Here is a 57,671-nt window from a genome sequence, read left to right as displayed (position 1 = left end):
CGATGAACTTCTGAGAACGATGACTGAATGTACAGACTGGTATATTCAATACGTCAATGCTATGTCCCCCGTTGACCTTGCTGAAACCATTAAATTCCAGTTTGTCGATGGCGGACCTGGTGAGATGAAGGCGGTCGATATGCTCAATCATGTGCTGTTTCACGGAACATATCATCGCGGCGCTGTAGGTTGGCTACTTTCAGAAAGTGGTGTAACCCCACCCAAGGACGTACTGACCGTCTTTCTAAGAGATCATAACCACGAGTAACCGAGTCATATCAATTTCCTCCCTTAGCCCTTAAAGCAAAAAATTAAGGAGCTTCAATCCCCTCAGTCAGTGAGTGAAAACCTTTCGCTGCAAGATGGGCGGGGCCTCGCCCGCCCTGCCGCCGCTACCGCGGCCAGACCTGCGGAAACTCATCGGCGACAAGCTGTTCTCCGTCGCGAAGCTTAAGCCCCGGAAACGGCGGCGACGTCACGCCGCCGCGGTCGGCGAATGTCGCATCATCCCCTACCCAACGGGCGGAAAATACCCGCCGCGCGCGGGCGGTTGAATTGCCCTTTGCCCCATGCAGCGTGCGGAAATGAAAAGCGACCGCATCGCCCGGCTCCAGCGCCCAGCTGACGATATCGTAATCCTCCTGATGGGCATCAATGTCCGGCAGCTCTTTAAAGCGCGAATGGGAATAGAGCTTTGAACCGTTAAACCGCGTTGGGCTGAACTCATCGTCCCAGCGATGGGAACCGCGAATACAGCGCAGCGAAATCGCCTCCGCTACCGGATCGAGCGGGATCCACAGACTGACATTCTGCCGCCCCTCCACGCAGTAATAGGGCTGATCGTGGTGCCATGGCGTTACCGTACTGCCGCCGGGCTGTTTCACCAGCGTGTGCTCGTGGAAAAACTTCGCCGTCTGCGACCCCATCAGCGCCGCGGCGATCTCCGCCGCCGGCGACTGAAAAACAAAATCGCGAAATTCCGGGATTCGTTGCCAGTTGCAATAGTCCTGAAAAAACGGCGCCGAGCCGTCCTCGGGGATCACCGTTCGCGCGTGACCGTACTCGCTGGGGTTCGCCATCAGCGCGGCGACGCCGCGCGACAGGCTCTCGATCCACGGCGTGAACACGCCTTTAAGTAGCACGACGCCGTCGGCCTGCCAGCGGTCGATGGTCTGTTGATCAATAAGCGGGGAGTTCGGGTTTTGCATAGTCGCCATCCTGTGTTGATAAATCAGCGAAGAGAATCGGAGGGATCGGCGCGCATCCAGGCGCAAAGGTTTTCCAGCATCGCCATACAGCGTTCGGTCTGGGGGATACTGATATATTCGTCCGCCTTGTGGCCCTGCGCCATGCTGCCCGGCCCACAGATCAGCGTCGCGACCCCCGCCTCGTCAAACAGGCCGCCTTCGGTACCATAGGCGACGGTGGTGAAATCATCGCTGCCGCACCACTGCGCCAGCCAGCGGGCGAACTCTGACTGCGGGTCACTCAGCAGCCCCGGATAGTGGCTCAGCGTTTGGAAATGAATATCGCTGCGCTGCGCCACCTTGCGCATCGCCGGAAGCAGCTGCTCGCGGGCATAATCGCCCAGGGCGTCGGTCACGGCCTGCGGGCGCGTGCCGGGTAAATAGCGAATTTCAAAGTCGAACCAGCAGGATTGCGGAACGATATTCAGCGCCGCGCCGCCGTGAATCGTCCCCACCTGCAGCGTGCCCGAGGGCGGCGAAAACCGGCTATCCTGCTGCTGCGCAAGGCTTTCACCCAGCACGTCCAGCCGGGAAATCAGCCTTGCCGCGTAGCTGATCGCGTTAACCCCTTCCGGGGCGTAGGCCGAGTGGCAGGCGTGCCCTTCCACGCGGCAGCGCACCGCGAGCTTACCTTTATGGCCGTAGACCGGGCGCATGTCGGTCGGCTCGCCGATAATGCACAGCGCCGGTTTCCCGGCGGAGGCGCGGAGAAAATCCACCAGGCTGCGCACGCCCAGGCAGCCAACCTCCTCATCATAAGAGAATCCCAGGTGCAGCGGCATCCGCAGCGGCGCGGCAAGAAACGCCTCCAGCGACGCCAGCACGCAGGCGATAAACCCTTTCATATCCGCGCTGCCGCGACCGTAGTAGCGCCCGTCACGTTCGGTAAGGGCGAACGGCGGCACCGTCCACGCCTGACCATCCACCGGCACCACGTCGGTATGGCCGGAGAGCATCACCCCGCCGGGGCCGGTTGGCCCAAGGCGGGCATAGAGGTTTGCCTTGCGCCCTTCGTCGTCATAAAACAGCTGCGACGTCACGCCGCGCGCGCGCAGAAAGTCGCCGATCCAGGCAATCAGCGCCAGATTCGACTCGCGGCTGGTGGTATCAAACGCCAGCAGCGCGCCGAGGATCTCACGCACGCGGTTATTCATCGCCCGGCACCCCGTAGGTCGGCGCTTCGCGCGGGTCAAGCGCGCGGGTGATGTACGCTTCCATCTGCGGCTCGTAGGCCAGCCACAGCGCTTCCAGCGCCGCTACCGGGCGTTCTTCCGCCCAGTCGACGCGTAAATCCACCACCGGCCAGGCGTAATCCTCCACGACTTTAAGCGCCGCCGAGTGCTCCGGCCCGGCTTCGCCGCCCGCATCGATACCCGCCTGCAAAGCCGCGATCAGGCGGCTGGCCAGTTCGCCGCTGGCGGCTTCGAACGCCGTCGTCATGGCGGTAATCACCTGCGGGTTGGCCAGCATATTCCCCGCCGCCACGCAGTTCTCGCCCTGCGCCAGCTGCCAGATGCCGAGCGTATGTTCGCCGCTGAACACGGCGCTCTCGCCGCTGGCGTCGATGACCGCCACCTGGCGATAATCGCTAAACCGGTCTTCGCCCAGCGCCTGCGTCAGGGCCTGCTGCGGCGTGAGCCCCGCCTCAAGCCCGGCAAGGATCTGCGGTCCGAGCGCGGGCAGCGTGATGTTCTGGCTGGACACCGCGCCAACTCCCGCCAGCAGCCACGGGCAGCGAGCGCCGACGGCAATGCTGGATGAGCTAATCGCAATGCCCAGTTGACCCGACTCCGGGCACAGGGCGGAAATAGAGAGGGTCATGGTGCCTCCTGCGCATGCCAGTCGTCAGGGATCACCGCCGTAACGTCAATTTCCATCAGCCACTGCGGCTGCGCGAGAGCCGATACCACCACGCCGGTCGAAATGGGAAACACGCCTTTGAGCCATTTCCCCACTTCCTGGTACACCGGTTCGCGGTAGCGCGGGTCGATCAGATAGGTCGTCGTTTTCACAATATGCGTCAGATCGCTGCCGGCCTCTTCCAGCAGCTGTTTAACGTTCTTCATCGCCTGTTCTGCCTGGGCGCGCGGGTCGCCCAGCCCAATCAGATTGCCGTCAAAATCGGTACCCACCTGGCCGCGAACGTACACGGTGTTTCCCGCGCGCACCGCCTGGCACAGATCGTTATTGAGCGTCTGATTGGGATAGGTTTCTTTGGTGTTAAACATCCGAATACGGGTATGGGTTGGCATAGGTTGCGTCCTCAAATCAGGCATTAGCAGGAAGGTTGATAGCGTTGATACTGGCGCTGAATGGCAATCTGGTCGGCGATATATTTCGCATCGTGCCAGACGCCCCAGATAAAGGTTGAGCCACGGCGGGAGAGCCACGGCAGACCGAGGAAATAGACGCCCGGTTCGCTGGAAACGCCGCGATGATGCTGCGGGCGCTGCTGTTCATTAAAGGCGTTGACCTTCAGCCAGCGGTAATCGGTGGTATAGCCGGTAGCCCAGATAATGCAGCTCACCCCCGCGGCTGCCAGGTCGAGCTCGGTGAGGGGCTGGGTCAGGCAATCGGGGTCGGGCAGGAAAAAGCGCGCTTCCGGCTCTTCCGGCAGCGACAGCCCGTTGCGAGCGATATACTCATCCGCGGCGTCGAGCAGCGCCAGATAGGAGGCGTCGCCGAGACGAATGTTGTCCGCCAGATCGGCACGGAAAACGGCTTTGCCCTCGGTAAAGCCGTGCGTCTGTCCGACCAGGGTAATTCCCTGGTGCGCCAGCTGGCGAAAATCAACGGTATGACCGCCGCGCGCGCCGCTGACCGCAATCGTCACGTGCTCTTTGCCGGGCTGATTGGCCGCCGCATCCCACAGCCCTAACACCCCCAGCCACCAGCAAAAATCGCGCTGGCGGTAGCGGCGCGGCGGGCGATCGTGCGCGCCGACGGAGAGCCATACCGCGCGCCCCGCCCGGCGGAGCTCATCGGCGATTTGCACGCCGGACGACCCCGCGCCAACCACCAGCACGCCGCCTTCCGGAAGCTGCTGCGGGTTGAAATAGTGCGCAGAATGAATCTGCTGTACAGCGCTATCCTGCGGCGCGATGGCCGGTATCACCGGGCGCTGGAACGGCCCGGTAGCGGCGACGATACGCTGCGCCTCAATCACGCCCAGTGACGTTTCCACGCGAAACCCCGGACGGCCGTTTAAGCGCTCGGCGCTAAAGACCTCAACGCCGGTTTTGATCGGTGCATTAAAGGTTTTGGCATACGCGGCGAAATAGTCGGCGATTTGCTCTTTGGCGACAAAGCTGTCGGCGTCGCAGCCGGGAAAGGTCATGCCGGGAAACCGATCGTGCCAGGCCGGGCCGTTGGCCACCAGCGAATCCCAGCGGCCGCTGCGCCAGGCCTCAGCGATGCGCTTTTTTTCCAGCACCAGATGCGGAATGCCGTGATGCGTCAGATGCTCGCTCATGGCGACGCCCGCCTGCCCCGCGCCTACCACCAGGGTATCGATCTCTGTAATCTGCTCTGTCATATCTGTGTCCTTCAAGCACGGTTGTCCGGCTTATCCGCCGGGATTGACAGAACTCAGGTTAAGTAAGTGTGATGAAATGGTAAATTATTATAAAACGATCGTCTGAATAGAAATTTACGAGGCTGAATAACGCGACAAGAAAATAACGCTTGCGGCCGCGTTAATTAAATTACGCGTGCTGATGCGGCGTTAATTCTATGCTGCGGCAATAATCCATAAATAGCTGCGTCGGACGCGTGGGTTCATTATTGGCAAGATGCGCCATAATTAATGTCGATGCGGGCATTTCGTCGGCAATATCCAGCTGCACCAGCTTTTCGCCGTCATAGGTCATATCGCACAGCGGACGGGTAACCAGTACCGAAAAGCCTAATCCCTGCCCGACCATACAGCGCACCATTTCTATGGACGGCGAACTGTAGGCCACTTCCGGGTGATAACCTTTCTCTTTAAATATCGAGACAAAATAGTTTTTGCTGGGGACCGCATCGAGCAAAATCATCGGTTCCCGGCTTAATTCCTGGAGCGTGACGCATTTTTTCTGCGCCAGCGGATGAGAAGCGGGCAGCAAAGCATAGGGTTTATGCGGGGCGTTCAGCAGCTCTTTATGAATGGAGTGACCCAGCTCAAGGTCGTAGACCAGCGCCAGATCGAAGCGCCCGCGGTGCAGACCGTGCATCAGTTCATGCTGTTCGCCGTCGTAGAGCTGGAGAGTGATTTCGGGATACATTTTTTTAAATCCCGCCACCAGTTTTGGCATATACAGCGGCGCGACGGATTCAAAGCAGCCGACGGAAATCGTCCCGGATACCAGCTCTTTATCCGCCCGCGAGTTCTGCTCAAACTCATACGACAGCCGCAACAGCTCTTTGGCTTTATCGTAGAAGCGCCGCCCGCTTGAGGTCAGGGATACGCCCTGCGCGTGGTGACGAATAAACAGCTGCTGGTCGAAGGTACTTTCGAGGTTTTTAATCGCAATAGAGATCGACGGCTGGGCAATGTGCAGCTGACGGGAAGCCTCAGCGATACTCTCCGTTTCCACCACCGTCACGAAATATTTAAGCTGTTTGAGGGTAAATCGGTTCATCGCTTCACCATTGATAAAATATTGTCTTATTACGAACGGGCTTAGTTTTACGATAAGCAGCCTGCAAGCATCGTGCCATGCCGTTTGCGCTTTACCTCGTCGGCAAATAGCCGCCGTTTCTATTTAATAACCCGCCCTCTTTTTTTGCCTGATTTCGCGTATTGCACCATAAAGCATCGCCCTGCACCTTATTCGCCCGCGGCGCGCCCCAATATTGCACAAATTGTCATTTTACGAAAAATCAGGTTTAAAAATAAGGGTGATTGTTTTTAAGTTGTTTCAATGCTGTTTCTCATTAATTGCGTTAAATTCCCTGAGGTTAATATAGCTGTATAGTTTTTTTAAACTTAAAGGCCAAAAATTTACTAATTGCCACCGGTCGAAGAGTGCCAGCATAGTGTCATGGCAAGATGAACGCCGGCGGCTCCCCATTTTAGAACAGGGGAATCGCCTTAATTTCCGTTAATTATGGCGAGTGAAATAGCCCATGACGTTTAACTGGAACTATATGTTAAGCCTGCTCAGCGATGTCGATTTCTGGCAGGCCACCTGGACCGTCATCAAATTAAGTTTGCTGACCTGGGCTTTCAGTATTGTGCTGGGGTTTATTCTGGCGCTGGCCAAACAGTCGCCGCGCAAGCTGTTTAACGCGCCTGCCCGCCTCTATATCTGGCTGTTTCGCAGCATGCCGCTGCTGGTGCTGCTGATTTTTGTCTACAACATGCCGCAGGCGCTGCCCGCCTTCGCCCCGGTGCTGAACGACCCGTTCTGGGCCGGACTGCTGGCGATGGTGCTGAGCGAAGCCGCCTATATTGCTGAAATTCATCGCGGCGGACTGCTGTCGATTCCGAAAGGACAGAGCGAAGCCGCCCGCGCGCTCGGGCTGCGCTATGCCGGCACCCAGTGGCGTGTGGTGATCCCGCAGGCGCTGCGCGTCGCCCTGCCGGCGCTGGCTAATGAGTATATCGCCATCGTCAAGCTCAGCTCGCTGGTGTCGGTTATCTCCCTGACCGAGATCTTAATGGTCGGCCAGCGCCTCTATTCGCAGAATTTCCTCGTCATGGAGACCATGGCGGCGGTGGCGTTTTACTACATCCTGATCGTCACGGTGTTTGATTTCCTGCTTAAGCGCCTCGAGACCTGGCTCGACGTCACCCAGCGTAAGACCACGCGACCGGTGGATGAAGAAATGCAGCAGCTGGCTACCGCGCGGCGTCCGGCAATGGCCCGCAGCGTTAGCGTCGCGCAGGAACCGGCGCTGCAGGCGTCAAAGCTGCATAAAGCCTATAACAATGTCGAAGTGCTGGGCGCCGTCAGCCTGCAAATTCAGCCCGGCGAAGTGGTCTCCGTCATCGGCCCGTCCGGCTCCGGTAAAACCACGCTGATCCGCCTGTTGAACGGCCTTGAGCAGATTGATAACGGCGAGATCAAAATCAACGGCCAGCCTTTTATTCACCTTGACCGCCAGGGGCAGCAGAAGCCGCGTTTTATGGAGAACAGCGAGCATCGCCAGAATATCGGCATGGTCTTCCAGAGCTTCAACCTGTTCCCCCACCTGACCGTACTCGGCAACCTGCTGCTGGCGCCACGCTATCACCATCTGGCCAGCGAAGGCGAGCTGAAGCAGCACGCCTGCGAACTGCTGCATAAAGTCGGCATGCTGGAACACGCGTGGAAATATCCGCATCAGCTTTCCGGCGGCCAGCAGCAGCGGGTAGCGATTGCCCGCGCCCTGATGATGCGCCCACAAATTATGCTGTTCGATGAGCCCACCTCGGCGCTGGATCCGGAAAAAGTTAACGAGGTTCTGCAGGTTATCGAATCGCTGGCCCATGAAGGCATCACCATGGTGATCGTCACCCATGAAATGAACTTCGCCTTTAAGGTTTCCGATCGAATTGTGTTTATGGAAAAAGGACGCGTGGTCTGCGACGACACGCCTCAGGCAATGCGCGACGGCCAGCATCCGCGCGTGGATGCCTTCCTGAAAGATGTCTCTTTGGCTTAACGCCTCCGTTCCCGAAAGGAGAAAAATATGATCGCGCAGTGGCAAATCGAACAGTTTCATCAGCAGGGTTTTCTGGTTGTCGAAGAGGTGCTTTCCGCCGAGGAAGTCGCGCTGCTGCAGGCCGATTTCGACGCCTGGGTCGAAGAGAGCCGACAGCATAGCGAGGTGTGGGGCGAAACCCTGGACGGTCGGCCGCGTTTCGACCTCGAAAGCGACCACGCGCCCCATCATCCGTCGCTGCGCCGTGTGAGTTCCCCCACGGAGATTTCCGCCGCCTACCGCCACGCCGCGCTTGATTCGAGAATGGCGGCGATTGCCGGCCAGCTGATCGGCGGCAGCGGGACCCGCTTCCATCACAGCAAAATCAACTCCAAGCTGCCGCACACCGCCACGCAGGTGAAGTGGCACCAGGATTTTCTGTTTACCCCCCACAGCAACGACGACATCATCACCGCCCTGCTGATGGTCAGCGAAGTGACGCCGGAGAACGGTCCGCTCAACGTGGTGCCGGGAAGCCATCGGGGGCCGCTGTGGTCCCACTGGCAAAACGATCGTTTTACCGGCGCCGTGGATCGGGAGGTTGAAGCGACCCACTGCCAGCAGCCGCAGGCCTGTTTTGGCCCGGCGGGATCGGTGTGCTTTATGCATACTCGTCTGCTCCACGCCTCCAGCCCCAATGAAACCGACCTGCCGCGGACGCTGTTTATCAGCGTCTACGCGGCGGAAGATGCCCTGCCGTACGGCGAAAATCCGCTGCCCAGCGCGCACGCCGGGCAGATGGTTGCCGGGGAAGAGAGCGGCCTGGTGCGCAGTACCGTGAATCATTTACGCCTGCCGCAAAAACCGCGCGGCGCATCCTTTTTCGTCCAGCAGGCCGGTACCGATCGCGCCAGCATGTAATTTGCCCACTCTCTGGAGGTTGTATGAAACGTTTTAAAGCTTTCCGCCCTGCTGCCCTGCTCCTTTGCACCGCTGGCGCCCTGTCGTCCTTTAGCGCCCAGGCCTTCCAGCAGCCGGGGAAAATCACCGCCGGTTCGGATATGACCTTTTTCCCGTATGAATATATGGAAAACAACAAGCCCGCCGGGTTCGATATCGAGTTTCTTGCCGGGCTGGCGAAAACCATGGGCCGCGAGGCGGTGAATATTGATACCCGGTTTCCGAATTTGATTCCGGGCTTGCAGGGCGGACGCTTCGATATCACCAACTCGTCAATGTACATCACCGCCGAGCGTCTGAAGGTTATCGATATGGTGCCCTATCTGAAAAGCGGCGAAGCGATCCTCGCGCTGAAAGGCAGCGACTATCAGCCGAAAACGCCGGAAGAGTTTTGCGGCCACAAAATTGGTTCAATGGGGGCGACGTCATGGCTGGCGCAGCTGCAAAAGCTCTCCGCCGACTACTGCGTGAAAAAGGGCCTGAAGCCGATAGCGCTCAGTGAATACACCACAGACCCGCAAACCACCCAGGCGCTGCTCTCGCGGGCGGTTGAGGCGCAAATCACCGATGCGGCGGTGGCGCGCGGCGTGATTGATAAGCTTGGCGATCGGGTGACCATCTCTTCCGAAACCTTGATCTATCCGGTGCTCAACGGCTTTGGGGTGAAAAAAGGCAATAGCGAAGTGAAAACCGCGCTGGAGGAAGGACTGAAGAAATACAGCGCGACGCCGGAATACGCCGCGCTGCTGAAGAAATATAACTTCCAGGCGCCGACGCCAGAGGATCTGCAGACCCTGATGCCGAAAGCGGAGTAATCATATGGCCCGCTCTTATGAAGAACAGACGCGTATCGACCTGGCGGCGACCTTTCGCATTATCGCCCATCTCGGGATGCACGAAGCGGTGGCCAACCACTTTAGCGCGGCCATCTCGGCGGACGGCAAAAAATTCCTGCTGAATCCAAAGTGGAAACACTTTTCGCGCATCCGCGCCAGCGACCTGCTGCTGCTGGACGCCGATGATGAAGCCTGCGCCCGGCGAGCGGACGTGGACGCCACGGCGTGGGCGATTCACGGGCAGATCCACCAGCGCCTGCCGGAGGTGCGGGTGGTACTGCACCTGCATCCAGTGTATACCACCAGCGTTGCTTGCCTCGAGACGCCGCATATCCCGCCGATCGATCAGAACACGGCGCGCTATTTCAATCGGGTAGCCGTCGATAGGTTATACGGCGGCATGGCGGACACCACGGCGGAAGGCGCGCGTCTGGCGGCGCTGCTGGCCGACAAGCGCCGGCTGCTGATGGGCAACCACGGCGTACTGGTGACCGCGCCGTCGATTGGCGAGGCTTTCGATGATATCTGGACCCTGGAGCGCGCCTGCCAGATTCTGGTGACCGCCTGGTCAACGGGGCAGCCGCTGAAAGTGCTCTCCGATGCGGTGGCGGAGAAAACCGCGCAGGACTGGGAGGGGATCGCCGACTTTTCACGCCAGCATTTTGCAGAGATGAAGCAGATGATGATCGACGCCGACCCGTCCTTGCTGGAGTGACGGTTTACTCCCGGAGAAAGGCGCCACCGGGCATACGGAGATGAGCCGGATTTGAGGTATCGAGGCGCGGATTTTGCCGCAGGACTGGCGACAGAATCCGCAAGTTACTCGCTTGTAGCCCCGGTAAGGCGCCAGCCGCCACCGGGGAACAGGCGGCTAGTAGCGTACGCAGACCGACTTTGTTTCGCACCAGTCGTCCAGCCAGTCGGGGCCGAAATCGCGGCCGGTACCGGACTGCTTCATGCCGCCGAACGGCAGGTTGGCGTCGATCAGCGTATGGCTGTTGACCCACACCGTCCCCGCCTGCAGGCGATCGGTATAGCTCAGCGCCTGGCTCAGGTCGCGGGTCCAGACGCTGGCGGTCAGGCCAAAATCGCTGTCGTTGGCCAGGCGCAGCGCCTCTTCCCCGTCGGCCACGCGTACCAGGTTCACCACCGGACCGAAAACCTCTTCCCGGCTAAGGCGCAGCCCGGCGTCGGGATTAATCACCAGCGTTGGCGCAATATAGTAGCCCTGCGCATTCGGCCCCACGTTACCGCTAATCAGCTCAGCCTTCTGCTGACGGGCTTCATCAAGATAGGCCGCCACTTTTGCGCAGTGCGCCTGCGACACTACCGGGTTAATCTGGCTGCTCTCGAGCATACCGGGCCCGACCTGTAGCGACTTCACCGCCTGCTCAAAGCCGCTCACCAGCGTATCGAACAGCGGCGCTTCGATATAAATTCGCGAACTGGCGGCGCACACCTGCCCCTGATTCAGAAAGCTACCGGTCATTAATCCCTCAATAACCCACTGCGGATCGGCATCTTTCAGCACGATGGCCGGGTTCTTGCCGCCCAGCTCCAGCGTGACCCGGGTCAGTCGGTCAGCGGCCACGCGGGCAATCTGTTTACCGGTAGCGGTCGATCCGGTAAAGCTCACCTTGGCGACCTGAGGATGCGAGGTCAGCGCCGCGCCGCACCCGGCGCCGCTGCCGGTCACCACGTTAAAAACGCCGTCCGGTACGCCGGCCTCGGTTGCCAGTTCCGCTACCCGCAGCAGGGTCAGCGGCGTGGTTTCCGACGGCTTAATGACGATCGAGCAGCCAGCCGCCAGCGCGGGCATCACTTTCCACATGCCGATCATCAACGGGAAATTCCACGGCACGATCCCGGCCACCACGCCCACCGGCTCTTTTTTGGTCCACGCCTGATAGCGTGCGCCCTGCGGGAAGGGGATCGATACGTCGAGGGTGCGGCCGCTGATTTTAGTGGTCAGTCCGGCGGTATAGCGCATCCAGTTCAGCGTGCAGCCCACTTCAAAGGCGCGGGAAATGTTAATCGATTTCCCCTGTTCAAGGGTCTCCAGCTGCGCCAGCTCCTCGCCGTGCTGCTCCACCAGATCGGCGAAGCGCAGCAGGATCCGTTCGCGGTCGGCGGGCGTCCGCCCTGCCCAGCTGCGGGAAACGAAAGCGCGCCAGGCGGACATCACCGCCCGATCGACATCCGCGGCGTTAGCATCCGCGGTGCTGGCGATAGCCTGACCGGTGGCCGGATCCCAGACGGTTAAGCGCTTTTCGCTCTCTGCCGCCTGCTGCGCACCGTCGAGATACAACCCATGCTGTCTGTCTAAAAACTGCTGCACGCTGGCGAGTAGCGCGACCTGTGATGTGGACATACCCCTTCCTTATTGTTCACGGATAGTGGTTTCAGTTTATGCCGGGGTCGCGATTCACGCTTTTTTCTCTGTGACATTCGCTGTTGCCGCTGTGACAGGCGCCGCAATTAAGTTGATGAGGCGGACAGAAAATGTGCAGCAGGTAATAGTTCTTTCATATACTCCGCCGTTGACCCTTGCCTCCGGCATCATAAGTGCAACAATGCAAAAACATTATTATTACAAGGGATGCGCGATGAGTACGGCAAATCGTGGGCAGAACTACCAGCATTGGTTAGCAAAAATCAATCAGGTCTGCGGGCAGTTTGCCGCCCGTCCGCTGGCTGATAATTTCCACGGTGAGATCGACGCCAGCTATGCCGGCGACCTGAAAGTCAGCACGGTGACCGCCTGCGGCATTAATCTTTACCGCACCCGACAAGAGATCCAGCGCGATAACGACGCCTGGTTTTATACCGTCTTCCAGCTCGCGGGCCAGGCAACGATCGAGCAGGATGGCCGCCAGGCGATGCTGGAAAGCGGCGATATCACCCTGATTGACGCGTCTCGTCCCTGTTCAATTATCTGGCAGCAAACCTCGCGTCAGGCCTCCCTGCTGCTGCCAAGATCGCTGCTGGAGCAACAGCTGCGCGGCAGTGAAATCAGCATCGCTACCCGGCTGGCGAAAAGCCTGCCGATGGTCCAGCTCAGCCAGCGCCTGCTGCATGAAAGCATGAACAGCCCTGAACTCTCGGCCAGCGAAAGCAAAGCGGCGCTGGAGGCCATCGTCTGCCTGCTGCGCCCGATGCTGCATCATCAGGAGGCCCAGCCGTCCCGGCGCGATAAGCAGTTTCAGAAAATCATGGCGTTAATCGATGAGTCGATTCAGGCGGAACATCTGCGCCCGGAGTGGCTGGCCAGCGAAACCGGCATGTCGGTGCGCAGCCTCTATCGGCTGTTTGCGGAAAAGGGGCTGGTGGTGGCGCAATATATCAAGAATCGTCGGCTCGATTTGTGCGCCCGCGCGCTGCAAAGCGCCCATGATGACGAAAAGCTGGCGGGGATCGGCTACAGCTGGGGCTTCAGCGATCATAGCCATTTTTCCACCGCCTTTAAGCAGCGCTTCGGCGTCTCGCCGGGGGAGTATCGCAAGCGCTGCCGATAGCTATTTTTTCAGCCATTTGCCGTTAAGGCCCTTCACGTACTCGCCCGGCTGCGCCCTGGCGACCAGCTTCTGACCGGCCATTTTCGCCACCTGATCCACCGGTAGATTATTGTCATCCGCCAGCTGCTGATAGCTGTCGCTGCGGGCGGCGTTGATCTGTTTCACCAGCTCAAGGGTTTCTTTATCCTGACGCAGCGGTTCAAGATAGCCGTTGAGGGTTTCGCCGACCCGCCCCTGCTGGCGAGCCTCATTCAGGGTCAGGGCCTGCGCCTGAGCGCTGAACAGCACCAGCGCCAGCGCCGCGGTTACCAGTCGTATTCTCATCATCGCCTCAGAACAGATCGCTACGCGATTTGAGCAGATTCTCAACGTCTTTATCCAGCTTGATATGAATTTCATGCTCAATTTTGACGTTCATATTGATGGTGATCGGCTCTTTCGATGCCGCGATTTCAATACGCGGCGTACAGCCCGCCAGCAGCGCGGTGGCCAGAAAGGCGGCGAATAGTTTGATCATTATTGTTGTTCCTTACAGGTATGACTGTCCTGACAGCGCGGCGCGGGCAGCCTGGCGTTCTGCTCCAGCCACGCCTGCAGATTGTCGCCGAAACGCAAGCTGCGCCACAGGTCAAAAATATTCTCTTCATGGGAGTAGTTTAAGTGCACCGTATTGCTTTTGCCTTCTACCCGGCTGGTGCCGCTAATCGTCGCCTTCAGCGTCAGCACGCCGAGGTTATCGAGGTTGATCCGCGTCCACGAGGTGGCCACTTCCATATAGCGCAGCCAGTTAATGGCCGCCCCGGCGGAGACGTTGTCAGCCACCAGCGCGTCTGCCGTGTCTTTATCAAGACGCATCGTCATCGGCCCCGGATTGCTGAACCAGCCGTCCTTGATAATCCATTTATCGTTATCCAGCCACAGCGGCAGCGCACCGTTAAACGGGCCGGACACGGCGAACTGCTTCACTTTAATCGCGCTAATTAACTCGCTGCTGGAGATATTTTGCAGACGCAGCAGCGCCGGATCGTGCTGCGGCATCCGCAGCTGCTGCATGGTCAGCTTGCCGCCGAGAATATCGACGCTGACGTTGCTCAACTGTAAAGGTGCGTCTTCACTCCAGGGATATGCGCCCTGGAGATCCGCCGTCAGATTGCGCGCGGTGAACTGGTTGACGACTTCGCCGATGCGCAGCGATACCGGATGGCGGGTGCCAAGCTGCCAGGTGCCGCCGCTAAAGCGGAACGGCAGCACAAAATCGACGCCGTTGATCTGGTTATCCGGCATCCAGGCGCTGCCGTCTTTGAGCACACCGTGACCGCCCGCCTCGAAGCCCTGTTCGGCGGCGGCAGAGAATGCCACCTGCGCGTAGAGCGTTCCCTCACGCAGGTTCATCTTCCACTCCGGCGGCACCAACGGCTGGAAAACGGTCAGCGACTGTTTTGGCCACCACGCCTCACCGCGCAGACGTTCGCCGTCCCAGCGCCCGGTCACGCGCACGGGGCCAATTTTTTGCGCATGCAGGGAGCCGCTGAACCGGAACCAGGTCGGATCGCGGCCATCAATGTTGAACTTAAGCGTTGACGGCGGCAGTTCGCTGCCGCCGCTGAAGGTGGTTTTCCCGGCATCCAGCGACAGCGCGCCGGTCAGCTTGGGATGCTGCTCATCGCGCAGCCAGTGGATCGGTTTTTCCAGCGTCAGGCGCGGGGTACTCACCAGCATGGATCCATACTGCAACTTATCGAAACCGGTCGACAGGCTGTTGAGCACAATGGCGCTATCAACCCATTCGCCCGCGCCTTTAACATCCCAGCGCGCCTGCATCGGGGTGAAATGGCCATCGCCCCAGTAGCGCCACTGCCAGCGGCCGCGGTCGGGCATAAAGTTGTCGGCCTGGCCATCAAGATGCAGGATAAAATCCCCCATCTCCTGCTCATGGGCCCGTAGAATAGCCTGCAGGCGGCCATCAACGCCCTGTTGCGTCACTTTAACGCCCGCCAGCGGCCAGCGGATTTCATCGATATTCAACGAATCGATGACCCGCCCGCGCGAACGCAGCAGCGCGCCGGGGTGAAAATTGAGCACCGGCGCGGTAAGCGGCCCGCTCAGCTGCGCGGGCAGTCGGGCATAAAAAATCAGATCGCCGAGCTTGGCCTCGCCGGTCAGCTGTAGCGGCATGTCGCTGCTGTCCATGCTCAGCTTACCGGGGCCGATATTCAGCACGGCGTTGCCCTTCCCGGCCTGACCCTGAGTGAGCACGTTAAGACGCCCGCTGACCTGCATCTGCTCGGTGCCCTGCTGCCAGTTGCCCAGCGAAAGCGCAACCCGGCCGCTCAACGCATTGCCCGCGTATTCGGTGTGCCAGCGGCCATCGCTGATGACGATACGATCCGGGGTGATTTCCCACGGCAGGTCAAGCATCGGCTCCACTTCACCGCGCGGCGTGACCAGCAGCTGCCCGCGGTTCTTCTGCCACTCCAGCTCGGCATCGACAAGACCGGGAGTTTGTGGAAATTCAAAGGTGCTGAACAGGTGGCCGTCGACCGGCAAACCGTCCGGCACCAGCGGCATCTGAAACTCGCCCACCAGCTTCACCGGCGCCTGGTCTTCCACCAGACGCGCGGAAAAATCGCTGACCGTCAGCACCTGGCCGCGCAGCCGCGCCTGGAGGGTAACCTCTTTACCGGCATAGCCAATATCCTGCTGCTGCGGCGTTAGCGACATCACCAGCCGCCCCTGCCATTTCTCCCACGGCGACAGGCGCAGATTGTCAACCGTCAGCCAGCTGTAAGGGAGCATTGATTGCCATTCGGCGAGGGTTTTCGGCGCCCCCGGCGCGGCTTCGCTTTCCGGGAGCTTGTTCAGGCAGGCGCTGTTTATATCCAGCTCGCTGATATGTAAACGCCAGCGGCTGGGACGCGAGAGCGAGGCATTGGCGACGCGCGCGATTTCGCAGTCGCCGACCAGGTAGCGCAGATCCGGAATACGCAGCGCGGAGCGCGTCAGTCGCGGGCTTTCATTAAGTGAGATTCGGGTTCCCGCCGGTAGCCAGATACCTGCCAGCGTGGGCACCCAGTGGGTGAGCGTTAATAGCAAAGCCAGCGGTAGCAGCACGAGGGCTAATAATAGCGCGATGGCGGCTTTATATTTACCCTTCATGGGCAGCTAATATCCTGATTCGAAATAAGTAAAAGCCGAGAGGCCGCTATTGTGGCACGTTCGACCTGTGAGTTAAAGTTTCCATCCCGTTTAAGCGTAGTCGCCGCTATGTGATTCACCAGCCGGCTATTTAACCGGGGTTTAGTTTTCGCCTGCGACACTGGTTCACACCTGCGAACGTAAACGGATGGTGCTGTGGACTTAATTATCTCGCTGATGGAATACGCTCAGAGCCGCTATTCATTGGTATTGCTGATGGTTTTCCTGCTGACGTTCACGAAATCTTGCGCCGTTATCTCGCTGCTGATCCCCGGCACCTCCGGACTGCTGCTGTTCGGCACCCTGGCATCGGCCAGCGTCGGCCATTTTTTGTTAATGTGGATGAGCGCCAGCCTCGGCGCCATCGGCGGATTCTGGCTCTCGTGGCTGACGGGCTACCGCTACCGGCACCATCTGCATCGTATCCGCTGGCTTAATGCCGAACGCCTCGCTCGCGGCCAGCTGTTCCTGCGCCGCCACGGCGCGTGGGCGGTCTTTTTTAGCCGCTTTCTCTCTCCGCTGCGCGCCACCGTGCCGCTGGTCACCGGCGCCAGCGGGACCTCTCTCTGGCAGTTTCAGCTCGCTAACGTCAGTTCAGGTTTACTCTGGCCGCTGGTCCTGCTGGCGCCAGGGGCGCTGAGCCTCAACTTTTAATGAAACGTATTGTCTTTTAAAGAGATTTCTTAACTCTACGATATGCTCTAGAATTAATACTATAACCTGCTGATTAAACTAGTTTTTAACATTTGTAAGATTATTTTAATTATGCTACCGTGACGGTATTATCACTGGAGAAAAGTCTTATGAAAATCGCTGTATACAGTACGAAACAGTACGACAAGAAGTATCTGCAGCACGTCAATGATGCATACGGCTTTGAACTGGAATTTTTTGACTTCCTGCTAACCGAAAAGACCGCCAAAACCGCCAACGGCTGTGAAGCGGTGTGCATCTTCGTAAACGATGACGGTAGCCGCCCGGTACTCGAAGAACTGAAAGCCCACGGCGTGAAGTACATCGCGCTGCGCTGCGCGGGGTTCAACAACGTTGATCTCGATGCCGCGAAAGAGCTGGGCCTGCGCGTGGTGCGCGTCCCCGCCTACTCACCGGAAGCGGTCGCAGAGCACGCGATCGGCATGATGATGTCGCTAAACCGCCGCATTCATCGCGCCTATCAGCGCACCCGCGATGCGAACTTCTCCCTTGAAGGACTAACCGGTTTCACCATGCACGGTAAAACCGCCGGCGTTATCGGTACCGGTAAAATCGGCGTCGCCGCGCTGCGCATTCTGAAAGGCTTCGGTATGCGTCTGCTGGCATTTGATCCCTACCCAAGCGCCGCCGCGCTGGATATGGGCGTGGAGTATGTCGATCTTGAAACCCTGTACCGGGAGTCTGACGTTATCTCTCTGCACTGCCCGCTGACCGATGAAAACTACCATTTGCTGAACCATGCCGCGTTCGATCGCATGAAAGACGGGGTGATGATCATCAACACCAGCCGCGGCGCGCTCATCGATTCGCAGGCAGCGATCGACGCCCTGAAGCATCAGAAAATTGGCGCGCTGGGGATGGACGTATATGAGAACGAACGCGATCTGTTCTTTGAAGATAAGTCTAATGACGTGATTCAGGATGATGTGTTCCGCCGTCTCTCTGCCTGCCATAACGTCCTGTTTACCGGTCACCAGGCGTTTCTGACCGCGGAAGCGCTGATCAGCATTTCACAAACCACCCTCGACAACCTGCGTCAGGTGGACGCTGGCGAAACCTGCCCTAACGCGCTGGTCTGATATTCCTTTCCCTTTTGTGCTCCTCCTCTGCGGGGGGCACATTCAGATAATCCCCACAGTAATCGCCTGCGATAAAGTTACAATTCCCTTCATTTATTAATACGATAAATATTTATGGAGACTAAATGAACAAGTTTGCTGCGCTGCTGGCGGCGGGAATGTTGCTATCGGGCTGCGTTTATAACAGCAAGGTGTCAACCAGAGCGGAACAGCTTCAGCATCACCGTTTTGTGCTGACCAGCGTTAACGGGCAGCCGCTGAATGCCGCGGATAAGCCGCAGGAGCTGAGCTTCGGCGAAAAAATGCCCATTACGGGCAAGATGTCTGTTTCAGGTAATATGTGCAACCGCTTCAGCGGCACGGGCAAAGTCTCGGACGGCGAGCTGAAGGTTGAAGAGCTGGCGATGACCCGCATGCTCTGCACGGACTCGCAGCTGAACGCGCTGGACGCCACGCTGAGCAAAATGCTGCGCGAAGGCGCGCAGGTCGACCTGACGGAAACGCAGCTAACGCTGGCGACCGCCGACCAGACGCTGGTGTATAAGCTCGCCGACCTGATGAATTAATAGTTACCGCAGCTTCCGCCTGCCAGCGCCTGCTCGCTGCAGCGCTTGCCGTTCGGCAATGCGCACATGCCGATAGCGGAGCCATCAAGCTGGCGGGCGACCGATAACGAGCCGCCAACCATGGCGCAGTTTGCCTGGCCGGAGCTGCTCATCGCGGCACGCATTCCCGGCGACACGTGCGCCGCCGTTGCCTGCTGAACAGGTTCATCATTGCTACTACACGCCGACAGTAACAGCGCAGCACATCCCACTAAAAACGCAGCTCGCATCTTCTCTCCCCTCAGATACATCTTAAAATGAACAAGCCTAAGGATAATAGGCAGCTCAGCGCGCCGCGTCGAGAGGCGAAGTACGTATTTATGCGTTGTGTTAACATTTATTAGCAAATTTTTTGGTCGCTTTTATTCATCCTCAGTTTCAGAACGCAAAGCGCCCTCACTATGTCATCCATGATGAGGGCGCCGTTTCGGTTTGTATTTCAGGCTATTAAATTTAACTCACTGCGCAATCCGTGGTCTGGTAAATCATCACCTTAGAACAGAGCTTAGCCTTTTAATCACTTGAAACGCCTCGAATAATATTTGAATTACGCATAACAAACGCGTGAAAACGTGACAAGATTACGCCCGTCATACCACCGTTTCTGTCCAGATAGTACCCATAACGCACAACAGTCTGGCCGGTACCTGGCGGAACGATGAAGTCCATTGACTGAATTTCCATACTCCCATTTTCCTGCTTATATAAAACGCCATCAATAGAGAGCGCACAGGTCATGGGACCACCACCTGAAGTATCACCGGTACCCAGCATGAGAATACAGTACCCTAGTTTACCCATACTCAACGAGCCACCTTCATAACTCTTGTACTCCATACCTGCCGTTAATTTACCTCCACCCGTAATATTAATTGAGTCGTCCTGGCGAAGCGCGCCTAAAAGCTGCACTCGTTGCTCGAACGGCTGGCGATCAACAGCAAGCAAATCGAACCAGGCCCATTGTGCTTTCGCAATTCGACGGGAGCGGTGCTGAGCAATATTGATTGCCCACGAGCCGACGTCTCCAATAATCTTATTAGCCCTTACGGTGCCCAGGATATTACAACTCTCATTAATAACTACATTATTTAAAGTACCTGTATCAGCCTGTATTTCACCGCGAACAACAACGTTATTGAATTCACTACTTCCGCTCTTGGTAATACTCCAGCCTCTCCATCCGGCCACATAATTAGTAGAGGAAAGTCGATCTGTGATTTTGGCAATATCAATCGTGCCGTTTTTAATTCGCGCCGAATCAATATACAACTCGTTACCTTCCGCAATCATCACCGGCACGGCGGTTTTGCTGATGGCATTAAAAATAGAGAAACGATCAGCATTAAAAATGATGTCACTTGTCGAACCATCACTGGCTAATACCATCCCTGCGCCAACTCTCTTATCACCTTTTGTCTCAACTTTAATTGAGTACATCGAGTTAATTTTGCCTTCCGAATCCGCTATCGTCTCTCCCTGGGTCTTAACTTTACCCTTCAGTTCTCCGACCGTTATATCCAGGCCATCTACCTTCTCTACGCTAGCCTTTAATGTACCGTCGATTTCCTGCACATTGGCGTTCAGATCGCTCACTGCACTGGCCGTCGCTTTGGTCCCTAAATCAGCTTTCAGGCTTTTAAGCTCCCGGGTATTAGCCTCAATATTTCCTCCGTCAATTTTGACCTGTGTATTCAGGGCAGTAAGTGCCGAAGCGTTCGCTGTATTTGCCACTTGATCGCTGACATCAATGCAAAATACATCATCTGCATACAGATAACCGGCCGACAGGCTGGAACGCAGGGAAATAGTCAGTGCAGCATCGGAGGACGGTTTATAGTCCCCAAAGATCTCCGTCCAGCCGGTTCCGATGCTGGTTGTTATCGGAATATCTTTCAGCGGCCCTGAGCTATTACGGATGCTGATTTTAGTATTACTGGCATTGCTGACCGCAAAGTCACCCGACTTGCGCACCCACGCGCCAATGCGGTATGTATGCCCCGCAATCAGGTTTACGTTCTGATCGCAGGCCGTAGAGCCGCTGGATGTCTTTGTCGCCTGGATAATGTACTTTCCGGACTTAGGGTTCTGCGCCGCCAGTATGCTCCAGCCTGAGTTCACCCATCCGTCAAAACTGCGCTCGAATGAGTTATTCGCCAGCATATTTCCCGGAATCGCTTTTGCTGCGTCGGCATCCGACTGAGTGGCCGCAATACTGTTATTCAGCGACGTGACGCTGCTGCTCTGGCTCTCCAGCTTTCCTTCAGCACTCGTCACCCGGTTGGTCAGAGCAGCCAACGCGGCGGCATCCGCTTTGTGATTAACGTTGTTAATGGTGGTAGTCAGGTCGTTCGTCAACTCCGTGATACTGCTACCCTGGCTAGTCAGCTTCCCTTCAGCGCTCGTCACACGCGTGGTCAGGCTACTGATGGCCCCGGCATTGGCTGCGATATTTACTTCATCTGTAACATCAACAAAATAGAAGTCGTCAAAATACTGCGCGCCAGACTTCAGGGAGGAGTAGATCGCCACATCGACCATCCCGTCTACCGTCGCCTTCCATGTTCCGGTCAATTCAATCCATGATGAACTGGTTGGAAGGTTCGCGGTGTTGAACTGGCGATCGTACAACAGGGACGACTGACCAATACGCAGTTTGTTATTACCCTGGTCACTCATGACCGAACCGCCCTGCGCACGGGCAAACACACCGATTTTATATGTGTTGCCTTTGACGACCGGTACTTTCTGAGAGATCCCGGCCAGGCCCACACCACACATCGCTATTTTGCTGCCGTAGTTGGGCGATTGTGCACTGATAACGGACCCGACGCTTCCCCATCCTGTGAAAGCCTCCTGGCCGCGTTCAAATGAACCGTTGGAAATCAGGTTGCCGGGAATTTTACCATCAGCAGCCAGGCTGGCCGTGGCATCATTCAGGGAGTTATTCAACTGCGTCAGGCTGCTACCCTGACTGGCCATCGTTTTGCCCTGTTCCGTCACGGTATTCTGGAGCGTCTGCAGAGCGGTAGCATCGGCTTTTTTGTTGACGTTGCCGTTTGTCGTATTCAGCCCGTTTTCCAGCATGGTGGTCCGGCTTCCGACACTCGTCAGGATATCACCCTGCTGAGAGACTTGTGTCGTCAGGGAATCAACAGCTGAGGCGGTCGCGTCTGCCGTGCTCTGCGCATTGTAAGCGTCGGTTACATCTGTAATAACCATGTCGTCGATAAACAGATTATAACCCGGCGTGTTGCTGCCGTTCGCCCCGCGCGTAGAGATCCAAACAACGGCACGGGTTGCACCTTTCGCGGTGGCTTTTGCATACCCGGAAAATTTAACCCATTTGTCACGACCGGCCAGCGCTGTTTCGCTGACATTAGCAGCTCCCAGCCATGAGTTTGCGCCCGCATCATTTTGCACGTTGAGGCCGACCACGGTGACCCAGCCGCCTGAGGGGGTTTCACCGGATGGCATCATCGCCCAGAACTCAACCCTGAATACTGCCGCGTCGCGAATGGCAAGGCGTGAACCGATTAGGTCGTCGCTGTTACCGGTAGTGTTCGGTGCACGCGTCACGCGCATGCATTTGCCGCCCGAGTAGCTGACTCCGCTAATAACTCGCGCAGACCCACCCAGGTTCTGATTAACGTCATAAGTTTCAAACGTTCCGTCCAGCCACGGGTTTGAGCCTTTGCGGGCGTTAATATTCAGCGTGCTGTTCAGGCTGGTAATGCTGTCAGCCTGGCTGTTGATATCCTTTTCAGTCTGCGTTACACGATTAGATAACGCGTTTAATGCAGTAGCATCAGCCTTCTTATTAACATTCGCATTGGTGGTTGACAGATCATTCTGCAGCTTTGTAATAGCCGCTCCCTGAGAGGTCATTCCCGCCTCAGCACTGGTCACCCGTGTTGTCAAATCACTGATTGCGCTGGCATTGGCCGAACCCACGGTTTCATCGGTAACGTCATAAACGGCAATGCTGTCGACGGCAACAACTGTCGCGGACGGATATACATAAAAAGCAATCCTTGCGTCTGTGGTGGTGGCCGGCAACGCGGGTATATCTACCGTCAGCGTTTCAAAACCATCTTTTCTGGTTACAACAGCCTGCGTCTGGGTGTAAGTACCAGCGGTCTTCGAATTAAAGATGCGGCATAAAATCCCACCTGAACCTGAGATTAATTTTGCACGTACCTTAAAACGGAACCGGCGTGATGAACTTACCGGGAACCATTTAGCGTTATTCGACATTAATCCAGGATTACTTGCGTCACCCGTATGCGTGATTATCACACCGGGAGCACCCTCCCCGTTTGATGCTCCCCACACAATGCGCCCGGCATTCTGCAGATTCCACGCATTTAATTGGTTTCTGAAATCATAGTTTTCAACCAGATTCTCACCGGTATCGCGAGCGCTATCGAGTGAAGCTTCTAGCTGGGTAATACTGTCACTTTGACTCGTCAGCTTCTCTTCAGCTTCAGTAACCCGGTTGCCTAACGAAGCGACGGCTGAAGCATCGGCTTTTTTCGCGATATTCTGGTCGGCAGTGGCAAGTCCGTTTTGCAGTTTTGTGATGGACTGACTCTGGCTCTCAAGCTTTCCTTCAGCGCTACTGGCCCGGTTTGTCAGATTGCTGATGGCGGTGGCGCTGACCGCAATATTGGTTTCATCAGTCACGTCTACCAGATAGAAATCATCAAAATACTGCTCTCCCGTCGCCAGCAGCACCATGAGCGAGACGTCAAGGACTGCGGTTTTCGTGGCTTTCCATGTGCCCGAAATTTCCTGCCAGACAGAACTCGTGGGCAGCGTCGCGGGGTTAAACTGAACCTCCTTCAGTGGCCCGTCAGAATCGCCAATACGCAGCTTATTATTGCCAGCGGTGCCTGACGGCATTGTTGTTCCACCTGAAACACGCGTGAAGATACCTATTTTGTAGGTGCGATCTTTGGTAAACGAAATCTTCTGAAGCAACGAGACGACACTGCTGCCTGGAACCACTTTAAGAATTTGGGTGCCACTATGCGGCGAAGAAGCTGTGAGTATTGACGTCGCTGATTGCCAGCCGCTGTAACCATCTTTACCTCGTTCAAAAGACGGATTCGTTAACAGATTTCCGACTATCGCCCGGGAAGCATCGGCATCAGCTTTTGTGGCATCAACAGCCGCGACAGTTTCCTTCAGGCTGTTATCCAGCTTCGTCAGACTGCTGCCCTGGCTGGTCAGCGTCTTGCCCTGTTCGGTGACTGTGTTCTGCAACAATTGCAGCGCGCTCGCATCCGCTTTTTTACTGACGCTGGCATTCGTCGTTGACAGACCGTTTTCCAGCGCCGTGGTCTGGCTACCGATGCTGCTCAGCGTATCGCCCTGCACAGAGACTGTTGTCGTCAGGGAGTCCACCGCTTTTGCTGTTGCATCAGCGGTTTTCTGTGCACTCTGCGCTGCAGTAACGTTGCGCAGATGCCAGTCTGCCGCATACCAGACCGTACCAAAGGGTGAACTCTGATTAACCTGCAGGAAGGGACGCATAAAATTCGTATCGGCCGGCACCGTAAAGCGCCATGTCACGCGTTTCCACGCTGCGGTGACTTTGGTATTCCCGCCGGAAAGTCTCGCTTTGATACCACCTGTCGCTGAAGTGGCATTAGCGATATAGAGATTAAAATCCGCCTGTCCGGTTCCGCAAGCAACCACCGCCGACATCTCGAAAACATCACCCGGAGTCACCGCAACATTGTTGATTTTAGGTACATGGTCGCGACCGGCCAGGCGAACCACATACGCAAACGGGCAATCTACAGGTACACCCGCAGCAGTGGCTGAAACGACGTCATAACCCATGCGGTCGTAGGAGGGTTCAAGCGCCGGGTTAGGAATATAATCATCCCCTGCAGCTTTTGCAGCACCAATCGCGCTGGTCAGGGAAGTAATATTACCATTCGCTGCAGTCAGGCCGCTTTCCGTCTTCTCCACTCGTCCGGTCAGTGACGTCAGGGCGCTTTGGTCCGCCTTTTTACTTACGGTGGCGTTGGTCGTTGTCAGATCATTCTGTAGCTTTGCGATCGCCTGGCTCTGGCTGACCAGTTTCCCTTCCGCCGAGTCGACCCGGCTGGTCAGGTCTGTTACCGCCGATGCATTCGCTTTCTTTGACACCCCGGTCGATGAAAAGACGTCGACTTTACGGATATACAGACGTGCACTGTTTGACGGTGTCCAGCCCCCGGCGGCAAATCGCAGATAAACGTAACGCCCGGTAAAATTGGCCGGAATGGTCAGTTCCACGGTTTTCGTCTGCCAGTTGGTCGTTACCCCACTCAGCCACGGTGATATAGACGATAACCAGGCGATCGGATTGCCTAAATCCGCTATCACACCGACGGTGTCAGACGATACGCTGTTAACCGTTTCCGAAGTCCGGTACTCAAAAGAGACCGTGAGAGTCAGTCCGGCCTCAACGGGGATACGCGTGACGTTGGCGACGCGAATGGAGCCAGTCGTGGTTTTCAGGGCTTTTTCACCCGAATCATAAGTGAACGCCGAACCGGTACCGGAGTTTTCCCAGAAGGATAAATCAACATTCATTCCGCCATTGCTGACCAGGCTCCCCTCAGCCAGGGAGTTTTTCAGCATTGTCAATTGGCCAGACTGCGTGGCCAGGTTTCCTTCCGTCCCGGTCACCCGATTGGTTAAGGCAGTGACCGCACTGGCATCAGCCTTTTTACTGACGCTGGCATTCGTCGTGGTCAGGTCGTTCTGCAACTTTGCGATGGCGCTGCTCTGGCTGGTCAGCGTTTTATCCTGCTGGCTGACGCTGGACTGCAGGCCCGTAATGGCATTGCTGTTTGCGGCCACGCCCGATTCCGTTTTCCCGACGCGGTTAGACAGCGAGGTCAGCGTATTTCCCTGGCTGGTTAACGTGGTGCCCTGCTGTTCGACCTTTTGCGTCAGCGTCTGGAGCGCGGTTGCGTCGGCTTTTTTACCCAGATTGGTTTCCAGACCGCTAATTTTGCTGGCCTGCGCGCTCTGCGCTGTCGTCAGGGAGCTCAGTTCCTCCGCCACCGAGGATTTATTGTCGTTGAACTGCGCCTGCAGCGATTCTCTGGCCGTCACCTCTGCTTTATCGGCGGTGATACGCGCGTTCATCTCCTGATACAGCAGGCCGGAGCGCAGGTCTGCAAGGCTGTTACTGTCAGAGGTTCCCCTGATCTGAGCCGCCAGCGTGGAACGTTTCAGCGCCTCTACCTCATCCGCTTGCGTCCGCGCCATCTCCTCATTACGCAGGGCCGCCGTACTTGCTGCCGGCGCCGGGCGCCCAACGGATATCCAGTGGATCAGAAAATAGTTGTCGGCATTCTGCCCCTGGGCCAGATCGAGACGAAAACGGCGAACCGTGCCGGACGCGTTCCAGTTCACGTCGGAAATGGCCACCACGCTGATACCCTCGCCATCAAACTCCTGCTCGGCGATAGTCACCGAGCGGGCATCACTCCAGCCGGTTTCCTCTGTACCAATCCAGTAAAGCCGCCCTTTCCATGCCGGATTACCCACGCGCTTAATACGCAGCATGACGGTGCGATAGGAGGAACCCGGGATTTTTTGCCCGTTTGGCGAACGGCAGGAGGCGGTGCTGTTCGATGATTTCAGCCAGCCTTCGTCCGTGATTTGCATCGGCACCTGACCGGCATCGTCCTCGGTCCACCCTTCATTGTCTTTATCGAAGTACCAGATACTGAACGAATCAAACTGCTGCCCACTACCGGCAGAGATTTCAGCGATCTGACGGGCCAGTGACTCGTCGCCATCCTGAATAATTGTCAGCAGATTATCGATGGCGGCCACCCGCTCATTTTTTTCATTGAGCAGCTGGTCTGCCGCCTGCGCCGCTTTCGCGTTGACGTCCGCAATGCGGTCAGCGGTCTCCTGTTTTACCGCTTTATCCCAGCCCGTATTTGCCTGAGCAATGGACTGTTTCAGGCCGTTTTCAACCGTCTGCAGCTGGGATTTTAACGCCGAGTCCCCCGTAGTCAGGGCTTTATTGACATCTGCTATCTGCTGGTCGACGGAAGTATTAATATCACTCACAGCATCGTTGATGCTTTTGTTTACTGTCGAGATGGTGTCATTGAGGGTCTGATTAACGAGGTCAATATTCTCTGTTATAGACTTATTGACCGTCGCTATCTGCCCATCAACCTGCTTACGGATCCCCCCGGCGGTCTCATTAATGCTCTGGTTTATTTCGTTAACCTGCTGCTCGACCTCTTCACGGATGGCATCAGCGGTTTCCGTCAGCGTTTTGTGGGTTTCCTCCATATCCCGCTGAGATTCTTGCCAGGCTTCGGTGTCCTTAATTGCGTCGGTCAGCTTGTCGTAATACTCCCCGATATCGTCGCTGGCCATCCCCTGCACCCAGACGGTCCACGGACTTTCGTTACCAAGGCGATCGACAATGCGTGCCCGGTACCAGAACGTCGCCGCAATCTGCAGGCCCATCTGCTGATACGAGTTTCCCGGATACGTTACGTCAGAAAGCGCCATCGCGCCGTTGCCGGTTGGATTTGGGCTGTACTGCAGCTCGGTTTTTTGCGTATCGCCACTTCCCTCCGGGAACGCCCAGTTTAGTTGAACGCCATGCAGAAGGGATGTTGTGGTCAGCGAAACAGGTGCCGAAGGCAGGCCGATTTTGCCGGTCAGCGTTTTCTCTTGCGAATATGCCCAGCCGCTCGACACTTCCGCGGCATTGATAGCGCGCACCCTTACGATGTATCGGCCGGCATAAATTCCGCTGACATCAAACGAGGCAACGGAACTCCGGGGCACGTTTATCCAGTTGCCTTCATTGCGGCGCCACTGTGCTTCATAAGCAATGGCATTCTGTACTGCCGTCCAGTGAACCTGCAGCGTTTCAACGCTAATCCCCTGATTAACCACGGAATAAGACTCAACAACGATATTAGCTGGCGCGCTTTGCTTCCCTGGAGGAATAACGCTGATTGGCCGACTATCAATAATCGCACCGGAATCAATCCTGGCGTATTTATCCGGATCGTGAGCGGCTGCGGAAATTGCAAAGGTGCTATCGTTATTATCTTTAACACCCACAACACGATATTGCTGGACCCTCAGAGAGTCAGACTCAATGGCCCATACGCATTCCGGTTCTGGTCTTTCGGCATATTCAGCGGTGACGGTGACGACGTGTCCATCGACGCTCTCAATGGTTCGGCCTTGCGTCCCCCCCGATGGCAGGTTCAATAACAGACGGTCCCCGGCTTTCGCTTCCGTTTTACGATCGAGCGTAATAACGCAGCCATCCACTTCGCGGGTACGGCCACCGTTGACTTTTCCCGCCAGCATTTCGTCCGCCACCGCAATGATATAGCCGGGTTGTGGAATATTACCGTCCAGTCCGACTGAAAAAGTCACTACGCGATCTTTATTGTTGGTCAGAATTCCCCAACGCCCTTTACGGTTGGCCTCCGACTGACGGGTACAGCCAATCGCCGTAAGTTCTAGCTGATTAAATCCATAGCGGGCGACAAGCGGCTGCTCAAAAACCGGCTCCATCGCATCCGCATACTCATTCTCTGGATCAGACCATGAGACGAGCGCGTTGGTATAGCGCGTTTTGCTACTGCTGCTGGCATAGTGAAAACGACCATTGATGACGTTAGCCCTGGTATAGGTGTAATCAATATCACGAGGCATATCCGCCAGAGCAATCACCCGATCGCCACTCCAGCAGGTCATGCCACGGAAAATGGCCGCAAAATCGCGTAACACCGTATAGGCATCGTTGCGATCCTGAACATAGACGTTACATAAATAGCGCGGCTCGGTACCCTCCCCACCTTTACCATCGGGGACGGGTTCATCGCAATATCGTGCTACCTGATACAACGTCCATTTATCAATATTTTCTGAGGTAAGACGATTCCCCAGGCCAAAACGATCGCTGACGATCAGATCGTAAAAAATCCAGGCCGGGTTATCCGTCCACGCCCATTTGAATGCTCCGGTCCAGATGCCTGAATATTGGCGGGTCTCCGGGTCATAGTTATCAGGAACGCGGATCACCCGCCCGCGAGGACTGCAGGCAATTTTTGGAATAGAGCCATTAAACTGACGAGAGTCAAATTCAACGTAAAGCAGGGCCGTGTTGGGATAGCGTAGTTTTGCATCAAGCACCTCAGCATAACTTTGCAGCATCATAACATCGCCAGTTTTTGAGGTATTTGCGTCTTCCGTGACCTTACGCAGGCGCAAAACCCAACCCGTCGTCGCCCGGGGGAGATCAATGCGGTGGCATCGTTCATAGCCGGAAGTGGTCTTTCCGCTTACCGCACTCTCCAGCACCGTCTGCCAGCTACCACCATCGGTTTGCAAATCAACGGCATAGCTGACGGCGTTCCCTACCAGATCGCCATTATCTTCCTGTTTCAGTAAAGATGGCCATTTTAAGCGCAGGCGGACGGCGGAAAGCTGGGTATTACTAAAAGAGCGGGACCAGGCCGTTTTGCTGGAGACTTCCACTCCTACGTTAATTTCATTTTCTGAACCGGGGATCCCCTGGATGTAATTCTGTGCCTGAGTTCCCGGTCGAAACTCCCAGGCGACACCGCTAAAATTTTGCGAGCCGTCGGAATTTTCCAGCGGCGTACCATCAAGGTAAATATCTTTTGCGGTAAGCGCACCGGCAAATTCACCCTCGCCCAGCGCAATGAGAATTTTTGCTTTCGCAACAGACTGTAAATCATCAGGCTGTTCCGTTGGGGTACGCGGGCTTGAACTCCCGCCCTTACAACCTTTAATGAGATGCTGTGTCATAGATATTTTGTCCATAAAAAAACCACCTCAAAGGTGGTCTGAAATGAGAGAAGCCGGATATTTTACTGCTGGTCTTCTACATAAATTCCCGCTGAAATAATTGCCCCGCCGATAAGCCGCTTGCCGTATAACAACGGTACCGGATATCCCTGAGCGGTGGTGTTCGTGACCCCGCCAAATGCGTAGGAGGCTTTATTTTCAGGAGATTGTTGACTGGCTAAACCTGGAACCTGAGGAGAAAGCATCTGAAGAACACCACCAAGTACCATTGAGGCCCCCAGCATTGCGGCACTTCCCCACCCGGAGCCGGCAGCAATCGCGGCGAATATCCCTCCAGTGCCCATAGTGGCGATTGAAGCGACCGCGATCAATGCAACACCTAATATCGTCTGTAGCACGCCAGCTTTTTTACTACCAATAACGACAGGAACAATTCGTATTACTTTATCGTTGATGGGGAAAGGAATATCATCCTCGCTAATATTTTTCTTTCCTTTAAAAACAGCATAGGTTAATCCCATAGCTTTGCTGTTGTTCATGAATTTTTCAAATCCATTGATAGTACAACATAAAGCCCTTATCGCTTCAGATGCCGTTGCCACCATCCGACAATGAGATTTGCCAAATTTCTTACCAAGAATACCGCCCAACTCTATTCTGACCATATGTTCTTGCATAAATACTCCATCTGCAGCAGACATTATGAATAAATCATAAGCATCTATTCCGCCATTGATAATATCGTACGCTGAGTTGACTCGAGAGCAAGTCCAGCCCTCTGATGTTGAATCACATTCACTTGCTAACGCATTTCATATCGGGTGATTTAAAATCCCAACGTCTTTCAGATTTTTTCATTAGTCAACGCATTATCATTAATATGATAGCGCAAAACTTTCACCGTTCTTTCCTGCCAGTATCCCCCATACGGCACTCGCTGGCTTAAATGACCATACAGGTGATGCAGCAGCATATTTCCCTCAAGGAGAATACCCGCATGATTCCACTTATTTGCCTGTACCTGCATGATAATCATATCTCCCGGCTGCGGCGGGCCATCAAACTCGCGAAAGCCACATTCATACCAACAATCATGATAAAAGTTATCAGGGTAGCCATCTTCCCACCACGGATAATCCACACGATAATCCGTCAACTCAACATTATGCTGCTGGCGAAAATAGCTCATTACCAGTCCCCAGCAATCATAATGGCCAAGCACGAACGGACGTTCCAGCAGCGGCAATTCTCCTCGCGGATAAATGGTACGAAAATCGCCTTCCGGCCAGCTGAAAATATGCCAGGGTAACAACATCGCGTCACACTGAGCCTTATCCAACTCGCTTGGCTGGGTCGTCGCGTCGGGGTGACTGTGGACGATCCCCGTTACGGTGCCCCAATCCTCTACCCGTGCATAATCCTCCGGCGCAAGAACAAAATGCTCCTGTGGGGCATCGGCAATATTACGACAGGGGAAATAGCGCTCTACCCGCCCCCTTTGGGCAATCGCACCGCAGCATTCTCGAGGATATTGCTCCTGAGCATGCACCTGAATAGCCCTGATAACTTTCTGGCGCATGTTAGCTCCGAATTAAAGATGTGCCGGGAAAACCACCAAAAGGCAGCTCATTGTCTTCGCCAAAGCGTAATTTACAGGCCGACAAAGTGCCGTTACAAACATCCAGCGCCGGATCGGTAACAGGTGTATTATTGTTATCAAAATATCGCTGACCTGTATAATCACAACCATCGCCGCTGCGGTATTTATTCCTGATACACCAGGTACAGATAGAATGCAGCTGACGCGTTGGGATCATTATTCCTTGCAAATCCATTGGACTGGCAAGAGTGAACTCAATCGCTTCATTGGTCTCCTCACTTTTGGCATCAATAAAGAAGACTTTTCGTTTTTCCTGCGTGGGGTCGGCTCTCGCATTACCTTCAGGGAAATTATGTGCGTCGAGATATTTTGCCAGCGTATCGTGAATGGTGACTTTCGCCTGAACCAGGTCATCGTAATACAAGCACAGCGCGGTAATCGAAGCATCAATATTTGCCACCTTCAGCGATGGTTGCGCGTCCCGACCGCTGGTAGAGGATTCAATCCCGTCAATAATACAAGGCCATGGCATATATTCATTGCCCTGCCACCAAATGGATTTTGCAGGCAAACGCGTTTCGTCCCCTCCAGCAGCCTGGATTTCAGCTTCGCTATGGGCGATACTGTGCCCGTGGAAATATAAGACATCATCCATGCCAAAGACGCTGCCATCAATTTCCAGTAAACGTATTTCACTCCCGGGTTCAAGTTTTTGATAATCAGCTGTAATCATGGTGCATATGCCTGGTTAAATGTGGCGGTTACCGTCATTATCTGACTCGATAATGGCGAAAGTTTTAGTGAATCGGCGCTAACACGATAAAGCCCGGATTCCCCCGCAGGGGTATCCCAGATAAACGACTTCGTTACATGACGCCGCATAAATTCAAGCACGGCTAATATCTCTTCCTTTTCTCCGGTCAAGGTCACTGGCCAGCTTTGTTTTTCAAAATGTAGACCATCGCCGACGATCTGCTGATATCCGTCGCCAAAACGAGCCTCGCGAACGGTGAAATTAAAATCCCCCTGCAAACCCGCTTGTATTTGCGTTCGCCAGGTAAAGGTTTCTATTGCCATATCTTCTCCGGGAATCAAAAAATTAACGTGCGTGGTTTGCATTCCAGATAAGGCCACCAGGCCTCAATTCATTTGCCACGCCAGCGCGAACGGAACGGTCTATCGTCTGCTGCCAGGCGCGATTTAACGCGCCGTTATTGTCGGCCGCCTGCGGTTCTGAGCCCTGATTCTGAATAAGTACTGAGGTCTGAATGGTCAGTGGCCCTGCGCCTGAAGAACCCAGTCCCTGCATTGATGCCGTTCCCACATAGCCGCCGCCCGCATACCCCTGCGCACCGCGCATCATGGCGTAAAGGTTGCCAATCCCTATCGCCGAGGTCGCCTCTTTGGTAAAAACAAATTCGCCGCCATGAACAATCCCTCTCGGCTCATATTTACCCCCGTCTCCGGTATAGCCTCCATCGGAGTGGCCCGTGAAAACTTTACCGATGGATGCTACCCAGCCAATGCCGGAATTCGACATCGCGTTAAAGGAAGCCTGCATGGCTTTTACCAACAATAATTGGCTAAGCATCTTCAGCGTCCCTTTCAGAAAGGTCATCAGGAAATCACTAAAATTCGCCTTTCCTGTGGTTATATATTCCACCAGCGAGTTTCCCATTGAGCTGAAGGCGTCTTTAGCTAAATCCTTAAGCTTGCCATGAACGTTTTCTCCATCCTTAAGGAATTTATCCCACGCTTCTTTGGCTCCTGCCATTAAACCGCCGAGCCAATCGCTCTTCCCCCCTTTTTCCGTATCATCGTCAGAACGCTCTTCCATATTTGCGCCTGGGCGAAAAACTTTTGGCGTATTACCCAGTTCTTCTTTTGGAGGGCTACCTATTCCTGCCAGTGAATCCCAGTAACTTTTAGAGCCTGACGTTATATTGTAGGTCTCATCCTCAGATTTCTTTACCATATCCTGAAGTATGGGTCCCATTCTGGCTGGAGGAAGGGGTAACGTCTGTATTAACCTTTTCAGGCCATCCGTATGCTTTTTCTGGATATCTGTTGCAGCACGAAAAGTCTTATTAAACTCTTCACTTTTACGGCTGGCGACAGTTACTTTCTGTTGATATTTATCCAGAAGCTGATTGCTTTTTTCCAGTTCACTGTTATTCATGCGCAGTGTTATTGTTGTATCACCCGCCATTGATTATCTCCTGAAAGAATAAACCAACTACTTATCTGGTTTACATTGATTAATAATGTGAACATACTTCTGCTAAAACCCAGGCTAGTTCTGTAGTTTATTCAGGATATTCAAGGCCACCCGTTCCATTACCTGAATATCGTTTATTGCGGTTACCTCATCAGCTATATCATAAACCCTCATGAGCCATGCGAGGACACTGTAGTCCAGACCGATAACCCCTCCTGGACTGGTGCGCCACTGCGTGCTGGCCGTGCGAAAGACCACAAACGCAGGCCAGATATCGGGCCAGACGTTGATGACAATATCGTCATAGTCTTCGGCTGTCAGACCGAATGCGCTTAGCTCATCCGCTGATGGTTCAGGCGTATAGAATGCAGAGGCAACCGCAATCAGTTTTTTTCGCGATTTCCCGTCAGCTCCTGATAATAAGTAGCCATTATTGCTTTAACGGCCCCCGGATAGTTATCTACCAGCACGCCCATATTTTCTCGCGTACAGGGTTCAGATAATGCCCAGCCGTCGACGATCTCCAGTAAGAAATCACAGACCGTTTTTTCGTCAATATCTTCTAGCTCTGCCAGTTCTTTTATTGGCCGATGCTTAAACGTAAAATTCAGCACTCCGTCTTCTTCACCGGCACGAGGAATAGCAACATCAGCTTTAAAAACAGGGTTAGGTTGTAATTTGAAAATAGCGCTCATAAATACCCTTAAAAAAGGCTCCCGCAGGAGCCCAGTTGAATTTAATTTATGTTCCACAGATAAGGAGAACGATTAATCTTCCGATTTATAGAAAGTAATATCCCGAGAGTGAATGGAAAACGCGACTTGTACAGTTTCAACGCTATTCACCGCGGTCACTGGTTGCGGATCAAATGACGGAACGCCGGACCAATAGCGATACTCCTTCGCATTAGGCACAAACATGCGTAGCGGTAACACCTGGCCGTAGCGATCCGCCATGCCCAATACTTTATAGATCGGTAAAGAAGCATCATGCGCTAAGGTAAAGGTTTGGCTTTTAGCCGCCTTAAAGGTGGCAATATTACGCTGGCGATCGTCTGCCAGAAACTGTACCTGTGCATACTGCTGTTCACCACCCGACTGCGCGACTTCCGTAATCTGTGGAATCTCAGTCCACTCCGTGATTTTCTGTAATTTCCCGCCACCGGCATGAGCCGGGAAAAAATTCCGGTCGCTGGAGTTAATGACCGAAATGGTTACGCTATTTGTTGTTTGTGCGGTGATTCTGGCAACTAAACCATCGATTACACCCCAACCCGAAGAAATCAGCACGACATCATCAACCTTAAGGTTATGATTTTCAGCAACGGTAAATACCGCACCTTCAGCATTGGAAACCGTACTCACAGATACGGGAGAACCAAGACCGGAACCAACAAAAACGGTTGAGCCATTAGGCAGAGCAAAACCCATAATAATATCTCCATTATTGATATTTAAATATTTGAATGCATTTTATCAATGCGAATAGCTTGTTTAATTATGACTTATTGTTGCGCCATAGTGATTACGCTTTCACACCACATCACTTTTCAGGAATTTGTGTGGCTGCCGTTCTGTAATACGCTATCAGGGATACGTTTTGCGACCGGCTCATTTTCAAAAATTTTCATACCATACTGGCCGATCCAGGTTGCATTTTGGTTAACATTACTCAAAATAAAATCCATAACTTCAATCATTAACTCTTCAATGAGAGCCGCAGAATTATCACGCCACCAGGTTTCAATAGCGGCGAGAAGAGAGTCGGAGCCATTAGCAATAAACTGCTCGCCAATACTATAACGTTTCGCTTTATTTTCATCAGTAATACAGTGCAACTTACTGATTTGTAAAATTTCCGCTGATGGCCCCATGGTTTGAACGGTGAGCGTTGCGACTTTATTACCAGTTTCCTCAGCAATGGCAGATGAGTAAAACATTGAGAGGGTTAAATCATTAGATGTATACATATTCACTTTCTCCAGATTTCAGTTACTGAACGAATTAGATTAATAAAACAGAAAATTACATAGCTATCCGAGCCCTTAACCAACCATATATAAATGATTTATTAGCCTCACTTTTTTCTGCTAACTCCAGATAATACTGCCCCTGGCTACAGTTTAATGCCCGTAGCAGTACAAGCTCCCCTTCACTGCCTCTTCGAATAACATAATGGCTCAAGGCATTTAAGGTCCTGGGGCCAATAACACCATCGGTTATAAGATCCGGATAAAGTACCCCACGATGATTAAAAGCATTTAACCAGCGTTGAAGCCACTTACCCGGCAGAACAGGCCCCATATTGACCCCGGCGTCACACAGTTTTTCAGCGATCGCGGTAGATATTTCAGCAACATGATCGAACCGGGGCGCAATCCAGTAGTCAGCGTTGAGAATATCCAGCGCCTGTTGGCGCGTCAGTTTTTGCATATCGCCATCATAACCATGAGCCCGTGCGGTGACTTGAGTAATCCCCCAGTTTGTCGGACCTCCTTTATCATCAGGATGATTTACATAACCGCCCTCCTTTTCCAGAATGGCATTAAAAATCTCATCTTTATTCATTTATTCCTCATTTATCGATTAAATGCGCAATATTCCCCCTCACCAGGAACACGGCAATAAAGACAAAAAAATTCACGGTAACAACCAACCAGTGGGTCGACGTATACAAGCCGAAGAGATAACGAAACGGTATGCTGGCATAGGTGATTACCAGTAAATAAGCCGTATACGATATCCATGGTCGATACCTTCTGTACCGGGCGCGCCGATAAAACATTAAGGTTAGGGTGATCAAAGCGCAGAGAACGGCATTAAGCAGCGCGGGAAGTTCATTTCCCATTCGGGCGCCCACTATTGTTGCGGGTTAGTATTTTGTAGAGGTCGGTTAGTTCTTGATTATTCAGGAACGTAAGTATCTTAATAATCAGCGCGGATATCAGCACGGCGCCTAACGCGTCTAAAGGTCGTTCATTGTATCCGGTCCAGATAGCCAGCTTCGTACCAATTAACCCGGAACCCAAAACGCCGACAATAAAAGAAGTCATAAAATAGGCGACGAGTCTAAAGCGCGTGATATTAACCGCCGTCGCAACATAAAATACCGCGCCAGCAAAAGCCCCAAAAACAACGCCATAATCAATACCTGTCACCAGGCCAAACATACCAGCGCCCATTAATCCACCAGCAACAATTATCGACGTACCGGAAACAGGATCGGACATATACCCTCCCTTCTTTCACTATGAGTTATGATGGTAAATAACGAAGCGCAGGGTCATTTTTCCTGGCACTAAGGCGTTACCTCGCCGTTACTTTCTTTCTTTTTTGCAAACCAAGCGCATAAATTGCCCTCTGGAAGAGCCAGGTTCCTGGCTGCGCATACTGGTGTGCAAATTCTTGCTGATAAATGATGGTCGCTCGCTCAATTTGCCGTTTATATTCCTCGCGCTGCCAAAAAATATCCTGTGCCACAAATTTAATCGGCAATGCGTCCTCAATACGTTCAGGCGTATGGTGCTTCCCTTTTGCCTGAATCTGAGCGCGGGACGGAGTGGGCCGATGGATAAGATCTGAACTGAGCGTTTGCGGATTTTGTAAGTGGGAGCGCTGCGCGCGACGTCGGCCCGCAGCGGAGCCATTAAACGCGGTTTTACGGGACATTGCGGTCTCCTTTAATGGGCTTTGGCGGAATGCCTTCGGCAATCGGATCCTTGCCAATGGCTTCACCCCAAAGCGCACTGCGCCATGGCGCTGGCTTTTCAGCCACGTAGATTCAGTTATGAATCGTTGTATTTCATCATCCGGATAGTGCTGTCTATCAAGCTGATGACAAAAGAATACCTCAGGGTTATTTAAAAATAAATACCCATAGGTATACTTTATGGAAAAAACAAATTAACCAATTGAAAATATTGAAAATATTTTTGAAAAAATAGTGGCCTGACGCGTAAAAACAGCTGAAAAGGTCCGAGGCGGGTAGTGTTGAACAGCGGGTCACAGGATTGGGGGGTGAGAAGCCGCAGGTATGCCCGGCGTACAGGTGGCATACCCGGGTAATGCTTATGGCTGAGCTCAGGGTTTATGACAGAAACAGGATGGCGAAGCTGCGTGGCAATGAACGCCTTTAAACAAAGCGTTTAACGCTGTGGCTATAAATCACGCGACCAATGATCTTCAGATACTGTTCATGGCTTTCGCCAATCGTCCAGTCCGCATATTTGCTGTTATCCGAGTGAACGAGCAGCCCATCCGCCGTGAACTGAAGACGTTTCACCAGCACCGCGCCTTTAAAAGAAAAGACATAAATGCCGTCACCTTCAAAGTAGTCTTTCGAGACATCGACAAAAATGTAGTCACCGGTCTCAATGGTGCCGGACATGCTATCGCCGGAGACCGTGATCACCTTGATATGCTCTGCGGGCCGGTTACCAAAAAGCCGCAGCGCGCCGGCAGAGTCATAGGTGATGCTATTCACCGTTTCATCAACCTCACTGGAGACAATGCAGCCCGGCCCTGCGCTGGCCTGGGCATCCAGAACCTCAATGACATATGGCATCTGCGGCGAATCCTCTACCGGTTCTCGCTCGATATCAATATTACCGGTGATACCGTCCATCCATCCACGGGGCAGATTGAACGAAGATTCAATAAGTTCGACCATCTCGTCAGCTATCCTTTTCTTTTGCTTTTTGCCTTCGGGGTAGAGCATCCTTGAGACGTAAGAAGGCTCCCGTCCAAGGGTTCGGGCCACATCAACAGCCTTACCGCCGCATAAATTATCACGGATATAGAGCAAGCGCTGTCGTCTGATTTCGTATTTATCCATCGCAATGATTCTAACGCCATTTACCATCAGGTATCTAAAATATAGCAAAACTCGAATAAATTACCTACAGGTAATTAAGACAGTGTTGTCGGTCAGGAGGCTTTGACTGGCGAAATTCGCCACACTGCTACTTATGGAAAAATGACGCCACTGATTTTGGTGTAGGGTGTCGTTCATACGTAGGCACCTATGTAATACCTTGAATTAATTTATCTGAACTATGGATTTTGTCGCTACTGGAGATCAAAAAATCATGTTCCTCTGGGGTCTATACTTAAACAGTGATTCACAAACCCGGTCACCCTGCCCGTAGCGATGCAGGTAACGCAACCCCGTTACCAGGCAGGTGAGATACGAACTTATCCGCTACCGGTGGAATCGCGCCGATAGCGGTTTCGCAGAAGAGCTCAGCGAGTGCTCAGCGTGTATCAATGGGCATAAAAACTTTTTTTATCAAAAATTTAGCAATGTGAGTATTGATATGATCACTATCGACGGTAATGGCGCGGTTGCTTCAGTCGCGTTTCGCACCAGTGAAGTTATCGCCATCTACCCGATCACGCCCAGCTCCACGATGGCGGAGCAGGCGGACGCCTGGGCGGGCAACGGGCTGAAAAACGTCTGGGGCGATGTCCCCCGCGTCGTCGAAATGCAGTCGGAAGCCGGGGCAATCGGCACCGTACACGGCGCGCTGCAAACCGGCGCCCTCTCGACCTCTTTTACTTCATCGCAGGGTTTACTGCTGATGATCCCGACGCTGTACAAACTGGCCGGCCAGCTGATGCCGTTTGTTCTGCACGTCGCCGCCCGCACCGTGGCAACCCACGCGCTCTCCATATTCGGCGATCACTCGGACGTCATGGCCGTGCGTCAGACCGGCTGCGCGATGCTCTGCGCCAGCAGCGTCCAGGAAGCCCAGGACTTTGCGCTGATTTCGCATATCGCCACGCTGCAAAGCCGGGTGCCATTTATTCATTTCTTTGATGGTTTCCGCACCTCGCACGAAATCAACAAAATCGCCCCGCTGGCGGACGATACCCTTCTCAGCCTGCTGCCGCAGGATAAAATCGATGAACATCGCCAGCGCGCCCTGAACCCCGAACATCCGGTAATCCGCGGCACCTCAGCGAATCCGGATACCTACTTCCAGTCACGTGAAGCAACTAACCCGTGGTACGACGCGGTTTACGCGCACGTTGAAACGGCGATGAACGATTTTGCCGCCGCCACCGGGCGTCAGTACAAACCGTTTGAGTTCTACGGCCATCCACAAGCCGAGCGCGTTATCGTGATTATGGGCTCCGCAATCGGCACCTGTGAGGAAGTGGTTGATGAACTGCTGAGCCGCGGTGAAAAAGTCGGTGTACTGAAAGTTCGTCTTTACCGCCCCTTCTCCGCAGCCCACCTGCTGGAAGCGCTGCCGGTAAGCGCCCGCGCCGTAGCGGTGCTTGACCGCACCAAGGAACCGGGCGCCCAGGCTGAGCCGCTGTATCTCGACGTGATGACCGCGCTGGCGGAAGCCTTCAACCGCGGCGAGCGAGAAACCCTGCCGCGTACCATTGGCGGCCGCTACGGTCTCTCTTCAAAAGAGTTCGGGCCGGAGTGCGTCCTGGCGATATTCAACGAACTGAGCGCCGCTAAACCCAAGCCGCGCTTTACCGTCGGCATCTACGATGACGTCACCAATCTTTCGCTGCCGCTGGTAGAAAACACGCTGCCGTCGGAGGCGAAGCTGGAAGCCCTGTTTTACGGGCTCGGCAGCGACGGTAGCGTCTCGGCCACCAAAAACAATATCAAGATTATCGGTAACTCGACGCCGTGGTTCTCGCAGGGCTATTTCGTCTATGATTCGAAAAAGGCCGGCGGCCTGACGGTTTCCCATCTGCGCGTTAGCGAGAAGCCGATTCGTTCTTCCTATCTGATTTCACAGGCGGATTTCGTCGGCTGCCACCAGCTGCAGTTTATCGACAAGTATCAGATGGTTGAACGCCTGAAGCCCGGCGGTATTTTCCTGCTCAACACGCCTTACGGCGCCGAAGAGGTCTGGTCGCGTCTGCCGCAGGAAGTCCAGGCTACGCTGAATCAGAAAAAAGCGCGGTTTTATATCGTTAACGCGGCAAAAATCGCCCGCGAGTGTAGCCTTGGAGCGCGTATCAACACCGTCATGCAGATGGCCTTTTTCCATCTGACGCAGATCCTGCCGGGCGATAGCGCGCTGTCGGAGCTGCAGGGGGCGATTGCTAAAAGCTACAGCAGCAAAGGTCAGGAGCTGGTCGAACGCAACTGGCAGGCGCTGGCCCTGGCCCGCGAGTCGCTGGCGGAAGTGCCGCTGCAGCAGGTCGACGCCAACAGCCCGAACCGCCCGCCGGTCGTCTCCGACGCCGCGCCGGATTTCGTCAAAACCGTGACCGCCGCCATGCTGGCCGGGCTCGGCGATGCGCTTCCGGTCTCCGCCCTGCCGCCGGACGGTACCTGGCCGATGGGCACCACCCGCTGGGAAAAACGCAATATCGCCGAAGAGATCCCTATCTGGAAGGAAGAACTTTGCACCCAGTGTAACCACTGCGTGGCCGCCTGCCCGCACTCGGCAATCCGCGCGAAAGTGGTCTCCCCGGACGCGATGGAAAATGCCCCGGCCAGCCTGCATTCTCTGGACGTTAAATCCCGCGATATGCGCGGCCAGAAGTACGTTCTGCAGGTCGCGCCTGAAGATTGCACCGGCTGTAATCTCTGCGTCGAGGTTTGTCCGGCCAAAGACAGGCAGAACCCGGAAATCAAGGCCATCAATATGATGTCGCGCCTTGAACATGTTGAAGAAGAGAAAGTGAATTATGACTACTTCCTCAATCTGCCGGAAATGGACCGCAGCAAGCTGGAGCGTATCGATATCCGCACCTCGCAGCTGATCAGCCCGCTGTTCGAATACTCCGGCGCCTGCTCCGGCTGCGGCGAAACGCCGTATATCAAGCTGCTGACTCAGCTCTACGGCGACCGGATGCTGATTGCCAACGCCACCGGTTGTTCATCGATTTACGGCGGCAACCTGCCTTCCACGCCCTACACCACCGATGCCAACGGCCGCGGGCCGGCGTGGGCTAACTCGCTGTTCGAGGATAACGCCGAGTTTGGTCTCGGTTTCCGCCTCACCGTCGATCAGCACCGTCAGCGCGTAATGCGTCTGCTGTCGCAGTTCGCCGATAAACTTCCGCCCGCGCTTAACGACGCGCTGCACGCGGAAGCAACGCCTGAAGTACGCCGCGAACAGGTGGCCGAGCTGCGTAAGGTTCTGGCAAATGAAGCCGACGCGAAAGAGCTGCTAACCGACGCCGACGCGCTGGTCGAGAAATCGATCTGGCTAATCGGTGGCGATGGCTGGGCCTACGATATCGGCTTCGGCGGTCTTGACCACGTGCTGAGCCTGACCGAAAACGTCAATATTCTGGTGCTCGATACCCAATGCTATTCCAACACCGGCGGCCAGGCATCAAAAGCCACCCCGCTGGGGGCGGTCACCAAGTTTGGCGAACACGGTAAGCGCAAGGCGCGCAAAGACCTCGGCGTCAGCATGATGATGTACGGCCACGTTTACGTCGCGCAGATTTCCCTTGGCGCGCAGCTGAACCAGACGGTAAAAGCGATTCAGGAAGCGGAAGCGTATCCGGGCCCGTCGCTGATTATTGCCTACAGCCCTTGCGAAGAACACGGTTACGATCTGGCGCTGAGCCACGATCAGATGCGTCAGCTGACCGCGACCGGATTCTGGCCGCTGTATCGCTTTGACCCACGTCGCGCCGATGAAGGTAAACTTCCGCTGGCGCTGGACTCCCGTCCGCCGTCAGACGCGCTGGCAGAAACGCTCCTGAACGAGCAGCGCTTCCGCCGCCTTAACGCGCAGCAGCCGGAAGTCGCGGAACAGCTGTGGAAGGATGCGACGGCGGATTTACAAAAACGCTATGACTTCCTTGCCCAGCTGGCCGGTAAGGTGGAAAAACCGGCAACCGAAAGCTAATTTACTGACGTTTTTTTAGCCACCCATAAAAAAAGCCCGAATATTCATTCGGGCTTGTCATTTTACCGCTCAATAAAAACCATTCTCAGGAACGGAGGGCAACATAAATTCTTAGATGACAATAAAAGGCATATAACGGGCGGATAATACGATATTAAAATCACCGTGTATAATTTTTATTTTGTATGTATTTCACAAAATCATTCATTATAATTATCACCATTTCAATTGAATTATTTATTTTAGATTTTACTCATATCGTAACAATTGATATTTACCATATCTTAATTTGCTCATTTAGCATGAGTTCACTTCCCAGGAGGAAGCTAAAACAAAAACCGTTAAAGGATTGTCTAAATGAAAAGAAAAGTACTGGCCCTCGTTATCCCGGCATTGTTAGCTGCTGGCGCTGCTCACGCTGCTGAGATTTATAATAAAGACGGAAATAAACTGGACCTCTATGGCAAGGTGGATGGTCTGCATTATTTCTCCGATGATTCATCTAAAGATGGCGATCAATCCTACGTCCGTCTTGGCTTCAAAGGCGAAACTCAGATTAACGATCAGCTGACCGGCTACGGTCAGTGGGAATATAACGTTCAGGCGAACAACACCGAAGGCGCCGACAACCAGTCCTGGACCCGTCTGGCGTTTGCGGGTCTGAAATTCGCTAACTACGGTTCATTCGACTATGGCCGTAACTACGGCGTTCTGTACGACGTAGAAGGCTGGACCGATATGCTGCCAGAGTTCGGCGGCGACTCCTACACCCAGGCCGATAACTTTATGACCGGCCGCGCTAACGGCGTAGCGACCTACCGTAACAATGACTTCTTCGGTCTGGTTAACGGCCTGAACTTCGCCCTGCAGTATCAGGGTAAAAATGAAAACGCCGGCAGCGGCGAAGGCACCAACAACGGCGATCGCAGCGTACGTAACGCCAACGGCGACGGTTTTGGTCTGTCAACTTCTTATGATTTCGGTATGGGTATCAGCGCTGCCGCCGCCTACACCTCTTCTGACCGTACCAACGATCAGATGACCCGAACTACCGCACAGGGCGATAAAGCGGAAGCATGGACTACCGGCCTGAAATATGATGCCAACAATATTTACCTGGCGACCATGTATTCCGAAACCCGCAACATGACGCCATACGGTAACGGCAACGGCGTCGCCAATAAAACCCAGAACTTTGAAGTGACTGCGCAGTATCAGTTCGACTTTGGTCTGCGTCCGGCGGTCTCTTTCCTGATGTCTAAAGGTAAAGATTTGAGCAAAACCGATGGCGACAAAGATCTGGTTAAATATGCTGACATTGGTGCGACTTATTACTTCAACCGTAATATGTCCACCTACGTTGATTACAAAATCAACCTGCTGGACGAAGACGATAGCTTCTATTCCAACAACGGCATCTCTACCGATGACGTGGTTGCTTTAGGCCTGGTTTACCAGTTCTAATCAGCGGGCCCGCTGGCAACGGCGGGCTTTCTCTTCCCCTCCCGGCCATCGACTGCATTCAAAGCAAAACAATATATCAATTGCTTTAAAATAATCGACCGATGAATGTTATATTGCTACCAGGAACCGCCGTAGCCGTAGAGGACGCCCGCCATGCACCATCATCCCGTGAAATCATCCCGCATCCATTCCATCGCCTACGATGAGTCCTCCGGTATTCTTGAAATTCGTTTTCGCGATAACAAAATCCTACAGTATCTCGGCGTCCCGCCGCGCATTTTCCGCGACTTTCTCCAGGTGGTTTCTAAAGGCCGTTTTTACGACGGCGTGATCAAAGGAAAATTTACTGAACGCCGCCGTGCCTGATGGCGAAAGTGTGATTGCGCTCAATGTACAATAATCAACTGGATGGCCTACACTTTAAGTGGTTACTTAAACAGGAGGTTTTATGAACAGAATGATTCTTGTGCCCATCGATATTTCCGATACAGAATTAACCGATCGCGTTATCAAGCATGTTGAAGCTGAAGCCAGAATCGATGATGCCGAGGTGCATTTCCTGACCGTCATTCCCTCCCTTCCCTATTACGCTTCGCTGGGAATGGCTTACACCGCAGAGCTGCCGGCGATGGATGACCTCAAAGCCGAATCGGAATCGCGGCTGAAAGAGATTGTGAAAAAGTTTACTATTCCCGAAGACCGTATCCATTTTCACGTTTCGGAAGGCTCGCCAAAAGATAAAATCCTTGCTATGGCGAAGTCTCTCCCCGCGGATCTGGTGATTATCTCTTCGCACCGTCCCGATATCACCACCTATCTGCTGGGCTCTAACGCCGCCGCCGTTGTCCGCCATGCGGAATGTTCGGTGCTGGTCGTGCGGTAAACCTACTCTGCCCGCCGCTGTGCGGGCTTTTTTTCCGCAATCTGAGCACTGGGCCGTACCCGCAGCATCGCAGATAGGGGAATCATTTACCTGGTACTATAAAAATTAGTACGTTGTGTCTTTTTCATTTTGCTGTATAAAACCTTTGCCCGAACATGGGTATGTTTTACAACAATTATAGGGATGAAATGAAAAAGTTAATTATGGTAGTTTTCGCCGCAGCCGCTATTTCTGGTTGCGCCCAGCAGAGCTTCTCGGTAAATCCTGGCGTCACCGTTCAACCTCAGCAGGTCACCACTCACCACTTCTTTGTCAGCGGCATTGGCCAGTCGAAGCAAATTGATGCTGCCAAAGTCTGCGGCGGCGCCGACAAAGTAGTCCGTACTGAAGTGCAGCAGACTTTTGTCAACGGCCTGCTGGGTTTTGTCACCCTGGGTATTTATACTCCGCGTGAAGCGCGCGTCTATTGCGCTAAATAATTGCCGGCGGCAGGCATCATCATTGCCTGCCCATTTCCCTTTCGGTTCAATTGCCTTCTCTTTGCCCGGACAAACTCATCTTTTCGCGCCCCTACCTGAAGGTTACCTGATGCATTCGTGAATCGTATCTTTGTTCGTGGCGGATTTTGCGCCACAGGTAGAGCATACGAGGAGATAAATGAAATGCCGGCACACGAGGATAAGCGCCTTGCATTTACCTTCGGTTTTTAGCAATTCCTGGGCGATCCCTTTGTGCTTGCCACAATCCATCCTCTGAAGCATTGGGTGATATGGCCGTGGATAATGGAGTGCCCTCAGAGCGGGAGACACTCCATACTGATTATCGCGCGCTCCGGGATTAGCGAGTTTTGCTTGCTATATCCACGGGCGGTAATGATTTAGAATCGATATTGAAGTCCGGCTGTGATGGTATAGTTTTTATTTGCAATGCCGGCAGCATCTCCTCCAATTGAAGCTGATTCACCGCTATAGGTATCAATAATCTGAGTGCCTCCCTTACCCTCTTCATATTTACTATAGGTGAATTCAGTAAAAACCTTGGCATGAGGCGTGATGTAATACCCGGCATCAACCGATGTACCATAATAACGCGAATTAGTTGATTTCTCGCGAAAGGTCAACTCACGCATATAGTGTTCGTCGTTATCATGAGCTCTGACCCAATCACTGAATTTAAACAAGGCATTAAACTCAAAGTCATTGATACGATATTGACCCGCGAGACCGATATAGGGCATGGAGAATCTCTGGCTGTATCCTATCCCACGCTCACCGGTCGGAAAATTGCCAGTCGTCGCACCGTTATCATAATTGTAAGAACCTCCGGTAGCCGTCCAGCTGAAACGCGTTTCCTGATAACCCGCAATTACGCCCGCTTTATAATTGTCGTCCTGGAAAAGCCAGCCCTGCACGCTGAGATCGTATTCATTGGCATAATTGACATTGGTGCTGGGATGAGATGAATGATCTGTCCAACCGGACTGGTTATCGTTCATCCAGTCATAGTCATCCATATGTCCTGAGCCTGAAGCCAACGACGTCCAGCCGCGGGCGGTCAGCGTCAAAAAGGAGTAGGCATCCCATGAGATATCACCTTTCACAATGGCGACATTCTTTATTTTCCAGTCAAGTTGACTGACCTTTCGCCCCGTATCCGCGTCATAAACTCTCTCCTGTGATTTCCCACTCAGCATCCCTGCAGACGTCGATACAGTAAAACTTTCCGCAGAAAAATTTGGGCTTAGCTGCATTGACTCGGCATAAGCTGATCCTGAAAGAGTCGCTATCATCATTACTGCAACGGTACTTTTTTTCATTTTTATTCCCATAATCAAAGTTAATCCATAAGTTGCAGTGAAAGTTTAAATCTCATAAAAACATCAGGCAACTGTCAATTTTTGTAATTGCCTTATTCATAATCCGAGAAATAAGAATGTGGGCTGGATAAGCGCTTCGTTTTGCAAGGAAAAACCCCATTGAGCAGGCACATATTCAGATTATTATCAGGAAAAAATCTAACTACTCTGGCGTTGTAGGGAATCAGTCTGCATCAGGTTATTTTTACTCAAACTTTACCGCTGTTATTCACCTGCGCCAAATACCTTCGCTGTGTAATTATCAGGATGCAAATAATTATATCGCGATCCTGGCGGATTATGGCAAAAGCAGGAACAAGGCCCCTGCTTTAAAAAAAAGCGAGGTACCTTGCCAACGCTTTTTGATTATCGCGAACAATAAATTCTCGCACCCTTTTACCAGATACACTCCATCACCGGGCGTGTGACGCTGGCGAGCCTGAAAACGACGTTTGTCTTTCTGCCCGGAGGGGGGATTGAGGCCAAAACTCGCCGCACTATCGTTAGCAGATGGAAAGCCGCCGTAAAACGCGCTGGCATTCGTCGTCGGAATCCGTACCATACGCGACATACTTTTGCCTGCTGGCTGCTGTAAGCCGGTGCTAACCATTGTTAACCAGATGGGGCATGAAAACGCAATAAATGGTGTTCAAAGTCGACAGTACAGGGATGGATGAAATGAACGGCGATCGGCTATCAATGCCTGACGCCGGGCTTGCACCGTGAAGTTAACTTTGCCCCTTACATGCCTTTTCGTTTCAGAGAACGTTTATAATGCTTGATAATCAGCAAGTTACAAAGAAAGAAAAATACAATATCGACAAATTGCAGAAGCGCCTGCGCCGTAACGTCGGCGAGGCGATCGCTGATTTTAATATGATTGAAGAAGGCGACCGCATCATGGTTTGCCTCTCCGGCGGTAAAGACAGCTACACCATGCTGGAGATTTTGCGCAACTTGCAGAAAAGCGCGCCAATTTCCTTCTCCCTGGTGGCGGTCAACCTCGATCAAAAACAGCCGGGCTTCCCCGAACATATCCTGCCAGAATATCTTGAGCAGTTGGGCGTTGAATACAAGATTGTTGAAGAAAATACCTACGGCATTGTTAAAGAAAAAATCCCGGAAGGTAAAACCACCTGCTCGCTCTGCTCACGTCTGCGCCGCGGCATTCTTTACCGCACCGCTTCTGAGCTGGGCGCGACCAAAATCGCCCTCGGCCACCACCGCGACGACATCCTGCAGACTCTGTTTCTGAATATGTTCTACGGCGGGAAGATGAAAGGGATGCCGCCGAAGCTGATGAGCGATGACGGTAAACATATCGTGATTCGCCCGCTGGCCTACTGCCGGGAAAAAGATATTGAGCGTTTCTCCCAGGCGAAAGGTTTTCCGATTATTCCGTGCAACCTGTGCGGCTCGCAGCCCAACCTCCAGCGCCAGGTCATTGCCGACATGCTGCGTGACTGGGACAAACGCTATCCAGGGCGCATCGAAACGATGTTTAGCGCGATGCAGAACGTGGTGCCTTCCCATCTCAGCGACGTCAACCTGTTCGACTTTAAAGGCATTCAGCACGGCTCTGCGGTCGTTGACGGCGGCGATCTGGCGTTCGATCGTGAAGAGATTCCGATGCAGCCGGCCGGCTGGCAGCCGGATGAAGATGACGCGCAGCTGGATGAGCTGCGCCTGAACGTTGTGGAAGTAAAATAACGTCTTTGCGTCTCAGGCACGCGCCTGAGACGCCTTTTCCGCGCTTATTTCAGCAAACGAACCCGGCAGGCTTTACCTTTAATTTTCCCGTTTTGTAGCTGCTTAAACGCTTTATGCGCGACGCCCTGACGCACGGCAACGTAGACATGCGCCGGATGAACGGCGATTTTACCGATATCTGCGCCCTCAAGACCGATATCACCGGTCAACGCCCCCAGCACATCGCCCGCGCGCATCTTCGCTTTTTTGCCGCCATCAATGCATAGCGTGGCCATCTCTGCCTGCAGTGGCACAACGCTGCTATTCGTCGGCCCACTCATCCAGTTGAGCTTCATTTGCAGCATTTCGGCAAGGATATTTGCACGCTGCGCCTCTTCCGGCGCACAGAGGCTAATCGCCAGGCCGCTTTCACCGGCGCGGGCGGTACGACCAATACGGTGTACGTGAACCTCTGGATCCCAGGCCAGTTCATAGTTCACCACCAGCTCAAGCGACTTGATATCTAACCCGCGCGCAGCAACATCGGTCGCCACCAGCACGCGCGCGCTCCCGTTAGCAAAGCGCACCAGCGTCTGGTCGCGATCGCGCTGTTCAAGGTCGCCATGCAGCGATAGCGCGCTTTGCCCGGCGGCGTTTAGCGAGTCGCAGACGGCCTGACAATCTTTTTTGGTGTTGCAGAACACCACGCAGGAGGCGGGCTGATGCTGGCTCAACAGCTTTTGCAGCAGCGCGATTTTGCCGTGTTGCGAGGTTTCAAAAAACTGCTGCTCGATAGCCGGCAGTGCATCAACGGCGTCAATTTCAATAGTCTGCGGGTTGTTTTGTACGCGGCCGCTGATTGCCGCTATCGCTTCCGGCCATGTAGCGGAAAACAGCAGCGTCTGGCGCGAAGCCGGCGCAAAGCGGATCACTTCATCAATGGCATCGCTAAAGCCCATATCCAGCATGCGGTCCGCTTCGTCCATCACCAGCGTTTGTAGGGCATCTAACGATACGGTGCCCTTTTGCAGGTGATCGAGCAACCGCCCCGGCGTAGCAACGATAATATGCGGCGCATGCTGTAGCGAATCGCGCTGGGCGCCAAAGGGCTGGCCGCCGCAGAGGGTTAAAATTTTGATATTCGCCATGAAGCGCGCCAGCCGACGCAGCTCGCCGGCGACCTGATCCGCCAGCTCGCGGGTCGGGCACAGCACCAGCGACTGCGTCTGGAACAGCGAGGCGTCAACGTGCTGAAGTAGCCCGAGGCCGAATGCCGCCGTTTTACCGCTGCCGGTTTTTGCCTGCACGCGGACATCTTTACCCGCAAGAATCGCCGGCAAAGCCGCGGCCTGAACCGGGGTCATCGAAAGATACCCCAGTTCATTCAGGTTAGTTAGCTGGGCGGCGGGCAAAACATTCAGAGTTGAAAAAGCGGTCACAATTATTTCTCGCATTACATTTAGGGGCGGACAATCTGCTGGCGCGTATCGTCGCAGATCTCCGCTCCCGATGCGACAATTTAATCGGCTCATCGTCAGGCGGCGGGTCGGGTAACGGGCGCGGGCGAGGTTTGGGATCGTGGACCGGTACCGGATCGTTGGGTTCCGGCGGAATGGGAATTGAGTTCAGCTGTTTATTACGCATATTGACTCCCGGTTGTGGGCGGGTACACCCGTTAAGCGTAGAAGCTGAGAAACAGAGCGCAAAAAAAAGCCGACTCATTAAAGTCGGCGTCGTACGAATCAATTGTGCTATGCAGTAATTCAAAAAAGGAAGTAAGACAATATGGAGCGCAACGCCCATCGCTTGACGTTGCATTCACCTGCGAGAGAGATATTGCCCTGAATGGGTAGATGGTTTATTGATTTCGCTCAAACATTACCGGGTTTTCACCATCATCATCGCGACAAAAGACGATTCTTTACAGCCATTTACTACGATGCAACCACCATGTAACACCCCCAATGAGAACGACTAACATTAGGCAGAAAATGGCAAAACCCATATGCCAGCTATTGCCGGGAATGCCGCCGAGGTTGACGCCAAAGAGACCGGTTAAAAAGGTACTGGGCAGAAAAACCATGGCCATCAACGACATCGTATAGGTTCTTCGCGATAGCGACTCCTGCATAATCTGCGCGATCTCATCGCTCATAATCGCCGTGCGGGCGATGCAGCTATCAATCTCATCCAGACCTCGCCCCAGACGTTCGGCAATGTCCTGCATCCGGCGCCGATGATCGTCCGTCATCCACGGCAGACGCTCGCTGGCTAATCTGGCATACACATCGCGCTGCGGCGCCATATAGCGGCGCATGACGATAAGCTGTTTACGCAACAGCGCCAGGAAACCGCGCGGCGGAACCTGCTGATCCAATAAATCATCTTCCAGATCGATAATCCGGTCGTGAAGCTGCTCGATAAACTCGCTGGCGTGATCGGTCAGCGCATCGCAGACCTCCACCAGCCAGCCGCCGCCGTCAACCGGACCGTTGCCCTCACGCAAATCGCCGAGTACATCGTCGAGCGCCAGGACTTTGCGCTGCCGGGTGGAGACAATCAAGCGCTCATCCATATAAAGACGCATCGCGACCAGCTGGTCCGGGCGCTCATCGGTACTGCCATTGATGCAGCGCAGCGTGATTAACGCCCCATCGCCAATCCTCGTCACTCGCGGACGAGTGCTCTCCCCGGCCAACGCGTCACGCACGTTATTGGGCAGCAGCGGCGTCGATGCCAGCCATTCCGCGCTATCCACATGGGTATAGTTGAGATGCAGCCAACAAGGATGCTCTTTATCAATGGTGTCACTGTCGACCAACGGCTTTACGCCGCCCTGCCCGTCGAACACCCATGCAAAAACGGCATCCGGCACGTTCAGTTCCGATCCCTTAATGGCGTCCACTGGACCTCCGTTAACTCATGCACATTTCCGTAGTCTAGCCTTACGCGACGGTTACGCAAGAGCTAATCAGGGCATGCTGCTGAATTCACTGGCGAAAAGCGGGAGGGCTGAAAAAAAGAACCCGCCGGCGGCGGGTTGCTGATGAACTTTGCAATACGGTGTCTAGCCTGCATTATCACCTGCCGCCAGACGCAGGGCTGACGGGAAGGCAGGCTAGCAGGAGCCGTTCATTTTTTCTCTTCTGCGTATTGACGAGCGTTGTCATGCAAATTAGTACACATTGCTTTTTCCTCCATTTTAGTAAGCAAAATAAGAATAGAGCGATCTTGCCGGTTTGCAAGGTTAAGAATTATCTTTCGCAACCCGGCGTGCGTTATCCAGATGACGCAGCAATAGTACGAGGTCTAAATCATTGCGTAGATCAAATTTAGACATAATAAGACGCTTGTGGGCAAAAACCGTTTTATTGCAAAGCGATAGCTTTCTGGCAATCGTGTTCACCGTTAACCCCTGATAAATTGCCGCCGCGATGATTCTCTGCTGCGGGGAAAGCGTCCTCTGCGGGCAACTATCGCACCGGAGCGCCAGCTTTTCTTTTGCTGACGGAGGCGTCAGAACCCATGAAAGTTTAATTTTCGCAATAACCTGAGAGAGCTTCTCATCGCGCCCAACAAAAACTATCTCCTTCAAGCAGAGCGGCAAAGCGCCTCTCCCTCGATGATTTAGCCTGGCAACCACGCCGATCAGCAATCCCGGTTTACGATTTAACAACTCTGGATGACATACGAACTCTTCTCCGCGACATAAATCCAGTACGACGACGTCTGCATCACGCACGAGCCGTTCGTTAAGCGATGCGGAGACCTGTGTAGAGAACGAGTATTCCGGGAAGAGCGCTTGCAATAAAAAATGAAATCCCAAATTAAAGAACTGGTTATTATTTTTAATAACAATATTCAACATCGATTTAGCCTGCTGACGAAAGTAAATCAAGTATTATCCAGATAGCTAACGATACGCACAGTACAGCTATCGTCGTTTTAAAAAACACGATATAAATAAACATTATTTTTTGACCTGAGAACGGGCACTCAACGAACTTTAAGTAAAATAGCTATCTGGCGTGACGGGCATTCCCCTCACCAATTAACTTCGAGGTGCCCATCCGGGATTAATATTTTCAGCATTCAATCCAAACGGAAATAGTGAGAAAACGTCATACCATCCATATGAATTATATTTCTGCCAACCGGACCGTCGCCAGCAAGTCCAGCTCACGACGAAGCGCTAGCAAAAACCAGCGCTATCGCTGCTGATAGTGAATTTTGATATAAACACACTCATTAACTCAAGTTATTTCTCGGTATCATTTTAGACTATTCATCTCTTGTCTTTTTCTGCAATCCCGACTTATCGCCTCGACGTCACGTGGATTCAAACGGTGATTTCAGCCCTTGATCTAGCCATCCCGTATAAAAGTCTTCATTAACTCATCCCCGCGGCCGCGCGTTGTGAAGATTTCTTTTTCCGCAAAATGCTGTATTATGCAAGTTATTGCAGCATTTTGCGGGTTCAAACGATGCATAAAACGGCCAGGCAAAAATATCTCATTGAGATCCTTAGTGAAAAAGGCCAGATCACGATCAGTGAGCTGGTAGACAGACTGCAGGTTTCTGCAGATACGCTGCGCCGGGATCTTAGCGACCTCGAAAAACAGGGGCTCGCCCAGAAAAACCACGGCGGCGCTATCGCGCTCAATCTCTCCGCCATGAATCGGCAGAACAGGAACACCCTGCTACCGGATACCAAGAAGCGCTTAGGTAAAATGGTGGCGGAGAAGATCCCCGGCGGATCCACGCTGTTTCTTGACGCCGGGAGCACCGTGCTGGCCGTCGCCACCCAGATACAGGGTCCAATGACGGTCATCACCCCCTCTTTAGATATTGCCCAGCACTTCAGCACCCGTGCGGATATTCAGCTTATTTTGCTGGGAGGGAAATGGGATATGCAGCAGCGCCTGTTTGCCGGTAGCGCTACGGTTTCGCTGCTGGAACGCTATCGGGCGGATATCGCTGTTCTCGGCACCTGCGCGCTCCACGCCGACCTCGGCCTCAGCGCCAGTCAGGAGGCGGATGCTGAAGTCAAGCGCGCCATGCTGGCGGCCAGCGCGGAACATTGGCTGGTGGCCGATCATATGAAACTAAATCACTGCGAGCCCTGGCTGGTTGCCGGACTCGCCGACATCCATCAGCTCTTCCTCGATCGCCCCTGGGACGAACTGAAGGATAACGACTCAATACAGCTCCATATCGCTGATGCTTAATAACGCGGAGATGCTTATGACTACCGGTAAGAACATTAATATTGCCCTGATTGGCTACGGCTTCGTCGGCAAAACTTTTCACGCCCCGCTGCTCCAGTCCGTCGACGGCCTGAATCTGGCGATTGTCGCCTCGCGTGATGAAGAGAAAGTGAAACGTGACCTGCCAGACGTCACCGTCATCGCATCGCCTGAAGAGGCCATCCAGCATCCGGATGTCGATCTGGTGGTTATCGCCTCCCCTAACGCAACCCATGCTCCGCTTGCCCGTCTGGCTTTACACGCCGGCAAGCACGTTGTCGTCGACAAACCCTTTACCCTCGATATGCAGGAGGCTCGCGAACTAATTGCCCTCGCGGAAGAGAAACAGCGGGTATTGTCGGTATTCCATAACCGCCGCTGGGACAGCGATTATCTGGGCGTGAAGCAGGTTATCGAACAGGGGCTCATCGGCAAAGTTAAACATTTTGAATCCCATTTCGACCGATTCCGCCCGGAAGTACGCGTCCGCTGGCGGGAGCAGAACGTACCGGGCAGCGGCCTGTGGTTTGATTTAGGTCCGCATCTGATCGACCAGACGCTGCAGCTGTTCGGCCTGCCGCAGTCGGTGCAGGGAAATATCGCCACCCTGCGTGAAGGCGCGGAAATCAACGACTGGGCGCACGTGGTGCTGAACTATCCGCAGCACAAAGTGGTTCTGCACTGCAGCATGCTGGTCGCGGGCGGCGTATCCCGCTTTACCGTCCATGGTGATAAAGGTAGCGTCGTCAAACAACGCGCTGACCAGCAGGAGAGCCAGCTGCTGGCGGGCGTGGTCCCGGGCAGCGAAAGCTGGGGCGAAGATGACGATAGCCTGGCGGTGTTTGATGCCAACCTGCGCGCCAGTGAAATCAGCGCGCCACGAGGCGATCAGCGCCAGTACTATATTCACGTCCGCGATGCGCTGACCGGCAAAATCAGCAACCCGGTATCGCCCTTAGAAGCGCTCGCCGTCATGGCGGTACTGGAAGCCGCAGCGCAGTCTGCCGAAAGCGGAACAACGCAAACTTTAGCGCTGACCGCCGATGAACTGGCGGGCCTGCAATAAGCGCTGCGCGATATGTTTGACGGTTTGTCGTCCGGAGCGCCGCTCCGGATAACCACTCCCTTTCATACCAGCCTACAGTTTCACCCGCAGCAAATCGCTGAATCGGGTGGTGTAGGCTGGCGACAGCATATGCCGTTTCATCTCCCAGCTGCGCTCGATTCCCTGCCCGGCAAACCAGAGCTGGCCTTTTTCACGTCGGTTAACTAAATCAAGCACCGTCATCAGCTGTTCGCTATTCGCTCGCGGCTGATAGTCGTCAAACAGGCCTAACTGCGCCACCCCCTGGCTAAAGAAATCGCCCAGCATCACGCCGCACTTTTGATATCGGCATCCCTCCCGCCAGATAGTATCCAGGCATTTTAGCGCCGCAGCGACGATATCCCGGCTATCCTGCGTCGGGATGTGGATTTTCGTGCCGGCGTCTTTGCTGTAATAGACTTCATGACCGGCGAACGGACTGGTCTTCACAAAGACCGAAACATAGCGGCAGTACTGGTGCTCCGCGCGCAGCTTCTCGGCGGCGCGGACCGCATGGCTGCAGACGGCTTCGCGCATCGCCCCGTATTCAATCACCTTCTGACTAAAGGAACGCGAGCAGATAATTTGCTGTTTAGTCGGCATATACTCTTCCAGTTCAAGACACGGCTCGCCTCTCAGCTCCCGCACGGTGCGCTCCATTACAACGCTGAAATGTTTTCTGATCAGCGGAGCGGGCGTCTCGGCCAGCTGAAGAGCCGTCGTAATCCCCATATCATTGAGCTTTTTCGCAATGCGTCGCCCCACTCCCCAGATTTCACCGACGGCAACCTTCTCCAGCAGTTTTCTCTGCCTGGCCGGCAATGAGAGATCGACAACGCCCTCGAATTTTGGCCACCTTTTGGCCGCATAATTCGCCAGCTTGGCCAGGGTTTTCGTCGGCCCGATCCCGACCCCTACCGTCAAGCCGGTACTCTGGAGTAATGTACTACGCACGTGGCGACCAAATGCCTCAAGCTCCTCAGAACGATGGATCCCGGTCAAATTTACGAACGCTTCATCAATGGAATATTGATACACCGCGGGCGCCAGTTCTTCGAGAATCGTCATGACGCGATGGGACATATCGCCATAAAGGGCATAGTTGCTGCTAAACACCGCTACCTGATGACGTTCAAACTGTGATTTCACTTTGAAATACGGCGCGCCCATTGGAATTTCCAGCAGTTTCGCCTCGTGGTTTCTGGCGATGACGCAGCCATCGTTATTGCTTAACACCACCACCGGATGCCCGCGTAAGTCAGGGCGAAAGGCTATTTCACAGCTGGCGTAAAATGAATTCACATCGACCAGGGCAAACATCAGCGGAGCCTGTTGATGCTGAAAGTGACGACGCCAAAAATCTCCAGCGCTTCACCGTCGTTGCGCAGCACAATTGGCGGAAAATCCGGGTTCATCGGCAAGAGCTGCATGATGGGGTGCGTACAAAGACGCTTAACCGTGTATTCACCGTCGACTGAGGCAATGATGATATCCCCATGTTTCGCTTTCAGACCGCGATCCACCACCAGCAGCGTACCTTCATAAATGCCGGCATCCACCATTGAGGTGCCTGTCGCCATGACAAAATAGGTTGCCGCGGGATGGCTGATACAAAGCTCATTGAGATCGATTCCCTTCTCAATATAATCCTGCGCAGGGCTGGGAAAACCGCATGGGACAAGGTCGCTAAACAGCGGAATCGACACGATCTGACGCAACTCAACCGGTTTATAGAACAACATAATAGATTCACCCGTTATAATACTGTGTTTTTATACAGTATCGATAGTTCATCTGAGTTTTTCAAGTCGCCTGTCGGAGATTGGCGTGAAGCCGTTGAAGTTGCGCTGAATTTTGCGTAAGGCGTTGCATAGCACGGGGCTGGAGAATGCCTCTCCCTACGTATTCCAGATGGTTTTGTACGGCATGCTGGAAATTTCCGCAAATTGGGAGGAGGATAGAATCCGTTGATGCGTGCTTTGCTCATCGCTTGTTGTTGTCCACCCGACATACTGAACCGGAGATTCATATGTATTACACGTTAGGAGACAAAACTCTCCACTTTTATCGTTATCAGTGCCGTTTTTATGTCGCTCATTGGGACGGAGGTCATGTGATGACGGAGAAGTTCAAACCGTTTATTGCCTCAATCACCGAGAAAACGGGCATTGAGGCAAAGAACGTTGAGGCGGCGGCGCGGGACTACTTCAATAACGTCGACTGAGATTGAACCCCGGACCATCGCTATCGGCTTATCCATAGCGATGGCAACGGCTGGCGAACGGCAGAAAGCGCAAATAATAAGCCGTGTCACGCGATCGTAAAACAAAGCCTGTAGGATAGCCCCCGGACGCCACCAGCGCTAAAACGAGGTGAAGAGATGGGAACAGTAAAAGCCAGCAATCTGGAACAGGCAAAGCAGCTTCTGCAGTCCGGCGACGCCATTAAACTCGAACTGGATTTCGAGCTCGACTCTGATGAGTTTTTTAATTTTGCTATCGAGTACTGTACAAATGGAACGAAGCTCACGCGAGCCGGCGATCGCTTCCTGATTTCACGTAAAAAAAGGTAGCCTGAGAGTCATCCCTGCCATTCACAGCATCACAGAGGCATACGTTTTTCGCATCTGTGATGCTCTCCGTCATAATAAAAATATCCGCAGAAATTAACCTCAAATATTGATACATCGCGCATTTTCGTGAGTAAAGGAGGAATAGTGTAGCTTCGCTATCTCACCGAGGGTTAAATCGTGAAAAAACTATTAATATGCTGTCTGTTTGGCGAAACGGCAGGGATTATTGCCCGCAAAATGCAAAAAATTGCTGACGATCGGCAATTAGATTTATTAATCAGCGCCGTTGGGGTTGAAAATTTCTTTAGCGTCGCGCCTGCCTATGATGGCGTACTGGTTGCGCCGCATATCCAGTATAAGGTTGAACAATTTATTAGCGCACTGCATTTACCACAAGAAATTGCCGTGATTGAAAGCTTGCCCTATGCCTCATTTGATGGCGAGAAGATCCTCAACTTCGCGCTGAATACAATGCCTTCATCTCTGTCCTGATCTCTACGTCCCGCCCCACACAACCCGCGAGATCGCGGGCTCTGTGGGGATTAATTATCTGAACGGCGCATCAAGAGGCACTTCAGCGTCCGGTTCGTGGGTGATGCGGTTGCGAAGATCGCGACGAATCATC

Annotated in this window: 54 protein-coding genes and 1 pseudogene (2 of these 55 running past the window's edge); 20 read left to right on the top strand and 35 right to left on the bottom strand. The window is 53.8% G+C overall.

Annotation, left to right across the window (positions count from 1 at the left end; translation table 11 throughout):
- On the top strand, positions 1–268 hold the 3' portion of the coding sequence (locus tag ABLU88_RS01915; RefSeq protein ID WP_042945062.1) for a DinB family protein. The gene continues 224 nt to the left of window position 1, outside the view; 268 of the gene's 492 nt are visible here — the last part of the coding sequence; its start codon lies beyond the left edge, outside the window; the stop codon is at positions 266–268.
- 124 nt (positions 269–392) lie between these two features.
- Here the strand turns inward: ABLU88_RS01915 and ABLU88_RS01910 are convergent, their stop codons facing one another.
- From ABLU88_RS01910 to ABLU88_RS01885, 6 genes are all read right to left on the bottom strand, one after another.
- Complete coding sequence (locus ABLU88_RS01910; protein ID WP_049102542.1) at positions 393–1,208, bottom strand: phytanoyl-CoA dioxygenase family protein; 816 nt, start codon at positions 1,206–1,208, stop codon at positions 393–395.
- A gap of 23 nt (positions 1,209–1,231) precedes the next feature.
- Positions 1,232–2,401: an acetylornithine deacetylase gene (gene argE / locus ABLU88_RS01905; protein WP_122117285.1), complete on the bottom strand. Its 1,170-nt coding sequence runs from the start codon at positions 2,399–2,401 to the stop codon at positions 1,232–1,234.
- A complete protein-coding gene (locus ABLU88_RS01900) occupies positions 2,394–3,068 on the bottom strand; it encodes a DUF1028 domain-containing protein (RefSeq protein WP_348836127.1) in 675 nt (224 codons plus the stop codon). Before ABLU88_RS01900 ends, argE begins: the two co-directional genes overlap by 8 nt.
- Positions 3,065–3,499 carry a RidA family protein gene (locus ABLU88_RS01895; RefSeq protein ID WP_004139129.1) on the bottom strand — a complete coding sequence of 145 codons (435 nt, stop codon included), beginning with the start codon at positions 3,497–3,499 and terminating at the stop codon, positions 3,065–3,067. Before ABLU88_RS01895 ends, ABLU88_RS01900 begins: the two co-directional genes overlap by 4 nt.
- A 23-nt stretch (positions 3,500–3,522) precedes the next feature.
- Positions 3,523–4,782 (bottom strand): NAD(P)/FAD-dependent oxidoreductase, encoded by a 1,260-nt coding sequence (locus ABLU88_RS01890; protein WP_025107957.1) that lies wholly within the window; start codon positions 4,780–4,782, stop codon positions 3,523–3,525.
- 169 nt (positions 4,783–4,951) lie between these two features.
- Complete coding sequence (locus ABLU88_RS01885; RefSeq protein ID WP_009653045.1) at positions 4,952–5,869, bottom strand: LysR substrate-binding domain-containing protein; 918 nt, start codon at positions 5,867–5,869, stop codon at positions 4,952–4,954.
- Between the two features lie 487 nt (positions 5,870–6,356).
- On the opposite strand from ABLU88_RS01885, the gene ABLU88_RS01880 reads away from it, so the two are divergent.
- The 4 genes from ABLU88_RS01880 to ABLU88_RS01865 are packed head-to-tail and all read left to right on the top strand — an operon-like array spanning position 6,357 to position 10,367.
- Positions 6,357–7,877 carry an amino acid ABC transporter permease/ATP-binding protein gene (locus tag ABLU88_RS01880; RefSeq protein WP_004850401.1) on the top strand — a complete coding sequence of 507 codons (1,521 nt, stop codon included), beginning with the start codon at positions 6,357–6,359 and terminating at the stop codon, positions 7,875–7,877.
- A gap of 27 nt (positions 7,878–7,904) precedes the next feature.
- Entirely contained in the window at positions 7,905–8,777 is an 873-nt protein-coding gene (locus tag ABLU88_RS01875; protein WP_004850399.1) for a phytanoyl-CoA dioxygenase family protein, read from the top strand.
- A gap of 23 nt (positions 8,778–8,800) precedes the next feature.
- Positions 8,801–9,631 carry an ABC transporter substrate-binding protein gene (locus ABLU88_RS01870; RefSeq protein ID WP_064381163.1) on the top strand — a complete coding sequence of 277 codons (831 nt, stop codon included), beginning with the start codon at positions 8,801–8,803 and terminating at the stop codon, positions 9,629–9,631.
- Positions 9,632–9,635: 4 nt separating this feature from the next.
- Positions 9,636–10,367 carry a class II aldolase and adducin N-terminal domain-containing protein gene (locus ABLU88_RS01865; RefSeq protein WP_046877239.1) on the top strand — a complete coding sequence of 244 codons (732 nt, stop codon included), beginning with the start codon at positions 9,636–9,638 and terminating at the stop codon, positions 10,365–10,367.
- Positions 10,368–10,523: 156 nt separating this feature from the next.
- Here ABLU88_RS01865 and ABLU88_RS01860 read toward each other — a convergent pair whose 3' ends face one another.
- Positions 10,524–12,023 carry an aldehyde dehydrogenase family protein gene (locus ABLU88_RS01860; protein WP_049082367.1) on the bottom strand — a complete coding sequence of 500 codons (1,500 nt, stop codon included), beginning with the start codon at positions 12,021–12,023 and terminating at the stop codon, positions 10,524–10,526.
- A 235-nt stretch (positions 12,024–12,258) separates the two neighbouring features.
- On the opposite strand from ABLU88_RS01860, the gene feaR reads away from it, so the two are divergent.
- A complete protein-coding gene (feaR, locus tag ABLU88_RS01855; protein ID WP_025107961.1) occupies positions 12,259–13,167 on the top strand; it encodes a transcriptional regulator FeaR in 909 nt (302 codons plus the stop codon).
- Here the strand turns inward: feaR and ABLU88_RS01850 are convergent, their stop codons facing one another.
- Genes ABLU88_RS01850 through ABLU88_RS01840 form a run of 3 tightly spaced genes read right to left on the bottom strand, consistent with a single transcriptional unit; the run spans position 13,168 to position 16,323 of the window.
- A complete protein-coding gene (locus tag ABLU88_RS01850) occupies positions 13,168–13,491 on the bottom strand; it encodes a YdbL family protein (protein WP_004850377.1) in 324 nt (107 codons plus the stop codon).
- Positions 13,492–13,498: 7 nt separating this feature from the next.
- Entirely contained in the window at positions 13,499–13,684 is a 186-nt protein-coding gene (locus ABLU88_RS01845; RefSeq protein ID WP_004121063.1) for a YnbE family lipoprotein, read from the bottom strand.
- A complete protein-coding gene (locus tag ABLU88_RS01840; RefSeq protein ID WP_348836126.1) occupies positions 13,684–16,323 on the bottom strand; it encodes a YdbH family protein in 2,640 nt (879 codons plus the stop codon). The genes ABLU88_RS01845 and ABLU88_RS01840 overlap by 1 nt, the downstream gene beginning before the upstream one ends.
- A 195-nt stretch (positions 16,324–16,518) precedes the next feature.
- Between ABLU88_RS01840 and ABLU88_RS01835 the strand changes: the two genes are divergently transcribed.
- From ABLU88_RS01835 to hslJ, 3 genes are all read left to right on the top strand, one after another.
- The gene (locus ABLU88_RS01835; protein WP_004850371.1) at positions 16,519–17,016 is read left to right on the top strand and encodes a DedA family protein; all 498 of its coding nucleotides are present in this window, start codon (positions 16,519–16,521) and stop codon (positions 17,014–17,016) included.
- Positions 17,017–17,165: 149 nt separating this feature from the next.
- Positions 17,166–18,155, top strand: coding sequence for a 2-hydroxyacid dehydrogenase (locus ABLU88_RS01830; protein ID WP_004112629.1), 990 nt, complete (start codon positions 17,166–17,168; stop codon positions 18,153–18,155).
- Between the two features lie 125 nt (positions 18,156–18,280).
- Positions 18,281–18,721: a heat shock protein HslJ gene (gene hslJ, locus ABLU88_RS01825; RefSeq protein WP_014229134.1), complete on the top strand. Its 441-nt coding sequence runs from the start codon at positions 18,281–18,283 to the stop codon at positions 18,719–18,721.
- On the opposite strand, the gene ABLU88_RS01820 is transcribed toward hslJ, so the two are convergent.
- The 16 genes from ABLU88_RS01820 to ABLU88_RS01745 form a co-directional block, all read right to left on the bottom strand.
- Positions 18,718–18,990: a DUF333 domain-containing protein gene (locus ABLU88_RS01820; RefSeq protein ID WP_004101621.1), complete on the bottom strand. Its 273-nt coding sequence runs from the start codon at positions 18,988–18,990 to the stop codon at positions 18,718–18,720. The two genes, hslJ and ABLU88_RS01820, sit on opposite strands and share 4 nt — an antisense overlap.
- Before the next feature lie 283 nt (positions 18,991–19,273).
- Positions 19,274–29,608 (bottom strand): carbohydrate binding domain-containing protein, encoded by a 10,335-nt coding sequence (locus ABLU88_RS01815; RefSeq protein WP_348836125.1) that lies wholly within the window; start codon positions 29,606–29,608, stop codon positions 19,274–19,276.
- Positions 29,609–29,655: 47 nt separating this feature from the next.
- Positions 29,656–30,270: a tail assembly protein gene (locus ABLU88_RS01810; RefSeq protein WP_004850357.1), complete on the bottom strand. Its 615-nt coding sequence runs from the start codon at positions 30,268–30,270 to the stop codon at positions 29,656–29,658.
- Between the two features lie 167 nt (positions 30,271–30,437).
- Complete coding sequence (locus ABLU88_RS01805; RefSeq protein WP_004850353.1) at positions 30,438–31,172, bottom strand: C40 family peptidase; 735 nt, start codon at positions 31,170–31,172, stop codon at positions 30,438–30,440.
- 1 nt (position 31,173) lies between these two features.
- Positions 31,174–31,926, bottom strand: coding sequence for a phage minor tail protein L (locus tag ABLU88_RS01800; protein ID WP_348836124.1), 753 nt, complete (start codon positions 31,924–31,926; stop codon positions 31,174–31,176).
- On the bottom strand, positions 31,923–32,270 hold the full coding sequence (locus ABLU88_RS01795) for a phage tail protein (RefSeq protein WP_025107966.1): 348 nt from the start codon (positions 32,268–32,270) through the stop codon (positions 31,923–31,925). Before ABLU88_RS01795 ends, ABLU88_RS01800 begins: the two co-directional genes overlap by 4 nt.
- 22 nt (positions 32,271–32,292) lie before the next feature.
- Entirely contained in the window at positions 32,293–33,402 is a 1,110-nt protein-coding gene (locus ABLU88_RS01790) for a phage tail tape measure protein (RefSeq protein ID WP_064358487.1), read from the bottom strand.
- Between the two features lie 84 nt (positions 33,403–33,486).
- A complete protein-coding gene (locus ABLU88_RS01785; protein WP_048263674.1) occupies positions 33,487–33,732 on the bottom strand; it encodes a DUF1799 domain-containing protein in 246 nt (81 codons plus the stop codon).
- Positions 33,733–33,794: 62 nt separating this feature from the next.
- Positions 33,795–34,106, bottom strand: coding sequence for a phage tail assembly chaperone (locus tag ABLU88_RS01780; protein ID WP_004850345.1), 312 nt, complete (start codon positions 34,104–34,106; stop codon positions 33,795–33,797).
- 72 nt (positions 34,107–34,178) lie between these two features.
- The gene (locus ABLU88_RS01775; RefSeq protein ID WP_348836123.1) at positions 34,179–34,841 is read right to left on the bottom strand and encodes a phage tail protein; all 663 of its coding nucleotides are present in this window, start codon (positions 34,839–34,841) and stop codon (positions 34,179–34,181) included.
- Between the two features lie 119 nt (positions 34,842–34,960).
- Complete coding sequence (locus ABLU88_RS01770) at positions 34,961–35,380, bottom strand: hypothetical protein (protein WP_004850340.1); 420 nt, start codon at positions 35,378–35,380, stop codon at positions 34,961–34,963.
- Positions 35,381–35,435: 55 nt separating this feature from the next.
- Positions 35,436–35,978 carry a glycosyl hydrolase 108 family protein gene (locus ABLU88_RS01765; protein ID WP_004850338.1) on the bottom strand — a complete coding sequence of 181 codons (543 nt, stop codon included), beginning with the start codon at positions 35,976–35,978 and terminating at the stop codon, positions 35,436–35,438.
- A 7-nt stretch (positions 35,979–35,985) separates the two neighbouring features.
- On the bottom strand, positions 35,986–36,258 hold the full coding sequence (locus ABLU88_RS01760) for a phage holin family protein (RefSeq protein WP_032749344.1): 273 nt from the start codon (positions 36,256–36,258) through the stop codon (positions 35,986–35,988).
- Positions 36,248–36,640 (bottom strand): phage holin family protein, encoded by a 393-nt coding sequence (locus tag ABLU88_RS01755; protein ID WP_025107970.1) that lies wholly within the window; start codon positions 36,638–36,640, stop codon positions 36,248–36,250. Before ABLU88_RS01755 ends, ABLU88_RS01760 begins: the two co-directional genes overlap by 11 nt.
- Before the next feature lie 76 nt (positions 36,641–36,716).
- Positions 36,717–37,079 (bottom strand): hypothetical protein, encoded by a 363-nt coding sequence (locus ABLU88_RS01750; RefSeq protein ID WP_014229124.1) that lies wholly within the window; start codon positions 37,077–37,079, stop codon positions 36,717–36,719.
- Between the two features lie 463 nt (positions 37,080–37,542).
- Complete coding sequence (locus ABLU88_RS01745; protein WP_009653037.1) at positions 37,543–38,079, bottom strand: S24 family peptidase; 537 nt, start codon at positions 38,077–38,079, stop codon at positions 37,543–37,545.
- Between the two features lie 646 nt (positions 38,080–38,725).
- On the opposite strand from ABLU88_RS01745, the gene nifJ reads away from it, so the two are divergent.
- From nifJ to ABLU88_RS01720, 5 genes are all read left to right on the top strand, one after another.
- On the top strand, positions 38,726–42,253 hold the full coding sequence (gene nifJ / locus ABLU88_RS01740) for a pyruvate:ferredoxin (flavodoxin) oxidoreductase (protein WP_064406366.1): 3,528 nt from the start codon (positions 38,726–38,728) through the stop codon (positions 42,251–42,253).
- A 357-nt stretch (positions 42,254–42,610) separates the two neighbouring features.
- The gene (ompC, locus tag ABLU88_RS01735; protein WP_004850328.1) at positions 42,611–43,717 is read left to right on the top strand and encodes a porin OmpC; all 1,107 of its coding nucleotides are present in this window, start codon (positions 42,611–42,613) and stop codon (positions 43,715–43,717) included.
- 153 nt (positions 43,718–43,870) lie between these two features.
- On the top strand, positions 43,871–44,083 hold the full coding sequence (locus tag ABLU88_RS01730) for a KTSC domain-containing protein (RefSeq protein ID WP_064358488.1): 213 nt from the start codon (positions 43,871–43,873) through the stop codon (positions 44,081–44,083).
- 82 nt (positions 44,084–44,165) lie between these two features.
- A complete protein-coding gene (gene uspF, locus ABLU88_RS01725; RefSeq protein ID WP_025107975.1) occupies positions 44,166–44,600 on the top strand; it encodes a universal stress protein UspF in 435 nt (144 codons plus the stop codon).
- 188 nt (positions 44,601–44,788) lie between these two features.
- Positions 44,789–45,079, top strand: a complete 291-nt coding sequence (locus tag ABLU88_RS01720; RefSeq protein ID WP_014229121.1) for a Bor family protein — start codon at positions 44,789–44,791, stop codon at positions 45,077–45,079.
- Positions 45,080–45,477: 398 nt separating this feature from the next.
- Here the strand turns inward: ABLU88_RS01720 and ABLU88_RS01715 are convergent, their stop codons facing one another.
- Entirely contained in the window at positions 45,478–46,416 is a 939-nt protein-coding gene (locus ABLU88_RS01715) for an omptin family outer membrane protease (protein WP_025107976.1), read from the bottom strand.
- A gap of 337 nt (positions 46,417–46,753) precedes the next feature.
- Positions 46,754–47,026 (bottom strand): hypothetical protein, encoded by a 273-nt coding sequence (locus tag ABLU88_RS01710; RefSeq protein ID WP_032749348.1) that lies wholly within the window; start codon positions 47,024–47,026, stop codon positions 46,754–46,756.
- 203 nt (positions 47,027–47,229) lie between these two features.
- Between ABLU88_RS01710 and ttcA the strand changes: the two genes are divergently transcribed.
- Positions 47,230–48,165, top strand: coding sequence for a tRNA 2-thiocytidine(32) synthetase TtcA (gene ttcA, locus ABLU88_RS01705; RefSeq protein ID WP_025107977.1), 936 nt, complete (start codon positions 47,230–47,232; stop codon positions 48,163–48,165).
- A gap of 44 nt (positions 48,166–48,209) precedes the next feature.
- On the opposite strand, the gene dbpA is transcribed toward ttcA, so the two are convergent.
- The 4 genes and pseudogenes from dbpA to ABLU88_RS01685 form a co-directional block, all read right to left on the bottom strand.
- On the bottom strand, positions 48,210–49,583 hold the full coding sequence (gene dbpA, locus ABLU88_RS01700) for an ATP-dependent RNA helicase DbpA (protein ID WP_014229118.1): 1,374 nt from the start codon (positions 49,581–49,583) through the stop codon (positions 48,210–48,212).
- 40 nt (positions 49,584–49,623) lie between these two features.
- A pseudogene (locus ABLU88_RS01695) lies at positions 49,624–49,788 on the bottom strand (hypothetical protein); the annotation flags it as partial.
- A 277-nt stretch (positions 49,789–50,065) separates the two neighbouring features.
- A complete protein-coding gene (gene zntB, locus ABLU88_RS01690; RefSeq protein ID WP_004850311.1) occupies positions 50,066–51,049 on the bottom strand; it encodes a zinc transporter ZntB in 984 nt (327 codons plus the stop codon).
- Positions 51,050–51,391: 342 nt separating this feature from the next.
- Positions 51,392–52,012, bottom strand: coding sequence for a LuxR C-terminal-related transcriptional regulator (locus ABLU88_RS01685; RefSeq protein WP_064377864.1), 621 nt, complete (start codon positions 52,010–52,012; stop codon positions 51,392–51,394).
- A 616-nt stretch (positions 52,013–52,628) separates the two neighbouring features.
- Between ABLU88_RS01685 and ABLU88_RS01680 the strand changes: the two genes are divergently transcribed.
- Both ABLU88_RS01680 and ABLU88_RS01675 read left to right on the top strand, forming a co-directional pair.
- A complete protein-coding gene (locus ABLU88_RS01680; RefSeq protein ID WP_025107980.1) occupies positions 52,629–53,372 on the top strand; it encodes a DeoR/GlpR family DNA-binding transcription regulator in 744 nt (247 codons plus the stop codon).
- Complete coding sequence (locus ABLU88_RS01675; protein WP_348836122.1) at positions 53,365–54,456, top strand: oxidoreductase; 1,092 nt, start codon at positions 53,365–53,367, stop codon at positions 54,454–54,456. The genes ABLU88_RS01680 and ABLU88_RS01675 overlap by 8 nt, the downstream gene beginning before the upstream one ends.
- Positions 54,457–54,528: 72 nt before the next feature.
- Here ABLU88_RS01675 and umuC read toward each other — a convergent pair whose 3' ends face one another.
- Together umuC and umuD are read right to left on the bottom strand one after the other, a co-directional pair.
- Positions 54,529–55,794, bottom strand: coding sequence for a translesion error-prone DNA polymerase V subunit UmuC (umuC, locus tag ABLU88_RS01670; protein WP_025107982.1), 1,266 nt, complete (start codon positions 55,792–55,794; stop codon positions 54,529–54,531).
- Positions 55,794–56,216, bottom strand: a complete 423-nt coding sequence (gene umuD / locus ABLU88_RS01665) for a translesion error-prone DNA polymerase V autoproteolytic subunit (RefSeq protein ID WP_004850301.1) — start codon at positions 56,214–56,216, stop codon at positions 55,794–55,796. Before umuD ends, umuC begins: the two co-directional genes overlap by 1 nt.
- 287 nt (positions 56,217–56,503) lie before the next feature.
- Between umuD and ABLU88_RS01660 the strand changes: the two genes are divergently transcribed.
- The 3 genes from ABLU88_RS01660 (at position 56,504) to ABLU88_RS01650 (ending at position 57,538) form a co-directional block, all read left to right on the top strand.
- Complete coding sequence (locus ABLU88_RS01660) at positions 56,504–56,698, top strand: hypothetical protein (protein ID WP_014229113.1); 195 nt, start codon at positions 56,504–56,506, stop codon at positions 56,696–56,698.
- Positions 56,699–56,854: 156 nt separating this feature from the next.
- The gene (locus tag ABLU88_RS01655) at positions 56,855–57,046 is read left to right on the top strand and encodes a hypothetical protein (RefSeq protein WP_004850297.1); all 192 of its coding nucleotides are present in this window, start codon (positions 56,855–56,857) and stop codon (positions 57,044–57,046) included.
- Between the two features lie 177 nt (positions 57,047–57,223).
- Positions 57,224–57,538 (top strand): PTS cellobiose transporter subunit IIB, encoded by a 315-nt coding sequence (locus ABLU88_RS01650; RefSeq protein WP_004850294.1) that lies wholly within the window; start codon positions 57,224–57,226, stop codon positions 57,536–57,538.
- Between the two features lie 54 nt (positions 57,539–57,592).
- Here ABLU88_RS01650 and ABLU88_RS01645 read toward each other — a convergent pair whose 3' ends face one another.
- Positions 57,593–57,671 carry the final stretch of a DUF1440 domain-containing protein gene (locus ABLU88_RS01645; RefSeq protein ID WP_348836121.1) on the bottom strand. It continues 485 nt past the right edge of the window, so 79 of the gene's 564 nt are visible here — the last part of the coding sequence; its start codon lies beyond the right edge, outside the window; its stop codon occupies positions 57,593–57,595.

This window comes from Klebsiella sp. GW_Kp182, assembly GCF_040062275.1.
Taxonomy (GTDB): domain Bacteria; phylum Pseudomonadota; class Gammaproteobacteria; order Enterobacterales; family Enterobacteriaceae; genus Klebsiella; species Klebsiella michiganensis.
The sequence above is the reverse complement of the archived record's forward strand: the minus strand, read 5'-3'. Positions and strand labels throughout refer to the sequence as shown.

What these genes read in the sequence shown, in the direction of transcription:
- argE (WP_122117285.1), bottom strand. Translation starts at nt 2,401, where the DNA reads ATGAATAACCGCGTGCGTGAGATCCTCGGCGCGCTGCTGGCGTTTGAT.
- ABLU88_RS01765 (WP_004850338.1), bottom strand. Translation starts at nt 35,978, where the DNA reads ATGAATAAAGATGAGATTTTTAATGCCATTCTGGAAAAGGAGGGCGGT.
- ABLU88_RS01745 (WP_009653037.1), bottom strand. Translation starts at nt 38,079, where the DNA reads ATGGTCGAACTTATTGAATCTTCGTTCAATCTGCCCCGTGGATGGATG.
- feaR (WP_025107961.1), top strand. Translation starts at nt 12,259, where the DNA reads ATGAGTACGGCAAATCGTGGGCAGAACTACCAGCATTGGTTAGCAAAA.
- ABLU88_RS01815 (WP_348836125.1), bottom strand. Translation starts at nt 29,608, where the DNA reads ATGGACAAAATATCTATGACACAGCATCTCATTAAAGGTTGTAAGGGC.
- hslJ (WP_014229134.1), top strand. Translation starts at nt 18,281, where the DNA reads ATGAACAAGTTTGCTGCGCTGCTGGCGGCGGGAATGTTGCTATCGGGC.
- ttcA (WP_025107977.1), top strand. Translation starts at nt 47,230, where the DNA reads ATGCTTGATAATCAGCAAGTTACAAAGAAAGAAAAATACAATATCGAC.
- ABLU88_RS01660 (WP_014229113.1), top strand. Translation starts at nt 56,504, where the DNA reads ATGTATTACACGTTAGGAGACAAAACTCTCCACTTTTATCGTTATCAG.
- ABLU88_RS01685 (WP_064377864.1), bottom strand. Translation starts at nt 52,012, where the DNA reads ATGTTGAATATTGTTATTAAAAATAATAACCAGTTCTTTAATTTGGGA.
- ABLU88_RS01805 (WP_004850353.1), bottom strand. Translation starts at nt 31,172, where the DNA reads ATGCGCCAGAAAGTTATCAGGGCTATTCAGGTGCATGCTCAGGAGCAA.
- ABLU88_RS01820 (WP_004101621.1), bottom strand. Translation starts at nt 18,990, where the DNA reads ATGCGAGCTGCGTTTTTAGTGGGATGTGCTGCGCTGTTACTGTCGGCG.
- umuC (WP_025107982.1), bottom strand. Translation starts at nt 55,794, where the DNA reads ATGTTTGCCCTGGTCGATGTGAATTCATTTTACGCCAGCTGTGAAATA.
- ABLU88_RS01715 (WP_025107976.1), bottom strand. Translation starts at nt 46,416, where the DNA reads ATGAAAAAAAGTACCGTTGCAGTAATGATGATAGCGACTCTTTCAGGA.
- ABLU88_RS01800 (WP_348836124.1), bottom strand. Translation starts at nt 31,926, where the DNA reads ATGATTACAGCTGATTATCAAAAACTTGAACCCGGGAGTGAAATACGT.
- ABLU88_RS01775 (WP_348836123.1), bottom strand. Translation starts at nt 34,841, where the DNA reads ATGGGTTTTGCTCTGCCTAATGGCTCAACCGTTTTTGTTGGTTCCGGT.
- ompC (WP_004850328.1), top strand. Translation starts at nt 42,611, where the DNA reads ATGAAAAGAAAAGTACTGGCCCTCGTTATCCCGGCATTGTTAGCTGCT.
- ABLU88_RS01865 (WP_046877239.1), top strand. Translation starts at nt 9,636, where the DNA reads ATGGCCCGCTCTTATGAAGAACAGACGCGTATCGACCTGGCGGCGACC.
- ABLU88_RS01860 (WP_049082367.1), bottom strand. Translation starts at nt 12,023, where the DNA reads ATGTCCACATCACAGGTCGCGCTACTCGCCAGCGTGCAGCAGTTTTTA.
- ABLU88_RS01850 (WP_004850377.1), bottom strand. Translation starts at nt 13,491, where the DNA reads ATGAGAATACGACTGGTAACCGCGGCGCTGGCGCTGGTGCTGTTCAGC.
- ABLU88_RS01680 (WP_025107980.1), top strand. Translation starts at nt 52,629, where the DNA reads ATGCATAAAACGGCCAGGCAAAAATATCTCATTGAGATCCTTAGTGAA.
- umuD (WP_004850301.1), bottom strand. Translation starts at nt 56,216, where the DNA reads ATGTTGTTCTATAAACCGGTTGAGTTGCGTCAGATCGTGTCGATTCCG.
- ABLU88_RS01880 (WP_004850401.1), top strand. Translation starts at nt 6,357, where the DNA reads ATGACGTTTAACTGGAACTATATGTTAAGCCTGCTCAGCGATGTCGAT.
- ABLU88_RS01830 (WP_004112629.1), top strand. Translation starts at nt 17,166, where the DNA reads ATGAAAATCGCTGTATACAGTACGAAACAGTACGACAAGAAGTATCTG.
- ABLU88_RS01755 (WP_025107970.1), bottom strand. Translation starts at nt 36,640, where the DNA reads ATGTCCGATCCTGTTTCCGGTACGTCGATAATTGTTGCTGGTGGATTA.
- ABLU88_RS01840 (WP_348836126.1), bottom strand. Translation starts at nt 16,323, where the DNA reads ATGAAGGGTAAATATAAAGCCGCCATCGCGCTATTATTAGCCCTCGTG.
- ABLU88_RS01885 (WP_009653045.1), bottom strand. Translation starts at nt 5,869, where the DNA reads ATGAACCGATTTACCCTCAAACAGCTTAAATATTTCGTGACGGTGGTG.
- ABLU88_RS01895 (WP_004139129.1), bottom strand. Translation starts at nt 3,499, where the DNA reads ATGCCAACCCATACCCGTATTCGGATGTTTAACACCAAAGAAACCTAT.
- ABLU88_RS01770 (WP_004850340.1), bottom strand. Translation starts at nt 35,380, where the DNA reads ATGTATACATCTAATGATTTAACCCTCTCAATGTTTTACTCATCTGCC.
- ABLU88_RS01730 (WP_064358488.1), top strand. Translation starts at nt 43,871, where the DNA reads ATGCACCATCATCCCGTGAAATCATCCCGCATCCATTCCATCGCCTAC.
- ABLU88_RS01750 (WP_014229124.1), bottom strand. Translation starts at nt 37,079, where the DNA reads ATGTCCCGTAAAACCGCGTTTAATGGCTCCGCTGCGGGCCGACGTCGC.
- ABLU88_RS01720 (WP_014229121.1), top strand. Translation starts at nt 44,789, where the DNA reads ATGAAAAAGTTAATTATGGTAGTTTTCGCCGCAGCCGCTATTTCTGGT.
- ABLU88_RS01910 (WP_049102542.1), bottom strand. Translation starts at nt 1,208, where the DNA reads ATGCAAAACCCGAACTCCCCGCTTATTGATCAACAGACCATCGACCGC.
- nifJ (WP_064406366.1), top strand. Translation starts at nt 38,726, where the DNA reads ATGATCACTATCGACGGTAATGGCGCGGTTGCTTCAGTCGCGTTTCGC.
- ABLU88_RS01760 (WP_032749344.1), bottom strand. Translation starts at nt 36,258, where the DNA reads ATGGGAAATGAACTTCCCGCGCTGCTTAATGCCGTTCTCTGCGCTTTG.
- ABLU88_RS01845 (WP_004121063.1), bottom strand. Translation starts at nt 13,684, where the DNA reads ATGATCAAACTATTCGCCGCCTTTCTGGCCACCGCGCTGCTGGCGGGC.
- ABLU88_RS01675 (WP_348836122.1), top strand. Translation starts at nt 53,365, where the DNA reads ATGCTTAATAACGCGGAGATGCTTATGACTACCGGTAAGAACATTAAT.
- ABLU88_RS01790 (WP_064358487.1), bottom strand. Translation starts at nt 33,402, where the DNA reads ATGGCGGGTGATACAACAATAACACTGCGCATGAATAACAGTGAACTG.
- ABLU88_RS01810 (WP_004850357.1), bottom strand. Translation starts at nt 30,270, where the DNA reads ATGCAAGAACATATGGTCAGAATAGAGTTGGGCGGTATTCTTGGTAAG.
- ABLU88_RS01655 (WP_004850297.1), top strand. Translation starts at nt 56,855, where the DNA reads ATGGGAACAGTAAAAGCCAGCAATCTGGAACAGGCAAAGCAGCTTCTG.
- ABLU88_RS01875 (WP_004850399.1), top strand. Translation starts at nt 7,905, where the DNA reads ATGATCGCGCAGTGGCAAATCGAACAGTTTCATCAGCAGGGTTTTCTG.
- ABLU88_RS01890 (WP_025107957.1), bottom strand. Translation starts at nt 4,782, where the DNA reads ATGACAGAGCAGATTACAGAGATCGATACCCTGGTGGTAGGCGCGGGG.
- ABLU88_RS01870 (WP_064381163.1), top strand. Translation starts at nt 8,801, where the DNA reads ATGAAACGTTTTAAAGCTTTCCGCCCTGCTGCCCTGCTCCTTTGCACC.
- ABLU88_RS01780 (WP_004850345.1), bottom strand. Translation starts at nt 34,106, where the DNA reads ATGAGCGCTATTTTCAAATTACAACCTAACCCTGTTTTTAAAGCTGAT.
- ABLU88_RS01795 (WP_025107966.1), bottom strand. Translation starts at nt 32,270, where the DNA reads ATGGCAATAGAAACCTTTACCTGGCGAACGCAAATACAAGCGGGTTTG.
- ABLU88_RS01710 (WP_032749348.1), bottom strand. Translation starts at nt 47,026, where the DNA reads ATGTCGCGTATGGTACGGATTCCGACGACGAATGCCAGCGCGTTTTAC.
- ABLU88_RS01900 (WP_348836127.1), bottom strand. Translation starts at nt 3,068, where the DNA reads ATGACCCTCTCTATTTCCGCCCTGTGCCCGGAGTCGGGTCAACTGGGC.
- uspF (WP_025107975.1), top strand. Translation starts at nt 44,166, where the DNA reads ATGAACAGAATGATTCTTGTGCCCATCGATATTTCCGATACAGAATTA.